Source organism: Thalassolituus sp. (assembly GCF_034111725.1).
Taxonomy (GTDB): domain Bacteria; phylum Pseudomonadota; class Gammaproteobacteria; order Pseudomonadales; family Oceanobacteraceae; genus Thalassolituus.
Genome location: NZ_JAWUWR010000044.1, coordinates 1 through 45320, shown reverse-complemented (window position 1 = coordinate 45320; position 45320 = coordinate 1). Strand labels below are relative to the sequence as shown.

Below are 45320 nucleotides of genomic sequence, written 5' to 3'. Positions count from 1 at the left end.
TTTTGCTCAAATCATTGTCGTTGCGTGGCTGTACTGCATCGACATGAAAACTCTGCGTAAAGTGAATAAAGGGAAAGAGGTGACTGAACCTGATCTGACTACAGTTGGATTGCGGCGGGTCATGATTTCTTCTTTGTATTTAAAAAGTCCTCCTTCCGTAGTGCTACAACTTGTCGTGGCGTTATTACTCGTAATCTCGCTGCGGACTCCAGAAATTGAAGGTACCCTGTGGTGCTGGTTTTTGGCTTTTGTGTCGATGCAAACTCTTCGTGCTGCCGCATTTATTGCTTATGTCAGCCAGCCTTATCAATATCGCATGCGACGGTGGCGCGCACTTTTTGCTACCGCTATGATCGCTAGCCAATTCGTTTGGTTTGCGTTTCCGTTCATTTTTAATGCGGCACTTAGCGATTTCTACTTAGGCGTAGTTGCTGGTGTATTAATTGTTGTAGCAGTGCTTAGCTCAATTGGCCTTACATCGGATCGAGCGCTTTTATATACCAATAGTGCTTTATGTATTAGTCCCCCGATTCTCTTTATTGCAGCCGATATTAATGTCTGGATGCTAGCTTCATTAGGGTTCATAGCTGCATTAACGATGTTTTTAGTTATGGAGAGTATCCATGACGCCGCTATGAATTCATTAAAAGGTGGCTTGCTACGTAAATTGGCGAATTATCGTGCACATAAAATGGAAGAGTTGAATTTAGATTTAACCAGTGCGCGCCAACGATTAACTGAAGTAAATGCATCCCTCGAATCACAAGTGCAGGAGCGCACTCAAGAACTTAAACATCAAGCTAACCACGACATGCTTACGGGCTTAGGTAATCGTTATCGCTTTACCATTATGGTAGAGCGAGCATTAGATGAGTATCGTCACGACCAGTCAGGTTTTGCGATTTATCTTTTGGATCTCGACCGCTTCAAAGAAATTAACGATGGCCTTGGCCATTTTGCTGGTGATCATGTTATTCGAGAAACAGCGCAACGTATCCGCGACGTGTGTGGCGAGGATCATATTTGTGCTCGTTGGGGCGGTGATGAATTCGTAATATTGCAACGTTATGTCTCTAGTCGTGAAGAGATCTATCACTTCTCTGACGATCTTGTTAATAAATTAAAAATGCCAATAGAATTGTCGAGCGGCCCCGTCAGTGTTGGCGCTAGCATCGGTGTATCTGTCTGCCCAGAGCACGGTACAACGGCAGAAGGGCTACTCGAACATGCTGATATTGCTGTTTATCGTTCTAAATGTATGCGCGGTACAGTGTCGATTTATAACGATAATTGGGGCGTTGAGGCGGCAGAGCGTGTTCATCTTGCTCAAGCATTACGCAATGCCATCGAGAGTCAAGCGATGGATATCGCATTGCAGCCATTGATTGCCATGAATACTGGTAAGTTAACGGGCTTTGAAGCCTTAGCCCGTTGGCCTCAAACGGATAAGAGTATTGCTCCCATTAGTCCTGGGGTGTTTATCCCCCTCGCGGAAGAGTGCGGTTTAATGCCGATGTTAGGGCGTTGGGTGTTGCAGCGTGCGTGTGAAATGTTGAAGGACGTTGCGCCAGATAGTGATCTCCGAGTCGCGGTCAATATATCCGTATTGCAATTGCTTGATGCCGATTTTGTTAGCGAAGTCCTTGATGTGCTAAAGCTAACGGGGCTGCCAGCAGAGCGCCTAGAGCTTGAAATGACGGAAAACGTATTCGCGAGTGATGTGGAGCAAATACGTAATGTTTTAAGTCAACTGCGAGAACAAGGTATACGTATATCTATTGACGATTTTGGTACTGGATATTCGTCGATTAGCTATTTGTTAGATTTCCCACTCGATACATTAAAAGTTGATCGTTCATTTGTGACGGCGCTCAACAGCGGTGGTGAAGGCATCTTCAGTAGTATTATTGCGCTTGCGCATGGCCTTGAACTATCGGTCGTCGTCGAAGGGGTTGAAACTCAAAAAGAGCTAAACAGTGTCATTCGTCTTGGTGGTGAAGAAGTTCAGGGCTTCTTCTTTGCGAAACCTATGATGCTGCCAGAGCTGGAAGGTTGGCTGATAGAGCATCGAGATACAGCATTTGATATTAAGCCACAATTTCCATTGGTAAGCTTGGGTTAGAGCTAGAGTATGGATTTGATCCCATGCACCATGTCTTATGCTGGTATTGGATGAGAGATGATTTAGCATGGTTGACAGGATAGTCACGGTAATAGATCTGATTTGTGGTTGGGCTTGGTAGTCCGTTTCATTCCTCATTCGTTAGTTGAACTATTATAGAGGTAAGGGGTAATTAGACTTGAGGTTTGTGGTTTGTATATATTGTGCTCAGTGATAGATGTTGGACTTTTATATGTCGCCACGCGTAACTTAAAGACCGATGAGCTGATATTACTTAACACCATCAATAGGGTTTGTCGCGGTTTATGAGAAGTATCGGCTTTCTGCCTAGCATCATTAAAAGCACAGATGAATTTTATGGAGAAAGATCATCACTATTGATGAGGAGGGCGACTGCAGGATTAGCCTTAGCTATTGCATGCAATTTAGCAATGATCGTTTTTTTGTATCTTCATGGCATTTTTGAAGTCTGGTTTATCGTTTTTTTTTGCTTACCACTTTATATTTTCCCTTTGCATACTTGTCATCGCTTCATCGTAGATAAGCCCACTGAGATTTCTGATCAAAAAGAAAGAATACGTCGATTTATGCGGCAGTTGGTCATTCTTATTTTGGTTTGGAATTGTTCAGCGGCATTTATTCTTCCGATTTTAGATGGGGATGTACGTTTAATAACTATCAGCCTATTTATCGTGTCGGTATTGGCGTATTTTTTACCGATGACGTTATTTCCTCGTTATGCCTTACTTATTCTTTCGATTAGTCTTTTGCCAATGTCACTGCAGTTGACACTTCTTGGTGACGATAAAATTATGTCATTGGGCTTGACCGGAATTGTCTTGGGTTTTATGGAAGTTATGCAGATCATCTGGTTATATCGCACTGAAATGGATAATTTTAGGCGTGAGCAATATAAAGGTAAGATCGCTGAACCGGATATGTCAGAGTCAGGACTAATACAATTAAGAATATCAGCGATGCACTTTCAAGGCGCGCAATCGATTATATTGCAGGCTGCTACCGCATTTATTCTAGTTATTGCACTGCGAACTGAGCCAACTGAAGCATTGATGTGGAGTTGGTTTTTAGGCTTCATCTCCGTTCAGACTTTAAGAGCGGCAGGTTTCGTTAGCTTTATGAATGATTCTGAAAAACGCTCGCTTATACAATGGCGATTGATTTTTTCAGGAGGTGTTTTAGCAAGTCAAGTTGTTTGGTTTGCTTATCTTGTTATGTTTTATGACATGCTAAATGGGTTCAACTATAGCGTAGTCGCGGGAATTCTAATCCTCATGGCTGTTTTTAGTACTATAGGCCTTACTGCTGATCGTGCTTTGTTGTACTTCAATAGTGTTTTGTGTCTCACACCATTGACGTTTATTTTGATCGCGGATCTAAATACTTGGTTAGTTGTCGCCTTGAGTTTATTAGCAATACTGAGTTTGTTAGTCGTTGTGGAGAATATTCATCAGTCGTCTGCCCGTTCCTTAAAAGGTCGATTACTGCAAAAGCTTGCTGAGTACCGAGCGGAAAGAATGCAAGAGTTGAATATCGACCTCACGCAGGCACGCAAGCGTTTAACTGAAGTAAACGCCTCATTAGAAAGCCAGATTCAAGAACGAACAAGAGAGCTAAAGCATCAAGCAGATCATGATATGTTGACGGGATTAGGTAACCGTTATCGTTTTGCAGCAGAAGTACAAGCAGCCTTGGAGGAATACAAAAGAGATCAATCAGGCTTTGCGGTTTATATGCTCGACTTAAATCGCTTTAAAGAAATTAATGATGGTTTAGGACATTTTTCGGGCGATCATGTTTTACGCGAGACTGCTCAACGAATCAGTCAGGCTTGTGATGAAAATCGAATATGCGCACGCTGGGGCGGTGATGAATTTGTTATTTTACAAAAGCAAGTGTCGTCGAGGGATGACATTCAGCAATTTTCAGAGCGCTTAATAAAACAGCTACAAGTCCCTATTGAGCTCGAAAAGGGCCCTGTAACGGTAGGGGCAAGTATCGGCGTATCTATATGCCCTGATCATGGCGTCGCGCCAGATGACTTGTTAGAGCATGCAGATATTGCCGTGTATCGTGCCAAATGCATGAAAGATGGCGTATCGATCTATAACGATCATTGGGGGAAAGAGGCTGAAGAGCGAGTACGCCTTGCTCAAGCGTTACGCACCGCCATCGAAAATCGATCTATGGATGTTGCATTGCAACCCTTTATATCCGCTAAAAACGGTCATATTACGGGTTTTGAGGCGTTAGCTAGGTGGCCACAGCCAAAAGGGGATTCAATAAGCCCTGGGGTTTTTATTCCATTGGCCGAAGAATACGGTTTTATGCCTCTGCTCGGCGGATGGATTCTAAGGCGTGCTTGTGAAACGTTAATCGAAATTGCTCCAGATAGTTTGATTCGAGTCGCAGTAAATATATCTGTATTGCAATTGGTCGACCCAGATTTTGTCACGGAAGTTTTCACTATCCTCGATGAAACCGGTTTGCAACCCGAGCGACTAGAAGTTGAAATGACAGAAAACGTATTCGCTAATGATGTCGAACAAATCCGTGATGTATTGAATCAGCTTCGTATAAGAGGTATCCGTGTATCAATTGATGATTTTGGCACGGGCTATTCCTCTATTAGTTATTTACGTAATTTTCCACTAGATACGTTGAAAATAGATCGCTCGTTTGTGACGGCATTAAAAGATGGTGGTGCAGGTTTGTACACGAGTATTGTGGCACTAGCGCATGGTTTGGAGTTAGGCATTATTGTCGAGGGTGTTGAAACCGAAGATGAATTAAAAACGGTATTAGGTCTTGGAGGCGAAGAGCTACAGGGGTATTACTTCGCTAAACCTATGTTGCGACAGGAGTTAGATGCTTGGTATTTAAGCTATAAAGACACACCTTACAAAATGCCACGTCAATACCCACCAATGAGGCTTGCATAGATGCGATCATTAGTAGGAGTTAAATTAAAAATTCTGAAATATCTATTCCCTAGGATGAGGCAAGGTAATATTTTAATTATTGAACATGCAATTAGTTATAAAGTTATTGATGTGAATGTGATTGGACGCGTACTTGGTCTAATGGCGCCAATTGTTTTGTGATGACCTAGACTTCGTTTAAACTCCGCAGCACCTGAGTGTCAGGGACATGAGTGATATAACAAGTATATAGGAAATCAATTAATGAAGTTAATTCGTATCGCCGCAGTATGTACAATGGCCTCTCTGAGCGTTGGCTGTGCTAGTGGCTTAAATAGCATACAAAAACAAGAATATGCTGCAATGGAAGCGAGCGGCGTCCTTTATAAGGAAAAAAATCCTGGAACAGGAGCTGCGCTTGGTATTTTACCTGGTGGTGGTTCTTTTTATGCTGGAGAAATCGGTTTAGGTGTGGTTAATTTGTTGCTGTGGCCAGTGTCTATTTTATGGGATCCTATTAGTGGTTATGAAGGCTCTAAAGCTGACAACTACTACATAACGACGCAAAAATTGAAAAAAGACAAAGCAGTTGAAATTACACGTATTGATGACCAATTGGCCATTAAAGCAATCTCTACTGAAGAGTATATCCGTCAGAAGAATCAAATTAATGAGAAGTATAATTTTTAATTTGATGACATAAAAAAAGCCCCGTTATTACGGGGCTTTTTATTTCTTATTTATTACGATTCAATAATTAATCGTCGTAATTTTCAATCGCAGGGCATGAGCAAATCAAATTTCGATCGCCGTATACATCGTCGATACGTCCTACTGTTGGCCAGAACTTGTGCGCACCCAGTTCTTTTACCGGATAAGCAGCTAGTTCGCGACTATATGGACGATTCCATTCGCCAGCAATAACCGGTGCGGTATGCGGGGCGTTTTTCAGCGGATTATTCTCCGCATCCAATTCACCACGTTGAATCGCTTCGATCTCGCCTTTAATCGCAATCATGGCATCGGCAAAGCGGTCGATTTCGACTTTGCTTTCAGATTCTGTTGGCTCAATCATGAAAGTCCCTGCAACCGGGAATGACATGGTCGGCGCGTGGAAACCGTAATCCATTAAACGCTTAGCGATATCCACTTCGGTGATACCGGTTTCTGCTTTAATCGGGCGTAGGTCAACAATACATTCGTGCGCAACACGGCCATTTAAACCTGAGTATAAAATTGGGTAATGGCTGCTTAAACGTTTAGCCAGATAGTTGGCTTTCAGTAATGCGTTTTGTGTTGCTTTACGCAAACCGCTGCCGCCCATTAGCGTAATGTACATCCAGCTAATTCGCAGAATGCTCGCTGAGCCGTAGGGTGCTGACGACACTGCACCGTTGCCGATACTGGCATCCTCAATTGGACGCACGCTGTGGTTAGCCACAAACGGCGCTAGGTGTTTCGCTACACCGATGGGTCCCATGCCTGGGCCGCCGCCGCCATGAGGGATAGCGAAGGTCTTGTGCAGATTCATGTGCGATACGTCAGCGCCAATAAAGGCGGGCTGAGTCACACCGACTTGAGCGTTAAGGTTGGCCCCATCCATATACACTTGGCCACCTAGGCTGTGAATCAGGTCGCAAATTTCGCGCACGCCTTTTTCATAGATACCGTGGGTTGATGGGTAGGTCAGCATTAAACAGGATAATTGATCGCCTAACTCTTCAGCTTTGGCTTTCAGATCGGCAAAATCGACGTTACCTTCATCGTCGCAGTCGGTAACAACCACACGCATCGAGGCCATTTGTGCTGATGCCGGGTTAGTACCGTGCGCCGAGCGTGGAATTAAACACACATTACGGTGATGATCACCGCGGCTTTCATGGTATTTCTTAATTGCTAGCAAGCCAGCGTATTCGCCTTGTGCACCTGAGTTTGGCTGCATGCAGATAGCATCAAAACCGGTGATGTCGCGCAAGTAGGCATCGAGTGTTTGTACTAATTCTTCATAGCCTTGGGTTTGGCTCTTGGGTGCAAACGGATGGATATTGCTGAACTCTGGCCATGTGACCGGGATCATTTCAGTCGTGGCATTCAGTTTCATCGTGCATGAGCCTAGCGTGATCATCGAGTGGTTCATCGCCAGATCTTTGCTTTCTAAGCGCTTCATGTAGCGCAGCATTTCGTGTTCAGTGTGGTACTTATTGAACGTTGGATGCGCTAAAAAGGCGGTTGTGCGCTGAATACCGCTATCAATACTGTTGCTACCATTGGCTAGAATTTCAGCATCGAGTGCGTATACGTCTAGGCCATGTCCTGCGCCTAAGATTACATCAAATAATTCTTGAATATCAGCGGCGCTAACCTTTTCGTGCAAGCTCATGCTGACGTGATTGTTGTCGCTGTAGCGCAAGTTGATTTCAGCGGCTTCGGCGCGAGCTAATAATGCGGCACTGTCGGTGACACGAATTGTTAGCGTGTCGAACCAAGTATTGTTGACTAGCTCAATACCTTTGCTTTGCAGGCCTTTCGCTAAAATATCGGTTAGGCGGTGGATACGGCTAGCGATGGTTTTTAAACCTTGCGGGCCGTGATACACAGCGTAGAACGAGGATAAGTTGGCCAGTAATACTTGAGCAGTGCAGATGTTCGAGTTGGCTTTTTCGCGACGAATATGTTGTTCGCGAGTTTGCAGTGCCATACGCAAGGCTTGTTTGCCTTGAGCGTCGATTGAGACACCGATAATGCGGCCAGGAATAGAGCGCTTATAAGCATCGCGCGTGGCGAAGAACGCCGCGTGAGGACCACCGAAGCCCATTGGTACACCAAAGTGCTGGGCGTTACCTAATACAATGTCGGCACCCATTTCGCCTGGTGCTTTTAGCATGACAAGGGCCATTAAGTCGGTTGCTACGGCGGCAAGCGCATCTTTGGCGTGCAGGGCGGTAATCACATCCGTAAAGTCAGTCACTTCACCGTTTTTACCTGGGTACTGAAATAAAGCGCCAAATACATCGGCTTCTGTGGCACCAAGTGCTGGGCCAACAAGGATGTCCCAACCAAAGGCTTCCGCGCGCGTTTTTACTACGTCTATGGTCTGCGGTAAGCAGTTTTCATCAATATAGAAAGTATTGGATTTGTTCTTACGCACGGTGCGCTTAGCCATCGCCATCGCTTCTGCTGCGGCCGTACCTTCATCCAGTAGGGAGCCGTTTGCCATTTCCATACCGGTAAAGTCGATCACCATTTGCTGGAAGTTTAAGATGGCTTCCAAACGACCCTGAGCGATTTCAGGTTGGTATGGGGTATAGGCGGTGTACCAGCCCGGGTTCTCTAGCACATTGCGCAGAATTACCGGTGGGATGATGGTGTCGTGATAGCCCAAACCGATATAGCTTTTGAATACTTTATTTTTGCTTGCAATCTTGCGTAGACGATTGGTCGCTGCGAACTCTGATTGCGGTTCACCGGTAGTCAGGAACGGTGGGCGCAGAATATCGGCAGGAACGATTTCTGCGGTGAGCGCTTCCAGTGAATCAGCGCCAACGGCAGCGAGCAATGCTGCTTCTTCGTTGTCGTCGTTACCTGCGCCATTAGAGGCAATATGGCGGCCAATAAAGTTGTCGCGTTGTTCCAGATCTTTCAGGGACAGAGTGGTCATGGATGAACCTGTGGGCATGTCGGAGTTCGGGGATATTTAAGTAAAGCGTTCTGTAGCCGCCGTGTCGTTAACAACCAGCGGCTATAGAATATCGAGCGTTATTCGCAAAGAGCCGCGTAAGCGTCGGCATCCAATAGTGTGTTTAGATCTTCGCTGTTGGCCAATTCCATTTTAAAGAACCAAGCTTCACCGTATGGATCTTCGTTAACGGTTTCTGGAGCATCGGCTAGCGCTTCGTTCACAGCAATGATTTTGCCCGTTAGCGGAGCGTAAATGTCAGAAGCGGCTTTAACCGACTCAACAACAGCGATGTCTTGTTCTACTTCCACGTCAGTGCCAACTTCTGGCAGTTCAACAAAAACAACGTCGCCCAGTTGGTCCTGTGCAAAATCAGTGATGCCTACCGTTACGGTGCCATCGCTTTCAACACGGATCCATTCGTGGGAGGCAACGTATTTCAAATCAGCAGGGATGTTGCTCATGTGGGTGTCTCCAATTATTTATGCAAAAAATTCTGTATTAGCAGCTCACGCGAACTGCTTTTTACCATTACGTACGAATGGCAGTTTAACGACGCGCACATCAACCAGCTTGCCGCGCATTTCTACTTGGCAGGTGTCGCCCGTTCCGGCAGGTACTCGTGCCATTGCAATCGAGTACTGCAAGCTTGGTGAGAACGTGCCAGAGGTCACTTCGCCCTCACCAACGCCATCAACGATGACTTTTTGATGCGAGCGCATAACGCCGCGGCTCTCAAAGACTAAACCGGCTTGGATATGAGTTACACCAGCCGCTTTTTGCTGTTCTAGTGCTTCACGGCCAATAAAATCGCGATCAGACGGTTGCCAAGCGATAGTCCAGCCCATACCTGCTTGCAACGGGCTAATGGTTTCGTCCATATCGTTGCCATACAAGTTCATTCCCGCTTCTAGGCGCAGAGTGTCACGCGCACCAAGTCCTGCTGGTTTTACACCGGCATCTGTCAAGGCTTGCCAGAATCCAGCGACTTCGTTTTCGGGAATCATAATTTCTAAACCGTCTTCGCCAGTGTAGCCTGTGCGTGCGAAGAACCAGTCGGAATGCGGTAAGCCTTGAAAAATTTTCAAGCGCCCAATCAAATCGGCAGCTTCGGTTTTGATACCTTGCACGATTTTGATCGCTCGCGGACCTTGCACGGCTACCATGGCCAGCTCGGGACGTTCAGTTAGGCTAATATCAAAACCACGGCTTTGCTTATCCATCCACTCAAGGTCTTTCTCGCGCGTCGAGCAGTTTACGACTGTTCGATACCAACCTTCCATGCGGTAGACGATTAAGTCATCAATGACACCGCCATCATGATTGAGCATGCCGCTGTACAAAGCCTTGCCAACTTCGGCAAGTTTATCGACATCGTTAGCCAGTAATTTTTGTAGAAAAGCTTTGGCGTCAGGGCCGCGAACATCAACGATGGTCATATGGGATACATCGAACATGCCGGCATGTTCACGAACCGCATTGTGCTCGACGATTTGTGATCCGTAATGGATAGGCATGTCCCAGCCACCGAAATCGACGATTTTGCCGTTGGCTTCAAGATGTTTAGCGTATAGAGCGGTGTGCTTGCCCATGATTTGTCCTGATTGCGAGTTCAAGCCAGTTGCTTTAGGGCAAGGTGGCTGTCTGAAAAAGGCGGCAAGTATAGCGTTTTATGCGGCGCGAGGCACCTGGATTTCGTCGTGAGTAGGCGATCACAATGTCCACCTACTCGCTAAGATCAGGCAGGTTCGGGTTCGCGACGTTGTTTGGCGTGGGTTGGTGAGTAACCGCTCCACTTTTTGAAGGCTTTTGAGAAGTTAGCAACACTTGAATAACCAAGGCGTTCCGCTGCTTGGCTAACGTTGCAGATACGCTGATTTAGCCAATAGTGTGCCTGCTCCAAACGCAGATCTGCGAGTAATTGCTGGTAGTGCGTCCCCGCTTCTTGCAAGCGGCGCTTGCAGGTACGCTCGGTTAAGCTTAACTGTGCAGCCAAGTCGGCAAGTGGGGGTGGCTCGCGCAGATTGTTGCGCAGAATATTGGCGGCTTTTTGCGCAATCAACTGTGATGAGCGTAAGTTAGCACCTTTCCTGCCAAAACTAATGACGTCAGTTGGTAACGGTTCGCCCAATAGTGCCGAAGGAATACGCATTGCTAAATAGGGGGCGTTGTACGTCACTCTGAGGGGAGCATATAGCGGATATTGATCAGCATATTCAGGCTCTGGGTACGGTAAAAATATGGAAATCTGTTCATGGGTGCCAGCGATAAATGCGAAACCTAAGGTATATCCATAAGCCAACAACAACTCTGATAAACCCTGGGACGGTATCGGGTCAATTGACGATAGCCATAAAAATTCGCAATGACTGGTCATGCCATCATCAAGAATTTTAAGAGAGAAAGGGCGTTCAGGTGTGCTAATCAACGTCTGCATTTTATCTAACAACTGTTTTAGGTTGTCAGTTTGTGCGGTTGTCTGCATTCCTAAGATTTGACCGTATTCTAAAAATAGTGTCGGGTAGTTATCGACCAACTGACTATTCTCAAGTACTGAGACAACGTGAAGTAGCGCCGGTGTATCGTGAATATTGCCGACGGAGCCGTTGAGCGTCGGTGTCGTCTTTTTCATATCCTTCCGGATCACAAGGCGGCGCAGCGTCTGCAGTGTTTCCGTATGTGGTTTAAGAGAATGCATGATTGGTCTAGTTATATCGTGTGGTGAGAACCTAGACTTTAATACGGGTTACTTGTAGATCAATGTTTAATTACGCAATGATTTGAAGTTGTTTGGCTTAATCTGACCCTAAAATGGCCGAAACGGCCACGGATTGGGGGGGGTTGTAGATAAAAGTATCAATATAGACATTTAAAAATAGAATTAGTCATTTTGCGACCATTAAATTATTAGTCGCTATGTATCTTATTTTCGTCACAAAATGTTACATATTTTTTTGGCGTCAAAAACACAACGACCTAGGAGGTCGCTGTGTTAGACGCAGCGCGCTCTGTAACCAAGTTGGGTGTAAATAAACTGACGATTGTCCAACCAGCACTGGGCTTAAATTCACGCCCAATTACACAGATTTGAACCTTGCCTTCTGGTGTAATAGCGAATAAGGGAATGGCTCCCTTGCCATTAATATCGATAAATTTCTCGAAGCCAAATTCTTTGGTTAGCCGAGTTGAGTGCATCTCGCCACCTTGGGAAAGTAAGCTTGAAAACTTACTATAGGTCATAGTGTCAGTAAATAAGCGTTGACCTCGGTGTTCCTCACCGTGTTGGTGTTTCTCACTAAGCTTCGCCTCGGAGGTTGTTTGTAATGCATAAATATTGTGCGTTCCAAACTCAGAGCCAAAACGCATCCCCGCAACTGTATTGTTGCTGCGTTCTGGAGAGAGTGCTAACAGCTTCCCAATGCCGACCAGATCAAGTCGCTGCTCAGCGTATTCTGAAACGGGATTGCCGAAGAAGGTTTCAAGGCCTTTCATGCGCGCGGCGCGAATATTTTCCCAGTTTGAGTCGCTAAGCAGTACCCGCACGTTGTGCTTTTTTAATTCGCTGGCAACAGCGCGTGCAACAGTATTTGCGCCAACAATTAAGAAGCCGTTGGGCGGTGGCTCATTTACGCCAAGCCAGCGTGCCAGAAATCCAGCGGTTGCGCTTTGCAGAACGACTGTGCCAAAAATTACACTAAAAGTAAGAGGGACTAATATCAAAGCACCTTCTTCTCCAGCCTGCTCTAACTTAATCGCGAAAAGGGCAGATACCGCGGCGGCAACTATTCCACGTGGTGCAATCCAAGATAGTAGTGCCTTTTCCTGCCACTTTAGTGTGCTACCCGCGGACGAAATAAGAACCGATAATGGGCGAGCGACAAACTGCATGATCGCCAGCAAAATCAGTGGGGTCCATCCTAACGCAATAATATCGTCGAGGGTCAGACGAGCCGCTAAAATAATGAAGAGTCCCGAGATTAGAACGACCGTTAGATTTTCTTTGAAGTTGAGGATTTCAGCCATGCGAATATCTTTTTGATTTGCTAGCCACATTCCCATCAAGGTCACGGCCAGTAAGCCAGATTCATGTGCTAAGGCGTTGGCAACGCCGAAGACAACAAAGACTAGCGACAGCGTGGCCAGATTTTCTAAGTAGTCTGGCACCCAATGGCGCTTCAATATGGCCGATAGTAACCAGCCGCCGGCAAGGCCCATGATACTGCCTGCGGCGATGATCTCGACGAAAGCGAGTAGGCCACTAGTCAAGCCTAAAGCTTGTCCTTGTGCCACCATAAATTCGTACACAACAACCACGAGTAATGCGCCGATCGGATCAATAAGAATACCTTCCCAGCGCAAAATATTACCGATAGAGGCATTGGGTCGCACGGTACGAAGCATAGGTACAATGACGGTTGGGCCAGTAACGACTGTGAGTGCGCCAAATAGCACACTTAAAGACCAGCTTAATTCAAATAAGTAATGGGTAGCTGCAGCGATGACCCCCCACGTGACTAAAGCGCCAATGGTGATTAATCGTTGTACGACGTTTTTTTGCGCTCGAATCTCGGCGAAATCCAGGGTTAAACTGCCTTCAAATAAGATGATGGCTACCGATAGCGATATCAGCGGAAATAGTAAGTCGCCAAAGAGTGGATCGGGATCAAACCATCCCGTTAGAGGCCCTACGATAAGTCCAGAAGCGAGTAAAAAGAGAATGGCTGGAAGCTTCACACGCCACGCTAGCCACTGACAAGCAAATGCCAATATGGCGATGAAGGCGAACGCTAAAATTGTAGAATCCATGAAGGAGGGATATTCCGATGACGAAAGTAACCTCCATCATAGCGAGCTGAGTGGCCAACAGAAACCTTTCGTCGCGAGTTAGTCTGCGAGCTTGATGGTTGGGCGAAAATAGTAGGGTTGCAGTAGGCCTTTTGGCACCGGAGGGACCGGACTAACTGATAGTGCTGCTCGTCGCGCCCATTCGTCCGTGCGCACATCGCCACTGCTAATGATGATTTCGACCCCAGTAATGACCCGGGAATAGTTGATTTCGAGCTGCAGGCGAACATCGCCAATAATACCCGGCGGGTGGGCTGGAAGTTTCCTCATAAGATGCGCCATTAATTCCTTGTAATAAGCACGCTCAACCGGATCAGTGATTACGTCCTCGTCACCGCGAATTTCAAGTGAAGCACTGTTTGTCGCAGACTCGGGATTGCTGGCGATACTCGCGTCTTCCGCTGGTTTTGCTTCAGTGGGTGGTACTGTTGTTGGCGCTGGTTGGGATGGGGTAATGGCATTGGTTAGTGATTGCAGTGTGCTCGGTGCCTCAGTTTCTTGTTGCGGTTCTTGGTCGCTCAGACGTGCGGATTTGGCGGCGCGAGGTTGATTAGCTGCCACAACAGGCTTACTCGCTTGCGTTTTACTTGGGGTACTGGCTGCCGGTGCTGTATTGGGCTGTGCGGTTTTTTTGGGTTGTGTGGCTGAGGCTGGCGTTGCGGCTACCGCTGCGCGGCTAGCGTCTTGCGCCGTCGGTGCATCCGCTAGACTGCTGTTACCAGAATCTCCGCGTTGATCTTGACTGTCGTTACGTTTAGCTACTGTAGTTTGGATAGTGGCATTGATAATAGTGTGTGGTCGTTCATATTGAATTTCAGTGCGCGCCGAGATGAAGAGTGCAGTATGCAAAATAATGGATAGCATTAGGGCCCAAAGCATAGAGCAAGGAAGGTATTTGTTGGTGTGATTTCCATTCAACGGGCGCATCATCAAAACAGTAATAACCTACAAGCTAGCATCATGAGTAAACAGGGTTTCTTCTAAGATTAACCCAATTATTATTGGGCGCGATTTATCTGGTAGTGGCGGTATGATTAGCCAGATACGCAATGTATGATAGCCACTCTGCCTTATATTGCAGGGTATCTGCAAATTATAACAATCCACATGGAGTCATTAAAATGAGCGTATTGGTAGGTAAGCTAGCCCCAGATTTCACCGTTCCGGCCGTATTGGGTAACGGTTCTATTGTTGAAGAGTTCAACTTATACGATGCCATTAAAGGAAAATACGCGGTTGTGTTCTTTTATCCATTGGACTTCACCTTTGTATGTCCGTCAGAGCTAATTGCTCTTGATAAGCGCATGGATAAATTTACTGAAATGGGGGTTGAGGTCATTTCTGTTTCTATCGATTCTCACTTTACTCATAATGCGTGGCGTAACACGCCAGTAAATAACGGCGGTATCGGTGCTGTTAAATACACTATGGCAGCAGACATTGATCATGGCATCTGCAAGGCATACGACGTTGAAACAATGGGCGGTGTTGCTTTGCGCGGTGCATTTATCATCGACAAAGAATGTGTTGTACGTGCTCAAAACATCAACGATTTACCATTAGGTCGTAATATTGATGAATTGATTCGTTTGGTTGATGCGCTGCAATTCCACGAAGAACATGGTGAAGTATGTCCAGCCGGTTGGAATAAAGGCGATAAAGGTATGAATGCTTCCCCAGAAGGTGTTGCCAAGTATTTGTCTGAGTCCGCTGAAGTTTTGTAATTTGCTTGTGCAACTCGGATAAAAAAACCCGCATTTGCGGGTTTTTTTATAACAAGAAGTTAAGAATCAATGCGGTTCTTTTAATACCCGCGCATCAAATCCAGCTTCAGATAATATGTAGGCTGCAGCCTCTGCTCGATTGCCTCCAGCTACGATGTAAATGAACGCAGGCTCCAATTCTTTCAAGCGATCGCGCAATTTAGCCAAAGGTATATTGCGTGCTCGTAACATAGGATCGGCAGCGTATTCCTCCTCGTGGCGCACGTCTAATACGACGGTGCCGGTATCGCCTTCTTCCACGAGTTTTTCTATTTGTTTCGCCGTGATAAAGGTCACCACTGGTTGGCGCAGCAGAGCATCAAAATGCTCTTTCGCTAGACGCATAAGAACCCCATCGCTGCTCATGGTGATGGTGGCGTTACGAGGAAGTGAACTGACGAGTGCGTCTTCGCCAAACAGATTGCCATGCGTCAAGGCCGCTAATGTCTGAACTTTCTCGCCATCAGAGCGAGTCACTAGTGCTCTGCCATGCTTGATAACGTAGCAATGTTCTCCTGGTTCACCTTGACGGATGATTTCTTCTCCAAGTTTTACTGGTACTTCTTCGAACCGCGATAGCAGCTTCTGAATATTGCCTGCAGGAATGCGATTAAACAGTTCTGAGGTAACCAAGCGTTCAAGCCAGTCGCTTTCATCATCGTCCGTATCGCCTGATTGGCGGATATCTGTGCGTAATTCGGCCCAAGTCGAAATCAAATCTAGGTGAGCACGCTTAACCGATACAAAATCACATTGGCTAGTGGTTATACCTGCATAGCGGTGGATGTGATGCGTGCTGTCGAGCGCCATGAAGTTGTCGTCGTCTTGTGCATCGATATTGGTCACATTGAAGTGTTCATCCGCAAGATCTATGGTGCCTTGCAGCAGAAAGTGGCACTCCTCGTCGGCTTCGCCGCGTTTAAAGACGATCTTGCCTTTGTCGAGGGAATGGATGCGAAAGTGCGGCAAAAGCCCGTCGATGATGTCTTCTGACCATTCATCAAAGGGGATAAAGCGCTGCAATTGTTGGCTCAGCGTAGTGTCCATGGAATTTGGGAATTTGACTCAAACTGTTGTCGATGCCTTTGACTATAGCAAAAGCTGTTACGTTCCGTCAGTTTAGTGGCCAAACAGGGTAATTGCTGACGGTTTTGTCAACGATATTGCATCTAGTATTGACCGGAAAAGATACTCAGGTATGATTTCTTAGACATGTGTTCAATAGAATGAAAGGCCCAAGCCTACACTATTGAGGTATGGCTTACTTAAAAATAATAAATTGAGGTCTTTCATGGATCAAAAGGTAAGTGCGGGCAACCGCACGCTATACCAGTGGCTAGCGGCTTTACCTGCATTTCTCGTTCTGGTCTTCGTTATAACGCTTAATTCCAGCCACACCATGCATGCACAGTTGTTGCAGCTTGGCGAGGTGATCTGGGAAGGATATTTTCAATTACGCGAAAACCCGGTTGAACCAAGTTGCGACGTCAATATGGATGTCGAGGTGGCGACTCAACGCTTGATTGCTGAGCGTAACGCCATACCAGAAGATGATGGCTTTTCTTTATTTGAGCCAGACCCTGTCAATCCTGTCGCTATTCGTCAGTCATTGGAAGCGGTAAAGAGCCAGTGTCAGGAAAAGTTTGATCAGTACATTGCTACAAAAGATCGGATAACGACTGGCGTGCAGATTTTCCGTTCTATTGAAAAAGGCATCGCTGAGTTTGGTAGTGCCGGGATGTCTGTTGAGCGCATTATGCTCGCCGTTCTCGTCTTGATATGTGGTGGTACGGCATTAGTCACACGTCATCATATTGCTCTGCGGCCTACCGTGACGGCGATGGATTATCGCGTGTCCGCAGGTGCTCAGTTTATTGCTTTCTGCATTCTGTTTTATTCCGTTTATAGCTTTAAGGTAATCGCCTTTTCGGCTGGTGTTGAAGTCACCACTGAACATGCGGCGCTGCACTGGATTTGGATATTCGGTTTTGCTACGCCAATTCTCATTACCTTGTATCAGATGGTTGTGGTTCCTGAAGATGCAGAACCGGGCGGCAGCTTTCTAAAGGCGCAACTGGCGATTCCACTCTATGCAAATATGGCGATTATATCCGGTGCCTACTTTTTCTCGGTGAGTCATCCTTCCGGTATTGCTATCTATCTGAATCAAATGATGGAGCTGTCGCAGTTATTTTTGAACGTTGGCTTATACGTTTGGGTCGGTATGCTGCTTAAACGTACCGAGATGGCGCAAAAAATATTTAATATCTTCCGCCCATTCAATCTTCCCCCTGAAATGCTAGCGGTTGCCGTTGTGGCTATGGCGGCTATTCCAACAGCCTATACCGGCGGTTCGGGGATCTTTGTTATCGCGGTCGGTGGCTTGATCTTTATGGAGCTACGCCGCGCAGGTGCTCGTCGTCAGTTAGCGCTTGCAGCGACGGCTATGTCTGGTTCGCTCGGTGTAGTTTTGCGTCCTTGTTTGCTTGTGGTGATCGTCGCGGCACTTAACAACGAAGTAACAACCGATCAGTTGTTCGGCTGGGGGGTGAAAGTTTTCTTCCTGACCACATTCTTGTTTGCTGTTTTTGCCTTGATAACACGTAAAGCGCCACATGAATACCGCAAGCCAACGGGTGACGTTTGGCCTGAATTTCTGGCTGCATTGAAGCCTTTGATTCCTTATGTGATTTTGATCGCCGTCACGCTAGGCGCCTATGCTTTATTGTTGAATGCGTATATCGATGAATTCTCAGCTCCAATTATTCTGCCAGTATTGCTTTTAGTTATTCTGTTTTACGAGCGTTTGACTCAAGAGAAAGATGTTCTCAAGCGCGAGAATATGAACATTGATTACATCGAAGAGCGCGTAGGAGCTTCCTTGAGCGACCTTAAAACCGGTCGTGATTCGATGGAGAAAATCGTGCGCGAAGCGACTACAGAAGCAACAGGTCATATCGGTGCTTTGCTGATGCTGATGGGGATGACCATGGGGATTGGTGGTGTTATCGACCGCGCCGAAATCATGCTGCTATTACCTGCTGAATTTAGCTCAATCTGGATGGCGATGGCCCTGCTAGTTGGTATGTTGGTCTTTATCGGCATGATCATGGATCCATACGGTGCGGTTGTGCTGGTAACCGCCACGATTGCGGATATCGCCTATAAAAACGGTATCGATCCGGTCCACTTCTGGATGGTGACTCTGGTTGCCTTCGAACTTGGCTATTTAAGTCCGCCGGTGGCACTGAATCATCTGTTAACGCGACAGGTGGTTGGCGAACGTGAGTTCGAATTGGCGAAAGAAGAGACCGTCGGCGAGAATTTCTGGTATCGCAATGAGCGGATTCTTCTACCGCTGGTAACGATGGCTACCGCACTCTTGATCGTTGCGTTTGTACCATTGGCGATTGGTTACGATTAAAGCTAGAGATGCGCTCTAACATAGGGCGCTTGATATATCTTTGCGATGCGGACTCCTCTGTAAAAAGAGGGGGCCGTATTGTTTTGGCGCTGCAAGGAAATTAAAGCGTTTTTAAATCAGTCGGCCAATGCAGATGCGCAGCCACTGCGCTGAGTTGTTCTTCTTGGCTGGCATCGATTCCTGCAAATCTAGGTACTGTGCCTAGGTGCTCGACATTCTGGCGCTGAAACCACTGAGTTAAGTATTCTAAATTATCCTGTTGTGCATCCATATCAGCGTGCAGGCAGTTCGCTACCCATCCCGCTAATGGTAAACCACTGGCTTGTATAGCTTGTGCGCTTAGCTGTGCATGGTTGATGCAACCCAAGCGCATACCAACCACCAAAATAATGGGCAGTTTTAATGCGCAAGCAAAGTCTGCCAAGGTTTCTGTATCGTTGAGTGGGACTAACCAACCACCGGCACCCTCTATTATTTGTCGGTCGGCTTCTATTTCTAACGCGGGCTGACAGGCCGTAAGAAGTGAGCTAACGCTCAATGCTATGCCCTCGCGTTGTGCCGCTATGTGCGGTGCAATAGCGGCTTCTAAGGCGATGGGATTGTGCACTGGATAGGTCGCCGTGGTGGTGCTGTACTGGCGTAACAGACGGGCATCGCTGTTTTGCCATTCACCGTTCATGTACTCGCAACCAGCTGCCACTGGTTTCAAACCAAAGGTACTGAAACCTAGTTGCCGTGCATTCAATAAGAGTGCGCTGCTGATCAGGGTTTTACCGGCATCGGTATCGGTGCCAGTTAAGAAATAACGTAGCATGGTTATGCTCCTGCGCGGGCGATGAGCCAAATCACTTCGTAGCTGAGTGGGAGTGTGCCGTCGGCGTTACGGGGGTAATGCTTATCGAGCTGTGTCAGCGCAGCACGACCGCCTAAGCCTACGCGGCGCCCTGGATTTACGTTAGTTGCCCCTATGGCCTTTAGTCCGCGCAGTAGCTCAGGTAGTGATCCATAGTATTCTTGTAAACAGGATTGGGCCTCATGCAACAAGATGAAGCCATTATTCTGTAACGCCAGTTTTAACGTATTGGTATCGGCAAAGCGATTCACGTGAGGCTGATTATCAATCGCTTGCCAAGCTTGACGTAATTCACGTTGAGTGCCGGGAATTAAGGTGGCGATTGCTAGTAAGCCGTTAGGCTTTAAAACTCGTGACCACTCTCGCAGAGTGGAATTTGGATCTTCACTCCATTGCAGCATTAAGCTGGAAAACACGCCGTCTTGGCTGTTGCTATTAATTGGTAGGTCATCAGCATCGGCCTGTAATAAGGTCACTTGATTGGGCAATAGGCCTTTACGTTGGGCGGCTTGTTCGAGCATGCCGTTAGCCAAATCGATACCACTGATATGCTCAGCACCCAGCGCCAATAAAGAAGGTAACGCGGCGCCTGTGCCGCAACCAATGTCTAGCCAATGACCACTGATTTCACCGATTTGCTCCAGTAAGCGACTTACTGTGCGTTGCTGAATACTTGCTGCTTGATCATAGCTGTGGGCTGCACGACTGAACTGCTGGGCAACGAGCTGTTTATTGCGTGTTGTTTTAGTGTTTTGGGCGAGTGGCTTTAAGGCGGCTAATAATTCATCCCGACCTTCAGCCCTCAGAAAAAAGGCATGACTAGAGCTACAAGATTGCTGGCTTGGCATTAAACCGTGCGGATTTAACGCATCATCGTTGCCGTACCAATGTTGTTGCGGTGGTTTGGCATTTTGTGTGTCTAGCTGATAATCACCCAGCCACGCCAAGCTGTGAGTCAATTCATCGGAAGCTTCTTCCGCAGGTAATTGATGCTCAGCTAGCGCACGCAGGATGGCTTTCGCATCGGCACTACCTTGGCTACACAAACCGAGAAAACGGCGAGCCGTTTTGGCGGGCGCTTGATTAAATTGATGGCAAAAGTCTTCGAACTGCGCTGCAGGCATACCACCTTGTTGTTCGGGTGCTTGCGCAAACTGAGCACCCGTTGCCAAGGTAATAACCGAACGAGCGTTAGATGTTGCGGATGCCGCCATCGCTAGTGCTCCACCGAGTGACCAGCCAATCCAAATAGCGTTCTCGGGCGCTTGCGCCGCCAGTGTTTGAGCTTGTTCAGTGAACGTGGCAGTCGTGCTGTGAATATTGGCGCCCCAATGTCGTCCCGGCAGTTGCTGATACAGCTCAGCAAATACCGTGGGGGCAAAGCTCCAGCCCGGAAGCCAACACCAATCAATGGAGGTTGTACTGGGGTTCTCGTGTAGTTTAGTCCAGAGCTCTTTGTTGGCTGTCATAGCACCTGCTCAGATGCGCGGGGCAAGGTGTTATCGTTCTGCCATATCGCCGATAATGCATCTAACAGTCGTTTCACATCATCTTCACTATGCGCAGCGCTAAGTGTCACGCGTAAACGAGCACTGCCTTCAGCAACCGTCGGTGGACGAATCGCGCTGACCCACAAGCCACGAGTGCGTAACTCATTACTTACTGAGATTGCTTTGGCGGATTCGCCAATCAACAGTGGCTGAATGGGTGATTGTGAGTCCATTAGGGGCAAGTGCATTTGCTCTGCGCCGCTGCGGAATTGCTGGATGCGCGCATTCAGTTGCTGGCGGCGGGTGTTGTCTTGCAACCGCTCCAGATTGCCCAGCATAGCTTCAGCAACGGCCGGTGGTAGCGCGGTGGTATAAATGTACGGGCGGGCAAATTGAATTAGGTAATCAATCAGATCGTTAGAGCCAGCAACAAAAGCGCCATAGCCGCCCAGTGCTTTACCTAAGGTGCCGACATACACAGGCAATTGTTGCGTGGTTAAGCCGAAATGTTCGCGAACGCCACCGCCGTTTTCGCCAAGTACGCCAAAGCCATGGGCATCGTCGATCATCAGCAGCGAGCCCGTTTGCTCGCACAAACGACTGAGTTGCGGCACATCCGCAAGATCACCATCCATGCTAAATAAGCTATCGCTCACTACGAGTGTTTCGCCGCGGGCATCGTCCTTGTTCAATAAGTCCGCAAGATGTTCATAATCCGCATGGCGAAAGCGTTGCAAGTCGGCGCGGCTAAGAATGGCGCCGTCCAGCAATGAAGCATGATTGAGCTTATCTTGAATCACCCGATCACCACGTTGTGCTAGCGCGCTAATCGCGCCGATATTAGCCATATAGCCGGTTGAAAACAGAAGCGCGCGTGGATAGCCCGTTAGCTCAGCTAGCGCATCTTCTAGGTCATGATGAGCTTGGCTATGGCCACACACTAAATGCGAAGCGCCACTGCCGAATTGCCACCGTCGGGCGGCGGCGGCTAAATCTTCTCCGCCGGTCGCGGCTAAGCCTAGATAATCATTGCTGCAAAAGTTAACTAATGTCTCGCCGTTGCAATCAACATGAGCATCTTGTGGTGAACTCAATACATTGCGTTGCCGCCAAAGATGTTGGTCGCGACGTTGTTGCAGTTTTGAATGTAGTCGGTGTTGCCAGCTCATGAATGACTCAACAGGGTGACTCGACAGTTGGGAAGGCCTTTATCATAATGGGCGCGGATAATTGGTCAACTACACCAGAGACTTTAGGTTTACTACGGCGGTTGGTTTGCTACTAGGTTTGGTTTTTCTAGTGGGTTAATGCAGAAATTAGGAGTAACGCATGACATCGAACGGTTTAGACCTCGCTTTTGATCGCGAGCACATTTGGCATCCCTACAGTTCGATGACTCAACCAGCGACTATTTGGCCCGTGGTCGGTGCTAAGGGAGTGCGTCTACAACTTGAAGATGGTCGAGAGCTGATTGATGGCATGGCCTCTTGGTGGTGTGCCGTGCATGGTTACAATCATCCAGTATTAAATACCGCAGTCACCGAGCAATTGCAGAGCATGAGCCATGTTATGTTCGGCGGTTTAACTCATGAACCGGCGATTGAATTGGCTAAGCGGCTGGTGGCCCTAACACCGAATGGATTGGATAAAGTCTTTATTGCGGATTCTGGATCGGTGTCGGTTGAGGTCGCGATTAAAATGGCCATTCAATATCAGCATGCGCGTGGTAAGCCCAATAAGAATCGCTTGTTGGCATTGGAGCGCGGCTATCATGGCGATACCTTAGGGGCCATGTCTCTGTGTGATCCTAAGCGCGGTATGCATCACTTATTTGCGGGTATTTTACCGCAGCAATTTTTTGCAGCAGCGCCGCAGACCCGATTCACCGACGACTGGAACCCTGCCGATATCGAGCCACTGCGCGCGCAATTAGCTGAGAACCATGAGCAAATTGCGGCGTTGATTTTAGAGCCGATAGTGCAAGGCGCGGGGGGTATGCGCTTTTACCACCCAGAGTATTTACGCCAAGCGCGTGCCTTGTGCGATGAGTTTGATGTGCTCTTAATTGCCGATGAAATTGCCACTGGCTTTGGTCGCACAGGTAAATTGTTCGCATGTGAATACGCCGATATTTCGCCCGATATTATGTGCGTCGGTAAAGCCATTACCGGTGGTTATATGACCTTGGCAGCAACCTTAACCACGCGCCATGTAGCAGAAACCATTAGCCAAGGTGAAGCCGGCTGCTTTATGCACGGCCCAACCTTTATGGGTAATCCGCTCGCGTGTCGGGTTGCCTGTGCCAGTTTGGATTTGCTATTGAGTAGCGATTGGCAGGTGCAAGTGCAGCGGATTGAAACAGAATTAGAGCGCGGCTTGGCCCCAGCGCGAGCGTTTGCGGCTGTGGCTGATGTGCGTGTGTTGGGTGCTATTGGAGTGGTAGAGCTGCGTGAACCGGTTGATATGAAAGTGCTGCAACCAGCCTGCGTCGAGCGTGGAATATGGGTGCGGCCATTTGGCAATAATGTTTATGTGATGCCGCCGTTTATTATGAATAACGAAGACTTGGCGACCCTGACGGGTGCTATCGTTGATGTGATTGGTGCGACTTGTTAGTAGCCACTCACAAGTCGTCATTCTATGCATTTAAGCGAAGTTAAAGCAGTGGGCTTTCTGCAGAGACCGGATCGTCTGTAGGGGTGTTTTTTTCTTCGCTTTGCGTTTTTTCGCGCACTTTTGCCTGAGTTTGCGATACACCTGCGGTAAGGGCAAAACGCATAGCATCCTCAATTGACCAGTCGACGTAAGTTAAGCGCTCTTGCGCTACAAATAGTGTGTATCCACCCACCATATAGCTCATAGGAAGATACACAGCCACGAGCTGACTTTGTGGGTTGGCGGCTTTGACCGGGGCTGGAACCGAGGTACTGGTGATAAATCCGATCACTTGACCTTGGCCTGCCATATCAAGCAGCACCACTTGTTGCGCCTTAGGCTTTTCGCCATCAAACATGTCGGCGAAATCTTTCACTGCGCCGTATAGCGTTTTTACTAGTGGAAAACGCAATAAAGCATCTTCTACGTACTGATACAGCCAAGTAACCGGATTGAATTGAAATAATAAGCCGGTTCCGAGCAGGGTGATCAGCATAATGAGTAAACCGCTACCAGGAAATGCGATCGCTTCTAGGTGGAGTACGTTCAGAACAGACAACCCAAGCTCATTTAACCAGCTCAGCGCAGACCACACCATCCATAAAGTAATGAGCAGAGGGAAGATCACAACAGAGCCTTTGATTAAAGCCTTCATCAGGTAGCGCATTTTAAAAATTCCTTTGATATCAATTGCTTGAGATTAGATTGTGGATCTATGTTGTGGCTTCAATTCAGTGCGGTCGCGTTGAGTCTTGAGTAATTTGCCGCGGCGCCGAAGGGTCTGTATTTGTGGCGAATAGTAGCGCCTTTAAACGCCAAACCAGAAGGTTTTTCGTTAACTTCGTCATGATGAAATCAAATCTGCGAAGTGCATATTCAAAATGATTAGTTAGTAATCACTTCATAGTACAAAAATGTCTAAAGCCGTTTGTTAGTGGGCGCTAACTTCACAGTTTACTTTAAGTATGCCGCGCAGGCCGACAGAAGCGCTTAGGTTTTCTCTCCCACTTTCCCCCACATTGCCGCAAATGGTCGCTAAGTCCTTGTGCTACTTAACAAAAATCCCTGTAAGACGATTGGTTCTTACCTTGCAAAAGGCTGTTTTGCTTCCTATAGTGTCGCAAAGTGGAAAAATGTGGGTAATAGTGGGAATTGGCTAGGTTAGTGATTACCCACTTAATAAAGGAATAAGGCATGTTTCGGGGGCTACATTCGATCAATCTGGACGCCAAAGGGCGACTAGCGATCCCGACTAAGTATCGGGAACCGCTGTCGACGCTTTGTGGTGCCCGTTTGGTAGCCACTATTGATACCGAAGAACGCTGCTTGTTGGTTTACCCAATCAACGAGTGGGAAGTGATTCAGGCCAAGATCGAAGCCCTTCCAAGTTTTAATCCTGCAGCTCGTCGTATTCAGCGCTTATTGATCGGTCACGCGACCGATCTAGAGCTTGATGGCAGTGGTCGCGTGTTATTACCACCCTCGCTGCGTGAGTACGCCGAGCTAGATAAAGAAATTGTGTTGGTTGGACAAGGCAAAAAACTGGAGTTGTGGAGCAAATCAATGTGGGAAGGCCGCCGTGATGAGTATCTCGACATGGTGAGTCAGTCCGATCAATTGCCTGAAGAACTAATGAGTATTTCTCTATGAACCTGACAGAGCTGGCCCATACCACGGTACTGCTGCACGAAACCGTTGATGGTTGCGTCGTCGATCCTGATGGCATCTATGTAGATGGCACCTTTGGGCGCGGGGGGCATAGCCGGTTGTTGTTAAGCAAACTATCGCCTAAGGGCCGGTTAATTGGCTTCGATAAAGATCCTTTGGCAATCGCAAGCGGAAAAGAATTAGCGGCTGAAGACAGCCGCTTTCACATTGTGCAGGCCAGTTTTGCTGATATGACAACCGAGTTGTTGGCACTGGGCTATCCGCAAGTGAATGGCATCTTGTTAGACCTAGGCGTTTCTTCTCCACAATTGGATGACGCCGAGCGTGGCTTTAGCTTTATGCGTGATGGCCCGTTGGATATGCGTATGAATCCAGATGCTGGTATGAGTGCCGCAGAATGGGTTGCTACGACCAGCGAGGAAGAAATTGCCCGCGTATTAAAAGTGTATGGCGAAGAACGTTTTGGCAAACGCATGGCGCGCGCAATTATTAATGCTCGTGCAGAAGCGCCAATTACTCGTACCGCCGTACTTGCCGAATTGATTAAAGAAGCAAACCCAGCTTGGGAAAAACATAAGCATCCAGCTACACGCGCATTTCAAGCTATTCGAATTGCGGTGAATAACGAACTGGGTGACTTAGAAGATGTGCTGGCAAGAAGCGTTGATTTATTAAAACCCGGCGGTCGTTTGTCGGTTATTAGTTTTCACTCGTTAGAAGATCGCATGGTTAAGCGTTTTATTCGCGCCCAAGAAAAAGGTAATGAACCACCTCCGGGTGTGCCGTTAACCGAAGATCAGTTAGGCCGAACGATGAAGCGTATAGGCAAAGCGTTTATGCCAGGGCGTGAAGAAATTGAACGTAATCCGCGTGCGCGTAGTGCGGTATTGCGAGTGGCTGAGCGCCTTGCATGAATGCGTTACAAGGAACCCTGTGGGGTTTTGTGGTGGTCTCTGCGTTAGTGCAAATAGCGCAGGTTCAGCACCATCGCGATTTATTACAGGTGTGGCAGGCGGCCGATAAACAACGCTATTTGTTGTTGCAAGAACATACGCGTTTGGTGCTTGAAAAAAGCACATTATTGGCGAATGGTAGGGTAGATCAGTTGGCAAGAAAGCGACTGAATATGAAAGATCCAGAGCAAGTACAGGTGTTGTCAGAATGACAGAAACATCGCTAGAACCACAGGAAAACAGCATTGTTCGCTGGCGTTTTACGCTAGTGCTAGCGGTGTTCGGCCTGTTGTTAGCGGTGGTGCTTGGTCGCTTGGTTATATTACACACTGTAGATCAGCCATTTTTGTTTGAACAAGGCGAAAAGCGCACGGTACGTGAGGAAGTTCAACCGGCTAGTCGCGGCATGATTACGGATCGTTTTGGTACACCGCTAGCTGTCAGTACGCCAGTAGTGACACTTTGGTTAAATCCTCAACAAGTTAATATCCAGCAGTTACCAGCCGTTGCTAAGGATTTGGATATTCCAGCGCATACTTTGGTAAAAAGCGTTGAGCGTGCTGCATCACAAGGACGTTCATTCATTTATTTGAAGCGTCAGGTGGAGCCTGATGTTGCCGAGAAAGTTTTGGCCCGCCGTGTTGCTGGTGTTTACGGTGATGAAGATTTTCGTCGTTTTTACCCGGCAGCAGAAATTACTGCGCATACGGTCGGTATTGTTAATATTGATGGAAAAGGTCAAGAAGGTCTGGAATTAGCATTCGACGATTATCTGCGCGGACATGACGGCGAGCGCAAAGTCGTTAAAGATTTATACGGTAACGTTATTAAGCAATTAGAAGTTAATGCCGTCGCAGAAAATGGCCCAGATATGGCTTTGACCATTGATTTGCGTTTGCAGTATTTAGCATATCGCGAATTAAAAGCCGCCGTGCAGCAGCATCATGCTAAATCAGGTAGTGCCGTTATTGTTGATGCGCACACAGGTGAAGTATTAGCCCTTGTCAGTCAGCCATCGTACAACCCTAATAATCGAGCAACGTTAAAGCCCGAAGATATGCGTAATAGAGCCATCGCCGATTTAATCGAACCCGGTTCTACCATGAAGCCTTTCACTGTTGCAGCGGCCCTAAATTCCGGCCGCTTTTTTCCATCTACTCAGATTGATACGTCACCGGGTTATGTACGCGTAAAAAATAAAACCATTCGTGATCACCGTGATTACGGCGTGCTAGATATTACTGGCATTATTACTAAATCCAGTAACGTTGGTGTTACCTATTTAGCCCATAAATTAGGTGCCGAAGTTATTTGGGATTTCTTTACTAAGGCGGGTATAGGTCAGCCGGGCGTTTTGGGTTTTCCGGGTGAGGCTGTCGGCGTTTTACCTTATCCAGAACAGTTAGATTCCTTGCGGTTGGCAACGGCATCGTTCGGGTATGGTTTGGCTGTCTCGCCATTGCAACTGGCGCAGTCATACACCGCTTTTGCTGGTGGATGCCGTCAGTCTGTACGGTTAATTATGCGCGATGAAGATAAACCAGCTTGTGAACCTGTGATGTCGGCAAAAGTATCCCGTCAAATTCTCGATATGTTAGAGACAGTAACAAGCGACAAAGGTACTGGCAGTCGCGCTCGCGTTGAGGGTTATCGCGTTGGCGGTAAAACAGGTACAGCTCATAAAGTAGGGCGTGGTGGTTACGAAGATTCTGCATACACTGCTGTTTTTGCCGGTATCGCACCGATTTCGGACCCTGATTTAGTATTAGTGGTTGTTATTGATGAACCTCAGGGGCAGGAATATTACGGTGGTGAAGTTGCTGCGCCGGTATTCTCTCGCATCATGGGTCAGGCTTTACGGTTACGTCAGGTTGCTCCTGATATTCCAAGTAAAAATACCTTACAAATGGCAGGAGGTGGAGCATGAAGCTCAGTGCAATCGCTGCGCCGCATTTGTTTATTCCTCCTGAGTGGGATCGCGACATTAACCATATCGTGACGGATAGTCGTGATGTTAAATCGGGTGATTTATTTATCGCTCGTGTTGGTCGTGATAATCATGGCGAGCGTTTTATTGAGACCGCTATTCAAGCCGGAGCCAGCGCTGTTGTTGCTTTGGGTGAGCCTGGTTTTCGTTGTGGATTATTAGGTGTTCCGATTTTTTCGACACCGGATTTGTTAGATCATCTAAGTGATTGGTTGCATCGTGTCTATGCAGGAATATCTCAACTTGATTTGACCGCTGTTACTGGCACTAACGGTAAAAGCTCTGTTACGCAATATATTGCTCAGCTACTGATAAAAATGAAAATAGAGTGTGGTTTGTTGGGGACTTTAGGTAATGGCATTTGGCCCAATTTAGCTGAAACTCGCAATACAACCGCCGATTTATCTGTGGTACTTCGTCATTTAAATGATATGGCGGAGCAATCGGTAAAATACGCCGCGCTAGAAGTCTCTTCGCATGGAATAGATCAGCGCCGCATTGACGGAATATATTTTAAAGTAGCGGTGCTGACTAATTTGACCCGTGACCATTTAGATTATCATGGTTCTATGGAAGCTTATTTTGAAGCAAAGCGTCGCCTATTTGTTGGCGGAAATATTGGTGCTGCACTGATTAATGTTGATGATGGTTATGGACGCCGATTAGCGGTGGATAAAGACATCACTGTACCAGTATTTACCTATGGCCGTAGTGATAAGGCAGAAGTGCGTTATCACAATGTCGAGTTAAACGCTCGCGGTATGACGGCAACGCTAACCACGCCTTGGGGCGAAGCCGATATTGTTTTGCCATTAATTGGCGAATTTAATTTGGCTAATGCAACGGCGGCAATTGCTGTATTGGCTATTCAAGGTTTCCCTTTTGAATCCCTAGTTGCTGCAGCTTCAACACTACAGTCTGTCGCCGGTCGCATGGAAGTATACGTAAAAGATAATGCGCCCCTAGCGATAGTGGATTTTGCTCACACGCCAGATGCACTAGATAACGTCTTAAATGCTTTAAAGCCATGGAATAAAGCTATTTCTTTGGTGTTTGGTTGTGGTGGTGAACGCGATCGAACCAAGCGCCCAATCATGGCTGTTATAGCTCAAGCACACGCTGATCAAGTTTGGTTGACCGACGATAATCCTCGCGGTGAAAACAGCGATCAAATTTTTTCTGATGTATTAGCGGCTGATGGCTCGGATAATTTTTATTGTATTCATGATCGCCGCAAGGCTATCGAAGATGCACTAGAAAAGACAGATAAAGACAGCATTGTGGTAATTACTGGTAAGGGACACGAAGCTTATCAGGAGGTGTCTGGAACTCGTCATGCCTATAGCGATGCTGGCGTATTAATAGCTCAGGGTTATAGAAAAGCAGGAGAAGATTATGTTGCGTAATATGACTCTTGCTCAAGTTGCCGATGTTGTAGATGGCGAGCTACTTCAACCAGAATTTGCCGATGTTTTGATATCGTCGGTATCTACTGATACGCGCTCTCTTATAGACGGTGCTTTATATATTCCATTGTCTGGTGACAATTTTAATGGCCATCATTTTATGGCTCAGGCAGAAAATGAAGGCGCGGTTGCTGCTTTGGCGAGCGAGGATGTTGCAACATCACTGCCGCTTATTCGTGTTGACGACACTTTATTGGCGTTAGGTCGTATTGCTGGCTGGCAGCGCGATCAATTTTCTGGGGTGGTGATCGCGGTCACCGGAAGTGCCGGAAAAACCAGTGTGAAGCAATTAACTGCAAGCGTTTTGACGCAAGCATTCAATACATGGATGACCCAAGGCAACTTGAATAATCACATCGGTGCACCGTTAACGTTGCTGGCGCTTAAGCCAGAACATGAAGCGGCGATGATTGAATTAGGTGCTAGTGGTCGTGGCGAAATTGCTTACACGGCTCAATTTGTTAAACCGCTAGTTGGCATTATTACCAACGCGGTTCCGGCTCATATTGAAGGTTTCGGCAGCTTGCAAGGTATTGTCGAAACAAAAGGCGAGTTGCTTGATTTTATTCAACCGAATGGTACCGCTGTATTAAACGCCGATGACGCTAACTTCGCTCAATGGCAACAACGCGCTGCCCATTTGCAGCAATTAACCTTTGGTTTTTCTGAATTGGCAGACGTCCGCGCCATTAATATTCGTTGCTCATTAGAGGGGAGTGAGTTTGATGTTTTGTGTGACGGCCAAACCGTAGCGATCAAATTACCTTTGTTGGGCGAACACAATGTACGTAACGCGCTTGCTGTTATAGCCGCAACGCATGCTGCAGGCTTGTCATGGGATCACATTGTTAAAGGTTTACAAGCTTCAGTAACCGTAAAGGGGCGTTTACAACCTTGCCGTGGTGCTGCAGGTCAACTGATTTTAAATGATGCCTACAATGCTAATCCTACTGCATTTAAAGCGGCCATTGATGTCTTAAAAGGGACGGAAAATAGCTGGGTAGTGATGGGCGATATGGGGGAGCTAGGTAGTGATGAGATTGCCGCCCATATCGACGTTGGTACATATGCAAAAACATCCGGTATCGAACATTTTGTAGCAACAGGCCCATTGAGTCGTAACGCTGCAACTGCATTTGGCGAATCTGCGCATTGGTTTGAGGACAAACCTGCATTGATTCGTTTTTTACAACAACACACCCAAAAGCAAGATGTATTGCTAATTAAGGGATCGCGCTACACCGGTATGGATCAGGTCGTTGCTGCGTTGCAAAACGGGAATGAGGAAATTTAATTATGTTGCTATGGCTTGGTGACTGGTTGGCGCAGTACCACTCGGGATTCGGTGTGGTTAATTATTTAACCTTACGCGCTATCTTTGGCGTGATTACCGCCTTGGGAGTGTCCTTGTTGTTAGGCCCGCTAGTTATTCGTAAATTACGCGAATATCAAATCGGCCAAGCAATTCGTGAAGTTGGTCCTAAATCGCATTTAAGTAAAGCAGGGACGCCAACCATGGGCGGCGTGCTCATTTTGCTTTCTATTGCCGTTTCGACACTGCTTTGGGGCGATCTTGAAAATCGTTTCGTTTGGGTCGTGCTTTTAGTCACTATTGTTTTTGGTGCTATCGGCTGGGTTGATGACTACCGCAAAGTGGTTGAGAAAAACTCTCGCGGATTACCGGGGCGTTGGAAATACTTTTGGCAGTCGGTTTTTGCGCTAATCGCTGCATTTTATCTGTACTACACCGCGCAAACGCCAGAAGAAACTCAGTTTGTTGTGCCTTTTATTAAGGATGTTATGCCGCAGTTGGGCGTGATGTTTATCGTACTGACTTATTTTGTTGTGGTTGGCTCCAGTAACGCAGTGAATTTAACCGATGGTCTTGATGGCTTGGCTATTATGCCGACGGTTATGGTGGGTGGTGCACTTGGCTTATGCGCTTATTTAGCGGGTAACGTTAATTTCGCTAACTACCTACATATCCCTTACATCCACGGCGCCGGTGAAGTCGCTGTTTTTTGTGGTGCTATTGTTGGTGCCGGTATTGGCTTTTTGTGGTTCAACACCTATCCAGCACAAGTATTTATGGGTGACGTTGGTTCATTAGCGCTAGGCGCTGCATTAGGCATTGTCGCGGTTATTATTCGCCAAGAAGTTGTTCTGTTTATTATGGGCGGCATTTTTGTAGCAGAAACTGTGTCCGTTATTTTGCAAGTGGCTTCGTTTAAAACCACTGGTAAGCGCATCTTCCGTATGGCGCCACTTCATCACCATTTCGAATTGAAAGGTTGGCCTGAACCGCGGGTCATTGTTCGTTTTTGGATCATCACCATTATTTTGGTGCTGTTCGGTTTAGCTACGTTAAAAATTCGCTAAGGAATAATTGTAATGTCTGTTCTGGCTAACGCTAACACTAAACGACTGATTGTAGGCCTTGGGCTTACTGGGTTGTCGTGCGCGCGTTTCTGTCAGAAAAACGGCTTGGCATTTGATTTGTGTGATACCCGTGAATCGTTGCCTAGCTTAGAAGACATTCGCCGAGAATTTCCCAATGCCAACATTATGTTGGGCGCGTTGCAGGGTAAGGTACTTGCCCAGTACCAAGCCTTATTGGTTAGTCCTGGTATTACCATTCAGCAAGAAGCCATTCAATTTGCACAACAGCAAGGTAGTTTGATCGCTGGTGATATCCAAGTATTTGCTGAAACATGTCAAAAGCCAGTAATGGCGATTACCGGGTCTAACGGTAAAAGTACAGTGACAACACTGGTTGCAGCATTACTGAATGCTGCTGGCGTTCGTGCAAGTGCTGGCGGCAATTTAGGTATTCCGGCATTGGACTTGTTGGCTAACGATGAGGCAACCGATGTTTATGTATTGGAACTTTCAAGCTTCCAGCTAGAAACCACTACCGACTTACAAGCACGTGTCGCGACGATTTTAAATATTTCACCTGATCACATGGATCGTTATGCCGGAATGGCAGATTACGAACGTGCTAAACAACGCATTTTCCAAGGTGCTCAATCCGTCGTAATTAATCGCGACGACGACCACACTCGACCACTACTTGAAGGTCGATTTAGCGCAGTAAGTTTTGGGCTAGAAGAGAGCAATAGTGACTTTGGTGTCGTGCAGCGCAGTGATGGTACTTGGTTAACTTATCAGGGTGAAATGATTGTACGTGCTGACGAGTTACATATTCGCGGTGAGCACAATGTCGCTAATGCTCTAGCTGCGTTGGCGTTAGTTTCTGTATTAGGCGTTCAGCCAGCAGCGGTTATTACGGCGCTCAAACAATTTCCTGGGTTAGCACATCGATGTCAGTGGGTTCGTAATATTAATGGCGTTGATTATTTTAACGATTCTAAGGGAACCAATGTTGGTTCTACAGTTGCTGCTTTAAAAGGTCTTGGTCGCACCATCAATGGTCGTATTTGGTTATTGGCTGGCGGCGAAGGAAAAGGTCAAGATTTCTCTGAGCTGGCTGAGTTTTGCCAAACCTACGTTGCTGAAGTATTGGCTTATGGCGCAGATGCAACTCGCATAGTTAATGGTGTTGATGACGCCTGCAAAACGTCCAAATGGCAGACCATTGACGACGCATTAAATTACGCGCGTCAGCATGCACACAAAAATGATGTAGTCTTGTTATCACCGGCTTGTGCAAGTTTTGATCAATTCAAAAACTACGTTGCGCGTGGTGAATATTTTGTCGCACAGGTGGAGGCATTAAAATGAGAATGCCTAACCTTAGCTGGCAAAATGAAACACAATTATTTTATCCGTGGTTGGCCATGCTGTTGCTTGGTTGGCTCATGGTGGCATCGGCTTCCACAGGCATTGCCGAATTCTACACCGGCAACCCTGCACATTTTGCAATTCGACATGCTTTCTATTTATTGCTGGGGATCGGTGTCACATTTTCTATCAGTCTGATTCCAATGGCGCGCTGGGCAAAGTTAGATGCCATTTTATTGGTCATTGGTTTTGTCGGATTGGTATTGGTTTTTGTTCCCGGTATTGGTCATGAAGTTAACGGCAGTCAGCGGTGGCTAAATCTTGGCATCATTAAAATCCAAGCTTCCGAAATCGCGAAATTGAGCGCCGTATTCTATATCTCTGGTTATCTAGTTCGTCGCCAAGGTGAAGTGCAAAGTCAGTGGTCTGGATTTATTAAACCGCTCGGCCTACTTGCCGTGATGGTTGCCTTGTTACTTATGGAACCTGACTTTGGCGCGGTTGTTGTGTTGATGGGCGCGGCAATGGTGCAATTGTTTTTAGGCGGGGTAAAAGCTGGGCAGTTCTTTCTACTACTTTTTGCCACCCTTATCGTTAGTAGTTTTGTGGTAACCGCTGAAACTTACCGCATGGAGCGCTTACTCGCCTACTTAGATCCTTGGGCGCCAGAGCATGTGTACGGCACTGGTTACCAGTTAACACAATCCCTAATCGCCTTTGGTCGTGGAGAGTGGTTCGGTATTGGTTTAGGGGAAAGTATTCAAAAACTCTTCTATTTACCAGAAGCGCATACCGACTTTGTATTTGCAATTTGGGCGGAAGAAACTGGTTTATTCGGCGGTGCTATTGCGTTGTTAGGTTTAGCGTTAGTGATTGGATTAATTTGGCGTGTCGCTTGGGCAGCACAGAAAAGAGGCCAAATGTACGCTGCTTATATCGCGATTGGTATTGCCTCATTACTCGGGTTACAGGTGGTTATTAATCTGGGTGTTAATACCGGTTTGTTACCAACTAAGGGTTTAACACTGCCATTTTTCAGTTACGGCGGTAGTAGCTTAATGATGTGCTGCGCCATGATTGGCATCGTGATGCGTATTGATTATGAGTCACGTCAAAATCCAGAAAATAGCGATAATTCAGGAGGCGATCATGAGTAATACTGTATTGATGATGGCCGGTGGCACTGGTGGACATGTATTCCCTGCACTTGCGGTTGCGCGCGAATTGGGTGAGCAAGGCTTCAATGTGGAATGGTTAGGTACTGCAGCAGGAATCGAAGCAGACCTAGTACCAGCCAATAATATTATTTTGCATACCATTGATATTGCTGGTCTGCGTGGCAAGGGCAAATTAGGATTGTTAAAAGCGCCTTTACGAATTATCAAAGCCGTGAATGCCGCGCGTAAAGTGCTGAAAGAAGTAAAACCATTAGCAGTTGTCGGCTTAGGTGGATATGCAACTGGCCCCGGTGGCGTCGCTGCGTATCTATCTGGTATACCACTGTTAATACATGAGCAAAATGCAAAAGCAGGGATGACTAACCGCTTGTTAGCACGAATTGCCGATTGCGTTATGCAGGCATTTCCGGGTGCGTTAGATAATGCGCTGACTACGGGGAATCCTGTTCGCCGAGAAGTTATTGAAATACCAGCGCCAGAGAAACGAGAAGTACATAACGGTAATATTCGAGTTTTAGTTGTAGGTGGTAGTTTAGGCGCTGTTGCTCTCAACCAAACTGTCTTGGCCGCAATGCAATTACTACCGATTGAAGAGCGTCCGCAATTACGCCATCAAGCCGGTAAACGTAATATTGAACTTGTTCAGCAAGAATATAAAGCCGCGCGCGTCGCTGCTGAAGTCACCGCATTTATTGACGATATGGCAGCGGCTTATACGTGGGCAGATTTGATTATTTGTCGTGCTGGAGCGTTAACGGTTTCCGAAATTGCGGCAGCGGGTTGCGCAGCGATTTTTGTTCCGTATCCCCATGCCGTCGATGATCATCAAACTGCTAATGCACAGTATTTGCAATTGGCCGGTGCTGCACTTATTCGCCAACAATCAGAATTAAGTCCTGAGTGGCTAGCGCAGCAATGGCAGCAACTCAATTCCGACCGCGAACTCATGCGTGAGATGGCGATTCAGGCCAGAAAATTAGCTGTAACCGACGCCACTGATCAAGTGGTTAATCAGATTAAGAGGTTTGCCCGTGAGCAATAAGTCGCCATCAAGCTTGGTGAGCATGATTCCAGAAATGCGCCGTGTTCGCGTCATCCATTTTGTTGGAATTGGCGGTGCTGGTATGTGTGGTATTGCCGAGGTATTGCTGAACCAAGGATATCAAATCACCGGTTCAGATTTAAAAGCGTCCAGTGTAACGGAGCGTTTGGTACAGCTCGGCGCTAAAGTCATAATTGGACATGATGCTGACAATGTTAAAAATGCGGACGTCCTTGTTGTATCGACGGCTATTGATGCAAGCAATCCTGAAATTAATGCGGCATTAGAATTACGCATTCCTGTAGTACGGCGTGCTGAAATGTTGGCCGAATTGATGCGCTTCCGCCATGGTATTGCAGTTGCAGGTACTCACGGAAAAACGACGACAACTAGCTTAGTTACATCGATTTTAGCAGAAGCGGATTTAGATCCAACATTTGTGATTGGCGGTAAATTAAATAGTGCCGGCACAAATGCACGTATGGGGCAAAGTCGTTATCTCGTTGCTGAGGCAGATGAAAGTGACGCGAGTTTTCTACACCTTCAACCAATGGTTTCGATTGTTACGAATATCGATGCGGATCACATGTCCACATACGGTGGCGATTTCGAGCAACTAAAAAATACCTTTGTTGAATTTTTGCACAACTTACCGTTTTACGGTTTAGCCGTAGTCTGCGTAGACGACGAAAACGTCCGCAGTATTTTGCCGCGAATCAGTCGTCAATTTGTGACTTACGGCTTCGACGACGGTGCCGACTATCGTGCTACTGAATTATGTCAGGACGGTTTATTTACCTCGTTTGTTGTGCAGCGTCCGGGAGATCGAGATCCGTTAGAAATTCGTATGCGTATGCCAGGAAAGCACAATGTACTGAATGCTCTGGCAGCAATTGCTGTTGCTGATGACGAAGGCGTTGCCGATAACGCGATTGTCGTTGCGTTAGAAAAATTTGCCGGTGTCGGCCGTCGATTCCAAGTTTGCGGAGAATTTCCTTTCGCTGATGGTGATGTGATGTTGGTGGATGATTATGGTCATCACCCGCGTGAACTTGAAGTGACGTTAGACGCAATTCGTAAAGGATTTCCGGATCGTCGTTTAGTCATGATTTTCCAACCTCATCGTTACAGTCGCACGCGTGATTTATACGAAGATTTCGTACGCGTATTAGCCGATGCCGATGTCTTGCTGTTAATGGATGTTTATCCTGCAGGTGAAAAGCCGATTGCTGGTGCGGATGGCCGTTCGCTATGCGGAAGTATTCGTCAGCGTGGTCCTGTTGATCCAATTTTTATCGAACGGGATGAATCGCTAGAGCTGCCTCTAAAGCGTGTATTAAAGCCCGGCGATTTATTGTTAACCCAAGGCGCTGGAGATATCGGCGGTTTGGCGATTACTTTAACCGACCAATTACCGTTATGGCTTAAAGAGGTGGAGGCGTGAAGGTGCAAGATCTAGGAAAAATCGTCGTTCTTATGGGCGGAACATCAGCAGAGCGTGAAGTCTCATTAAAAAGTGGTGGTGAAGTTTATCGCACTTTAGTTGAAGCAGGAGCGAATGTTGAAGCGGTTGATATTCAGGATCATGCGATTCACCAATTAACTGATATTGAATTCGATGTTGCTTTTATCGCGTTGCATGGTCGCGGTGGCGAAGATGGCACTATTCAAGGTGTTTTAGAGTGGATGAATAAACCTTACACCGGTAGTGGTGTTATGGCATCTGCATTAGCAATGGATAAATGGCGTACCAAAATGATTTGGATGGCCGCAGGGTTGCCGACTCCTCCGGCTTTTTTGCTTAGCCAATATTGCGACTGGGATGAAATTTCTAAGCAGTTGGATGGTAATGCCATTGTAAAACCAGCGCGTGAAGGTTCAAGTATTGGCATGCGTCGAGTTCACAACGCCGATGATTTAAAAGCCAGTTACGAATTCGCGTGTCAGTACGATGGCATGGTGTTAGCAGAGCGTTGGGTGCAGGGCAAAGAATTTACGGTAGCGATTGTCGATGGTGAGGCATTACCTGTCATTCAACTTAAAACCAGTCATGAGTTTTACGATTACGACGCTAAATACCAAGCCAATGATACCCAGTATTTATTGCCTTGCGGATTGGCATCGGATCAAGAAGAGTTGTTACAAAATATTGCTTTAAAAGCATTCGATGTTCTCGGCGGGCAGGGCTGGGGACGAATCGATGTGATGCAAGATGAAGCAGGTCAGTTCTGGCTGCTAGAGGCCAATACTAGCCCCGGCATGCCGGACCATAGCTTAGTGCCAATGGCGGCGCGAGCACACGGCATGAGTTTTACCGATTTGGTTACGCGCTTATTGCAAGAAGCGAAGCTCCGTCATGGCGGCTAAGCCACGTAAGCTGAAAAAAGAGCCGCGTCGTGGGGCAACACCTTTGGTCGAAAAGCCTACGCGTGAATTTCGCTGGCCGACCATCGCGATCAAAATTCATTGGGCTTGGTTGGTTACCCCGATTGTGTTGGTTCTAGGCTTTTATGCAGCACAATGGATGATGGTTCGGTGGCCGATTACCGGCATTGAAGTAGAAGGACGTTTATCGGTATGGACACCGAAAAAAATTACTGAAAAAGTACTTTGGGTAAAAGACCAAGGTTTTTTCACCGCGGACTTGCAAACGGTTCATGATGTAGTATCTGAGCTGCCATTATTAACCAATGTTGTTATACGAAAAAAATGGCCAGGCACAATAGTTATTAGCGCATATGAAGATGTCGCGATGGCGGCTTGGAATAACGATAAGTTATTAAGTATTAATGGCAGTTTAATGGCGATTCCAGAAGGTTTTAATGCCGATAATTTGGCAAAGATAAAGAGCAATGCAGAATATACCGAAATTGCTGTTCGCGGATTTCGTAAAGTGCAACAAATGTTATCGGATATGGGTGTGACAGTGACTGAATTGACTATATCTGATACTGGCTCTGTCGATATTGTTTTATCAAATAATTGGCAGGTTGCATTTGGGCGTCGACACTTTGAGGAACGAGTACGTCGTCTGCATCGATTATTACAAAAGTTGCCTAATCAAAATGTGGCAATGGTTGATTTACGTTATGGCAAAGGCGCCGCTATTGGCTGGCAGTCTCTGCAGGAGAAAGGATGATGAGTCAGGTACCACAAAAGCGCATGTTGGTTGGCCTAGATATCGGCACTTCAAAAATTGTAGCTATCGTTGGTGAAGTTGATGCCGACGGCAATATCGAAGTCGTTGGTTTAGGTAGCAGCCCTAGTCGCGGACTGAAAAAAGGCGTAGTGGTAAATATTGAATCGACCGTGCATTCAATTCGTCGCGCGGTGGAAGAAGCAGAATTAATGGCAGGATGTACTATCCATTCAGTGTATGCTGGAATTGCGGGTAGCCATATTCATTCGATGAATTCAAACGGCATTGTTGCAGTGCGCGACCGCGAGGTGACAGCGACCGATATTGAACGGGTTATTGATGCTGCGCAGGCGGTTGCAATTCCACAAGATCAGAGCATTTTGCACGTTTTACCGCAGGAATACGTGGTTGATAACCAAGAAGGGATTAAAGAACCAGTAGGAATGTCGGGTGTTCGTCTTGAGGTGAAAGTGCATTTAGTCACTGGCTCTGTCAATGCAATTCAAAATATTGAGCGTTGTGTACAGCGCTGTAATCTAGAGACAGACGATATTATTTTAGAGCAACTTGCGTCTAGCTATGCTGTATTAACAGACGACGAAAGAGAGCTCGGTGTTTGCATGGTGGATATCGGTGGCGGTACGACGGATATTGCAATTTTTACTGATGGCTCGATTCGTCATACGGCGGTTATTCCAATTGCTGGTGATCAAGTAACGAATGACATTGCGATGGCATTACGTACACCAACTCAGCATGCTGAAAAAATTAAAATGAAATACGCATGCGCACTTACGCAATTAGCTAAAGCAGATGAAACAATCAAGGTTCCAAGTGTTGGTGAACGGCCTCCACGAGATTTATCTCGACAAGCGTTAGCGGAAGTTGTTGAGCCTCGTTACGACGAATTATTTACGCTTATTCAAGCGGAGTTGCGTCGTAGCGGATTTGAAGATTTAGTAGCTGCTGGAATCGTATTAACAGGCGGTACTGCAAAAATGGAAGGTGTGGTCGAATTGGCGGAAGAAATATTCCATATGCCGGTTCGTTTAGCTAAACCATATGGCGTTACTGGACTGTCCGATATAGTTAATAATCCTATTTATTCAACCGCTGTTGGGCTGCTTTTGTTTGCTGCAAAACAACAAAACAATAAAACATTTACAAACCGATCGGATGATGAACAAAAAAGTGTATTTTTGCGCATAAAAGATTGGATAAAAGTCAATTTTTAATATTAAATATTAAACGCACGGCATAGGAGATAATGCGATGTCTCATACAAGAGAAGGTGATATGTTCGAACTGGCTGATGATTTACAACAAAATGCTGTTATTAAGGTAATCGGCGTTGGCGGCGGCGGTGGTAATGCGGTTCAACACATGGTGGCTGGAAACATCGAAGGCGTAGAATTTATTTGCGCTAATACCGATGCTCAGGCATTGCGAAACGTGGGAGCACGTTCTGTTATCCAATTGGGTAATGGTCTAACAAAAGGATTGGGTGCTGGTGCAAATCCAGAAGTCGGTCGTGAGGCTGCTCTGGAGGATCGTGAACGCATTGCGGAAGCGATTAAAGGCGCCGATATGATTTTTATTACTGCCGGTATGGGTGGTGGTACAGGAACAGGTGGTGCGCCGGTCGTTGCAGAAGTTGCTCGCGAGATGGGTATTCTTACTGTTGCTGTCGTTACTAAGCCTTTCCCGTTCGAAGGTAAAAAACGTATGGCAATCGCTAATCAAGGTTTGGCTCTATTATCTGAGCACGTTGATTCTTTGATTACGATTCCCAATGAAAAACTGTTATCCGTTTTAGGTAAGGGCACGTCATTGTTAGACGCCTTTAGAGAAGCGAATAATGTGCTTCAAGGTGCAGTGCAAGGTATTGCCGATTTAATTACCCGTCCGGGTATGATTAACGTCGACTTTGCAGACGTGCGCACAGTTATGTCTGAAATGGGTCAGGCGATGATGGGTACTGGTGTAGCGACTGGTGAAAACCGCGCTCGCGAAGCTGCAGAAAAAGCCATCGGTAGCCCATTATTGGAAGATGTAGATTTACGCGGTGCTCGCGGTATTCTTGTTAACGTAACGGCCGGGTTTGATTTGTCACTGGGTGAGTTCAGTGAAGTTGGTGCTGTTATTGAAGAATTTGCTTCAGAAAATGCCACGGTAGTGGTTGGTACTGTAATTGATCCTGAAATGTCGGATGAATTGCGAGTAACCGTGGTTGCTACTGGTTTAGGTCAACAACAAAAAGTCGTTGAGGAACCAAAGCCAACTAAAGTGGTCGATAATACGGTATCAGCTCGTAATGCCGATGGTAGTACTGATTATCGTCAGCTCGAGCGCCCAACGATTAGTCGCCAAGCAGGTAACACTGCTAAGCAAATAGACGTGAGCAGTCGCCCGGATATGGATTATTTAGATATCCCAGCATTTTTGCGTCGTCAGGCTGATTAACAGCATGTAACAAACGCGCGGTAGCGTGTCTGAGAAATGCTGTTATAATGCGCGACTAAATTTGTATGAAATTTGCTCAATAATGGCAGGAATGTCCGATGATTCGACAGAGAACGCTTAACAACACAATCCGCGCTACCGGCGTTGGTTTGCACTCGGGTGAGAAGGTTTACCTGACGCTGAAACCTGCTCCTGTTAACAGCGGCATTGTGTTCCGTCGTACCGACTTAGATCCAGTGGTCGATATTCCGGCTAATGCGTTGCAAGTAGGTGAAACAACGCTATCAACGACTTTGGTTAAAGACCATGCGCGTGTTGATACCGTTGAGCACTTGTTGTCTGCGATGGCAGGTTTGGGCATTGATAACGCTATTGTTGAGTTGAGTGCGCAAGAAGTACCAATTATGGACGGCAGTTCCGGTCCATTTGTCTTTTTGCTGCAGTCAGCGGGCATTGCAGAGCAAGATGCGCCCAAGCGGTTTATCCGTATCAAGCGCAAAATTGAAGTTCGTGAGGGCGATAAAGTCGCATCTTTCGTACCTTACAATGGTTTCAAAGTCAGTTTTGAGATCGACTTCGACCACCCAGTATTTAAGCAGAGTATCCAGAAGGCCAGTCTGGATTTCTCCTCAACGTCTTATGTGAAAGAAGTCAGCCGTGCGCGCACATTTGGCTTCACCAAAGATCTTGAGTATATGCGCTCAAAGAACTTGGCTCTGGGCGGTAGCGTGAAAAACGCTATTGTGGTGGATGATTATCGTGTTCTTAACGAAGACGGTTTGCGCTATGACGATGAATTCGTTAAGCACAAAATTTTGGATGCCGTAGGCGATTTGTACTTGTTAGGTCATAGCCTAATTGGTGAGTTTGTCGGTCATAAATCAGGTCATGGTCTGAATAACCGATTGCTACGTGAGTTGCTGCAGCATGAAGATGCATGGGAATTTGTGGAGTTTGCTGAAGAAGCAGCCCCGATTACGTACATGCGTCCAGCAGCTGGTTAACGTATTGAAACATAATCAAATTTGAGTATCCTGAGACAAAGGCCATAATTCCGTTATGGCCTTTGTCGTATTTAGAGTTGTAAAGGCCGAACAGCGATTATTCAACGCAGCGGATAGTAGTAGAAAGAAGTTACTTATGAATATTATCATCGTCGGCCGTAGACATGGTGAATCCCGGACTTACAGGCTGGGTTCATCAGCGAAGAACGTGATTATGGGCATCCTATTTGCCCTGCCGTTTGCTATGGGCGCGGCTGGCTATTGGTTGGCCGAACGCTTGACTGACGAAGGCGTTTTGGATCTCAATGCAGCCCGTGCTTGGGAGCGCGACTTAGACGAACAGCGTCAAGAGCTTCAAGAGATACGTAAACAGACCGATCAGGAGTTAGAAGCTCTTACGGTACGTTTAGCAGAAATGCAGGGCAAGTTGCTTCGTCTAGATGCTTTAGGCGAGAGGCTAGTTGATGTGGCAGATTTGCAAAGCGATGAATTCGATTTTTCTATCGAACCTGCCATGGGTGGCCCGGCCACTTCTCTAGGGCAAGCTTATCAAGCACCAGAAATTGGTCAGGTGTTAGATGAGTTAGCCGAACGCATTGACAGCCGCGAACAACAGTTAGAAGTCCTCGATGACCTTATGGCGGCGAATAAATTTAGTAACGATATCTTTGTTGCCGGTAGTCCTATTACAAAAGGCTGGATGTCCTCTCGTTACGGGCAACGTACTGATCCTTTTAATGGTTCGCTAGCATGGCATGCCGGTGTCGACTTTGCCGGTAAGTTAGGCGGAGATATTGTCGCTGTAGCATCTGGTGTGGTTACTTGGGCCGATGATAGATACGGCTATGGCAACATGGTTGAAGTTAACCATGGTAACGGGTACAAGACTCGTTATGCTCATTGCAAAGAATTAAAAGTCGCCGTTGGCGATGTTGTACGTAAGGGCGATATCGTTGCTCTTATGGGTAGTACCGGTCGCTCGACTGGGCCGCACGTTCACTTCGAAGTATACAAAAATGGTCGCACAGTTGACCCCGCAGCGTATATCCATCGTAAGCCTCGTTAAACTTTCCTGCTCAATACGCTTGTCATCATTCTGGGTTATAAGTAGCCTTTAGCACTTTGCCCAGCGCACCTATTTGTATTACGGACAACTTAAACCTCATGATCGGTAATTTATTTCGTAAAATCTTCGGCAGTAAGAACGGCCGTGAACTAAAACGTATGGGCAAGCTTGTTGCTCGTATTAATGAGTTTGAAGTAAGCTTGGAGTCGTTGACTGACGACCAGCTCAAGGCAAAATCAGCCGAGTTCCGCGAGCAGCTAGCGGCAGGTAAGAAGCTCGATGATCTATTGCCAGAATCGTTTGCCGTGTGTCGCGAGGCTAGTAAGCGCGTCATGAAAATGCGTCATTTTGATGTGCAAATGATCGGTGGCATCACTTTGCATGAAGGGCGCATAGCGGAAATGCGTACTGGTGAAGGTAAAACTTTAGTTGGAACTTTACCTACCTATCTAAACGCCTTAACCGGTAAAAGGGTTCATGTTGTCACCGTGAACGACTACTTGGCGCGTCGTGATGCTGAGTGGATGCGTCCTTTGTATGAATTCCTTGGTTTATCGGTTGGTATTGTAGTACCGGGGCAAAACTCTCAAGAAAAGCGCGAGCAATATAAAGCCGATATTGTATACGGCACGAATAACGAATTTGGTTTCGATTATTTGCGCGATAACATGGCGTTTTCTATCGAAGATAAAGCCCAGCGTGAACTCTATTTCGCTATTGTCGATGAGGTGGATTCAATCCTTATCGATGAAGCACGTACACCGCTTATTATTTCTGGTGCAGCGGAAGATAGCTCAGAAATGTATCGTCGCATTAACAAGCTGATCCCTCAGTTGAAACAGGGCAAAGCGGCGGATGAAGGCAAAGAGAAAGAACAGACGGTCGACGGCCATTTCTTTGTCGACGAGAAGCAACGCACGATTGAACTTACCGAAGAAGGTCACGAGTTCATCGAAGACCTGCTAACCAGCGAAGGTATTCTTGAAGAAGGCCAGAGTTTATACGCAGCTACTAACTTAGGTTTGTTGCATCATGTGTCAGCGGCATTAAAAGCACATTCTATTTATCAAAAGAACGTCGACTATATTGTTCAAAACAGCCAGATCGTTATTGTTGACGAACATACAGGTCGTACTATGCCTGGTCGTCGCTGGAGCGAAGGTCTGCATCAAGCGATCGAAGCGAAAGAAGGTGTGACCATTCAGGCAGAAAGCCAGACATTGGCTTCAACCACTTTCCAGAACTACTTCCGATTGTATGAAAAGCTCTCTGGTATGACAGGTACAGCGGATACAGAAGCGTTCGAGTTTCATCAAATCTACGGCTTAGACGTTGTTGTTATCCCTACCAACAAAGAAGTTAAGCGTATTGATTACAACGATGTGATCTACGCGACGCGTAAAGAGAAATACGATGCCGTTGTTGAAGAAATTCGTGAAGTAGTTGCGCAAAACCGTCCTGTTCTCGTTGGTACAGCGTCGATTGATTCTTCTGAGTACATCTCGGGCGTACTGAAAAAAGCGAAGTTGCCGCATAACGTGTTGAACGCAAAAGAAAACGCGCGTGAAGCTCAGATTATTGCTGAAGCTGGTCGTCCTGGGACAGTGACTATTGCTACCAATATGGCCGGTCGTGGCACCGACATTATGCTTGGTGGTAACTGGGAATCTGAAGTTGCCGCTATAGCAAATCCGACAGATGTTCAGATTGCCGATATTAAAGCGGCATGGCAAAAACGCCATGATGCAATTTTAGAAGCCGGCGGTTTGCACATCATAGGTACAGAGCGCCATGAGTCTCGTCGTATCGATAACCAATTACGGGGTCGTGCAGGTCGTCAAGG

At 46.8% G+C, this 45320-nt stretch carries 35 protein-coding genes; 24 read left to right on the top strand and 11 right to left on the bottom strand.

Annotation, left to right across the window (positions count from 1 at the left end):
* The 3 genes from UXZ23_RS06865 to UXZ23_RS06855 all read left to right on the top strand — a co-directional run.
* Positions 1-2122, top strand: a 2122-nt coding sequence (locus UXZ23_RS06865; RefSeq protein ID WP_320819876.1) for a putative bifunctional diguanylate cyclase/phosphodiesterase, incomplete at its 5' end; no start/stop codon positions are given.
* A gap of 587 nt (positions 2123-2709) precedes the next feature.
* A complete protein-coding gene (locus UXZ23_RS06860; RefSeq protein WP_320819875.1) occupies positions 2710-5082 on the top strand; it encodes a putative bifunctional diguanylate cyclase/phosphodiesterase in 2373 nt (790 codons plus the stop codon).
* Positions 5083-5325: 243 nt separating this feature from the next.
* Positions 5326-5751, top strand: a complete 426-nt coding sequence (locus UXZ23_RS06855) for a hypothetical protein (RefSeq protein ID WP_320819874.1) — start codon at positions 5326-5328, stop codon at positions 5749-5751.
* Between the two features lie 67 nt (positions 5752-5818).
* Here UXZ23_RS06855 and gcvP read toward each other — a convergent pair whose 3' ends face one another.
* The 6 genes from gcvP to UXZ23_RS06825 all read right to left on the bottom strand — a co-directional run bounded on the left by gcvP (position 5819) and on the right by UXZ23_RS06825 (position 14446).
* Complete coding sequence (gene gcvP, locus UXZ23_RS06850) at positions 5819-8719, bottom strand: aminomethyl-transferring glycine dehydrogenase (RefSeq protein WP_320819873.1); 2901 nt, start codon at positions 8717-8719, stop codon at positions 5819-5821.
* A gap of 98 nt (positions 8720-8817) precedes the next feature.
* Positions 8818-9201 (bottom strand): glycine cleavage system protein GcvH, encoded by a 384-nt coding sequence (gene gcvH / locus UXZ23_RS06845; RefSeq protein ID WP_320819872.1) that lies wholly within the window; start codon positions 9199-9201, stop codon positions 8818-8820.
* 45 nt (positions 9202-9246) lie between these two features.
* Positions 9247-10329, bottom strand: coding sequence for a glycine cleavage system aminomethyltransferase GcvT (gcvT, locus tag UXZ23_RS06840; protein ID WP_320819871.1), 1083 nt, complete (start codon positions 10327-10329; stop codon positions 9247-9249).
* A gap of 146 nt (positions 10330-10475) precedes the next feature.
* Positions 10476-11369, bottom strand: a complete 894-nt coding sequence (locus tag UXZ23_RS06835) for a helix-turn-helix transcriptional regulator (protein ID WP_320819870.1) — start codon at positions 11367-11369, stop codon at positions 10476-10478.
* A gap of 344 nt (positions 11370-11713) precedes the next feature.
* Positions 11714-13543 carry a sodium:proton antiporter gene (locus tag UXZ23_RS06830; RefSeq protein ID WP_320819869.1) on the bottom strand — a complete coding sequence of 610 codons (1830 nt, stop codon included), beginning with the start codon at positions 13541-13543 and terminating at the stop codon, positions 11714-11716.
* Between the two features lie 78 nt (positions 13544-13621).
* Positions 13622-14446, bottom strand: a complete 825-nt coding sequence (locus UXZ23_RS06825) for a hypothetical protein (RefSeq protein ID WP_320819868.1) — start codon at positions 14444-14446, stop codon at positions 13622-13624.
* A gap of 257 nt (positions 14447-14703) precedes the next feature.
* On the opposite strand from UXZ23_RS06825, the gene UXZ23_RS06820 reads away from it, so the two are divergent.
* Entirely contained in the window at positions 14704-15306 is a 603-nt protein-coding gene (locus UXZ23_RS06820; RefSeq protein WP_320819867.1) for a peroxiredoxin, read from the top strand.
* A 66-nt stretch (positions 15307-15372) separates the two neighbouring features.
* Here UXZ23_RS06820 and UXZ23_RS06815 read toward each other — a convergent pair whose 3' ends face one another.
* Positions 15373-16392, bottom strand: a complete 1020-nt coding sequence (locus UXZ23_RS06815; RefSeq protein ID WP_320819866.1) for a cyclic nucleotide-binding domain-containing protein — start codon at positions 16390-16392, stop codon at positions 15373-15375.
* 244 nt (positions 16393-16636) lie between these two features.
* Between UXZ23_RS06815 and UXZ23_RS06810 the strand changes: the two genes are divergently transcribed.
* The gene (locus UXZ23_RS06810; RefSeq protein WP_320819865.1) at positions 16637-18769 is read left to right on the top strand and encodes a TRAP transporter large permease subunit; all 2133 of its coding nucleotides are present in this window, start codon (positions 16637-16639) and stop codon (positions 18767-18769) included.
* 100 nt (positions 18770-18869) lie between these two features.
* Here the strand turns inward: UXZ23_RS06810 and bioD are convergent, their stop codons facing one another.
* Genes bioD through bioF form a run of 3 tightly spaced genes read right to left on the bottom strand, consistent with a single transcriptional unit; the run spans position 18870 to position 22281 of the window.
* Entirely contained in the window at positions 18870-19583 is a 714-nt protein-coding gene (bioD, locus tag UXZ23_RS06805) for a dethiobiotin synthase (RefSeq protein WP_320819864.1), read from the bottom strand.
* Between the two features lie 2 nt (positions 19584-19585).
* Positions 19586-21091: a malonyl-ACP O-methyltransferase BioC gene (gene bioC / locus UXZ23_RS06800; protein WP_320819863.1), complete on the bottom strand. Its 1506-nt coding sequence runs from the start codon at positions 21089-21091 to the stop codon at positions 19586-19588.
* Positions 21088-22281, bottom strand: a complete 1194-nt coding sequence (gene bioF / locus UXZ23_RS06795; RefSeq protein WP_320819862.1) for an 8-amino-7-oxononanoate synthase — start codon at positions 22279-22281, stop codon at positions 21088-21090. Before bioF ends, bioC begins: the two co-directional genes overlap by 4 nt.
* Positions 22282-22441: 160 nt before the next feature.
* On the opposite strand from bioF, the gene bioA reads away from it, so the two are divergent.
* Positions 22442-23728 carry an adenosylmethionine--8-amino-7-oxononanoate transaminase gene (gene bioA / locus UXZ23_RS06790; RefSeq protein WP_320819861.1) on the top strand — a complete coding sequence of 429 codons (1287 nt, stop codon included), beginning with the start codon at positions 22442-22444 and terminating at the stop codon, positions 23726-23728.
* A 40-nt stretch (positions 23729-23768) separates the two neighbouring features.
* On the opposite strand, the gene UXZ23_RS06785 is transcribed toward bioA, so the two are convergent.
* Positions 23769-24434: a DUF502 domain-containing protein gene (locus tag UXZ23_RS06785; protein WP_320819860.1), complete on the bottom strand. Its 666-nt coding sequence runs from the start codon at positions 24432-24434 to the stop codon at positions 23769-23771.
* A 527-nt stretch (positions 24435-24961) separates the two neighbouring features.
* Between UXZ23_RS06785 and mraZ the strand changes: the two genes are divergently transcribed.
* The 18 genes from mraZ to secA all read left to right on the top strand — a co-directional run.
* A complete protein-coding gene (mraZ, locus tag UXZ23_RS06780; protein WP_277288933.1) occupies positions 24962-25417 on the top strand; it encodes a division/cell wall cluster transcriptional repressor MraZ in 456 nt (151 codons plus the stop codon).
* Entirely contained in the window at positions 25414-26349 is a 936-nt protein-coding gene (gene rsmH / locus UXZ23_RS06775) for a 16S rRNA (cytosine(1402)-N(4))-methyltransferase RsmH (protein ID WP_320819859.1), read from the top strand. The genes mraZ and rsmH overlap by 4 nt, the downstream gene beginning before the upstream one ends.
* The gene (locus UXZ23_RS06770; RefSeq protein ID WP_320819858.1) at positions 26346-26600 is read left to right on the top strand and encodes a cell division protein FtsL; all 255 of its coding nucleotides are present in this window, start codon (positions 26346-26348) and stop codon (positions 26598-26600) included. The genes rsmH and UXZ23_RS06770 overlap by 4 nt, the downstream gene beginning before the upstream one ends.
* A complete protein-coding gene (locus tag UXZ23_RS06765; RefSeq protein WP_320819857.1) occupies positions 26597-28315 on the top strand; it encodes a penicillin-binding protein 2 in 1719 nt (572 codons plus the stop codon). The genes UXZ23_RS06770 and UXZ23_RS06765 overlap by 4 nt, the downstream gene beginning before the upstream one ends.
* Positions 28312-29781 carry a UDP-N-acetylmuramoyl-L-alanyl-D-glutamate--2,6-diaminopimelate ligase gene (locus tag UXZ23_RS06760; RefSeq protein ID WP_320819856.1) on the top strand — a complete coding sequence of 490 codons (1470 nt, stop codon included), beginning with the start codon at positions 28312-28314 and terminating at the stop codon, positions 29779-29781. Before UXZ23_RS06765 ends, UXZ23_RS06760 begins: the two co-directional genes overlap by 4 nt.
* The gene (locus tag UXZ23_RS06755) at positions 29771-31135 is read left to right on the top strand and encodes a UDP-N-acetylmuramoyl-tripeptide--D-alanyl-D-alanine ligase (protein ID WP_320819855.1); all 1365 of its coding nucleotides are present in this window, start codon (positions 29771-29773) and stop codon (positions 31133-31135) included. The genes UXZ23_RS06760 and UXZ23_RS06755 overlap by 11 nt, the downstream gene beginning before the upstream one ends.
* A gap of 2 nt (positions 31136-31137) precedes the next feature.
* Complete coding sequence (gene mraY, locus UXZ23_RS06750) at positions 31138-32220, top strand: phospho-N-acetylmuramoyl-pentapeptide-transferase (protein ID WP_277288936.1); 1083 nt, start codon at positions 31138-31140, stop codon at positions 32218-32220.
* Positions 32221-32232: 12 nt separating this feature from the next.
* Entirely contained in the window at positions 32233-33585 is a 1353-nt protein-coding gene (gene murD / locus UXZ23_RS06745) for a UDP-N-acetylmuramoyl-L-alanine--D-glutamate ligase (RefSeq protein WP_320819854.1), read from the top strand.
* The gene (ftsW, locus tag UXZ23_RS06740) at positions 33582-34742 is read left to right on the top strand and encodes a putative lipid II flippase FtsW (RefSeq protein ID WP_320819853.1); all 1161 of its coding nucleotides are present in this window, start codon (positions 33582-33584) and stop codon (positions 34740-34742) included. The genes murD and ftsW overlap by 4 nt, the downstream gene beginning before the upstream one ends.
* Positions 34735-35805: an undecaprenyldiphospho-muramoylpentapeptide beta-N-acetylglucosaminyltransferase gene (murG, locus tag UXZ23_RS06735; protein ID WP_320819852.1), complete on the top strand. Its 1071-nt coding sequence runs from the start codon at positions 34735-34737 to the stop codon at positions 35803-35805. The genes ftsW and murG overlap by 8 nt, the downstream gene beginning before the upstream one ends.
* Before the next feature lie 22 nt (positions 35806-35827).
* The gene (gene murC, locus UXZ23_RS06730; protein WP_320819880.1) at positions 35828-37249 is read left to right on the top strand and encodes a UDP-N-acetylmuramate--L-alanine ligase; all 1422 of its coding nucleotides are present in this window, start codon (positions 35828-35830) and stop codon (positions 37247-37249) included.
* Between the two features lie 2 nt (positions 37250-37251).
* A complete protein-coding gene (locus UXZ23_RS06725; RefSeq protein ID WP_320819879.1) occupies positions 37252-38172 on the top strand; it encodes a D-alanine--D-alanine ligase in 921 nt (306 codons plus the stop codon).
* Entirely contained in the window at positions 38162-38944 is a 783-nt protein-coding gene (locus UXZ23_RS06720) for a cell division protein FtsQ/DivIB (protein WP_320819851.1), read from the top strand. The genes UXZ23_RS06725 and UXZ23_RS06720 overlap by 11 nt, the downstream gene beginning before the upstream one ends.
* Positions 38944-40179 carry a cell division protein FtsA gene (ftsA, locus tag UXZ23_RS06715; RefSeq protein ID WP_320819878.1) on the top strand — a complete coding sequence of 412 codons (1236 nt, stop codon included), beginning with the start codon at positions 38944-38946 and terminating at the stop codon, positions 40177-40179. Before UXZ23_RS06720 ends, ftsA begins: the two co-directional genes overlap by 1 nt.
* Before the next feature lie 61 nt (positions 40180-40240).
* Complete coding sequence (ftsZ, locus tag UXZ23_RS06710; RefSeq protein WP_320819877.1) at positions 40241-41407, top strand: cell division protein FtsZ; 1167 nt, start codon at positions 40241-40243, stop codon at positions 41405-41407.
* A gap of 98 nt (positions 41408-41505) precedes the next feature.
* Positions 41506-42411: a UDP-3-O-acyl-N-acetylglucosamine deacetylase gene (gene lpxC, locus UXZ23_RS06705; protein WP_015485983.1), complete on the top strand. Its 906-nt coding sequence runs from the start codon at positions 41506-41508 to the stop codon at positions 42409-42411.
* 136 nt (positions 42412-42547) lie between these two features.
* Positions 42548-43477 carry a M23 family metallopeptidase gene (locus UXZ23_RS06700; RefSeq protein WP_320819850.1) on the top strand — a complete coding sequence of 310 codons (930 nt, stop codon included), beginning with the start codon at positions 42548-42550 and terminating at the stop codon, positions 43475-43477.
* 98 nt (positions 43478-43575) lie between these two features.
* A partial coding sequence (gene secA, locus UXZ23_RS06695; protein ID WP_320819849.1) for a preprotein translocase subunit SecA occupies positions 43576-45320 on the top strand: 1745 nt, incomplete at its 3' end.

Coding starts and splice junctions, on each gene's coding strand:
- UXZ23_RS06760 (WP_320819856.1), top strand. CDS start 28,312: ATGAAGCTCAGTGCAATCGCTGCGCCGCATTTGTTTATTCCTCCTGAG.
- UXZ23_RS06785 (WP_320819860.1), bottom strand. CDS start 24,434: ATGCGCTACCTGATGAAGGCTTTAATCAAAGGCTCTGTTGTGATCTTC.
- bioF (WP_320819862.1), bottom strand. CDS start 22,281: ATGAGCTGGCAACACCGACTACATTCAAAACTGCAACAACGTCGCGAC.
- UXZ23_RS06765 (WP_320819857.1), top strand. CDS start 26,597: ATGACAGAAACATCGCTAGAACCACAGGAAAACAGCATTGTTCGCTGG.
- UXZ23_RS06825 (WP_320819868.1), bottom strand. CDS start 14,446: ATGCTATCCATTATTTTGCATACTGCACTCTTCATCTCGGCGCGCACT.
- UXZ23_RS06820 (WP_320819867.1), top strand. CDS start 14,704: ATGAGCGTATTGGTAGGTAAGCTAGCCCCAGATTTCACCGTTCCGGCC.
- ftsA (WP_320819878.1), top strand. CDS start 38,944: ATGAGTCAGGTACCACAAAAGCGCATGTTGGTTGGCCTAGATATCGGC.
- UXZ23_RS06835 (WP_320819870.1), bottom strand. CDS start 11,369: ATGAAAAAGACGACACCGACGCTCAACGGCTCCGTCGGCAATATTCAC.
- lpxC (WP_015485983.1), top strand. CDS start 41,506: ATGATTCGACAGAGAACGCTTAACAACACAATCCGCGCTACCGGCGTT.
- UXZ23_RS06770 (WP_320819858.1), top strand. CDS start 26,346: ATGAATGCGTTACAAGGAACCCTGTGGGGTTTTGTGGTGGTCTCTGCG.
- UXZ23_RS06720 (WP_320819851.1), top strand. CDS start 38,162: ATGGCGGCTAAGCCACGTAAGCTGAAAAAAGAGCCGCGTCGTGGGGCA.
- murG (WP_320819852.1), top strand. CDS start 34,735: ATGAGTAATACTGTATTGATGATGGCCGGTGGCACTGGTGGACATGTA.
- UXZ23_RS06815 (WP_320819866.1), bottom strand. CDS start 16,392: ATGGACACTACGCTGAGCCAACAATTGCAGCGCTTTATCCCCTTTGAT.
- ftsZ (WP_320819877.1), top strand. CDS start 40,241: ATGTTCGAACTGGCTGATGATTTACAACAAAATGCTGTTATTAAGGTA.
- bioD (WP_320819864.1), bottom strand. CDS start 19,583: ATGCTACGTTATTTCTTAACTGGCACCGATACCGATGCCGGTAAAACC.
- bioA (WP_320819861.1), top strand. CDS start 22,442: ATGACATCGAACGGTTTAGACCTCGCTTTTGATCGCGAGCACATTTGG.
- rsmH (WP_320819859.1), top strand. CDS start 25,414: ATGAACCTGACAGAGCTGGCCCATACCACGGTACTGCTGCACGAAACC.
- UXZ23_RS06700 (WP_320819850.1), top strand. CDS start 42,548: ATGAATATTATCATCGTCGGCCGTAGACATGGTGAATCCCGGACTTAC.
- UXZ23_RS06755 (WP_320819855.1), top strand. CDS start 29,771: ATGTTGCGTAATATGACTCTTGCTCAAGTTGCCGATGTTGTAGATGGC.
- UXZ23_RS06860 (WP_320819875.1), top strand. CDS start 2,710: ATGCGGCAGTTGGTCATTCTTATTTTGGTTTGGAATTGTTCAGCGGCA.
- UXZ23_RS06855 (WP_320819874.1), top strand. CDS start 5,326: ATGAAGTTAATTCGTATCGCCGCAGTATGTACAATGGCCTCTCTGAGC.
- mraZ (WP_277288933.1), top strand. CDS start 24,962: ATGTTTCGGGGGCTACATTCGATCAATCTGGACGCCAAAGGGCGACTA.
- murD (WP_320819854.1), top strand. CDS start 32,233: ATGTCTGTTCTGGCTAACGCTAACACTAAACGACTGATTGTAGGCCTT.
- mraY (WP_277288936.1), top strand. CDS start 31,138: ATGTTGCTATGGCTTGGTGACTGGTTGGCGCAGTACCACTCGGGATTC.
- bioC (WP_320819863.1), bottom strand. CDS start 21,091: ATGACAGCCAACAAAGAGCTCTGGACTAAACTACACGAGAACCCCAGT.
- murC (WP_320819880.1), top strand. CDS start 35,828: ATGATTCCAGAAATGCGCCGTGTTCGCGTCATCCATTTTGTTGGAATT.
- UXZ23_RS06810 (WP_320819865.1), top strand. CDS start 16,637: ATGGATCAAAAGGTAAGTGCGGGCAACCGCACGCTATACCAGTGGCTA.
- ftsW (WP_320819853.1), top strand. CDS start 33,582: ATGAGAATGCCTAACCTTAGCTGGCAAAATGAAACACAATTATTTTAT.
- gcvH (WP_320819872.1), bottom strand. CDS start 9,201: ATGAGCAACATCCCTGCTGATTTGAAATACGTTGCCTCCCACGAATGG.
- UXZ23_RS06830 (WP_320819869.1), bottom strand. CDS start 13,543: ATGGATTCTACAATTTTAGCGTTCGCCTTCATCGCCATATTGGCATTT.
- gcvP (WP_320819873.1), bottom strand. CDS start 8,719: ATGACCACTCTGTCCCTGAAAGATCTGGAACAACGCGACAACTTTATT.
- gcvT (WP_320819871.1), bottom strand. CDS start 10,329: ATGGGCAAGCACACCGCTCTATACGCTAAACATCTTGAAGCCAACGGC.